The sequence below is a fragment of the Serratia grimesii NBRC 13537 genome (assembly GCF_001590905.1).
Lineage (GTDB): Bacteria > Pseudomonadota > Gammaproteobacteria > Enterobacterales > Enterobacteriaceae > Serratia > Serratia grimesii.
Genome location: NZ_BCTT01000010.1, coordinates 1 through 55,483, shown reverse-complemented (window position 1 = coordinate 55,483; position 55,483 = coordinate 1). Strand labels below are relative to the sequence as shown.

60 protein-coding genes and 1 tRNA gene are annotated in these 55,483 nt (G+C 51.7%); 25 read left to right on the top strand and 36 right to left on the bottom strand.

The genetic code is table 11. The features are described from left to right. Positions 1-104: 104 nt before the first annotated feature. Positions 105-1,118: a L,D-transpeptidase family protein gene (locus SGR01S_RS12075; protein ID WP_037418666.1), complete on the top strand. Its 1,014-nt coding sequence runs from the start codon at positions 105-107 to the stop codon at positions 1,116-1,118. A 144-nt stretch (positions 1,119-1,262) separates the two neighbouring features. Here the strand turns inward: SGR01S_RS12075 and SGR01S_RS12070 are convergent, their stop codons facing one another. The 5 genes from SGR01S_RS12070 to SGR01S_RS12050 form a co-directional block, all read right to left on the bottom strand. Continuing rightward, a complete protein-coding gene (locus SGR01S_RS12070) occupies positions 1,263-1,499 on the bottom strand; it encodes a major outer membrane lipoprotein (protein WP_004943717.1) in 237 nt (78 codons plus the stop codon). A gap of 308 nt (positions 1,500-1,807) precedes the next feature. After that, positions 1,808-3,220 carry a pyruvate kinase PykF gene (gene pykF, locus SGR01S_RS12065; RefSeq protein ID WP_037418669.1) on the bottom strand — a complete coding sequence of 471 codons (1,413 nt, stop codon included), beginning with the start codon at positions 3,218-3,220 and terminating at the stop codon, positions 1,808-1,810. Positions 3,221-3,625: 405 nt separating this feature from the next. Then, positions 3,626-3,931 (bottom strand): cupin domain-containing protein, encoded by a 306-nt coding sequence (locus SGR01S_RS12060; protein ID WP_061807550.1) that lies wholly within the window; start codon positions 3,929-3,931, stop codon positions 3,626-3,628. A 135-nt stretch (positions 3,932-4,066) separates the two neighbouring features. Continuing rightward, positions 4,067-4,143, bottom strand: a tRNA-Val gene (locus SGR01S_RS12055). Positions 4,144-4,335: 192 nt separating this feature from the next. Next, entirely contained in the window at positions 4,336-5,712 is a 1,377-nt protein-coding gene (locus SGR01S_RS12050; protein ID WP_061807549.1) for an MATE family efflux transporter, read from the bottom strand. 241 nt (positions 5,713-5,953) lie between these two features. Here SGR01S_RS12050 and SGR01S_RS12045 point away from each other — a divergent pair, with 241 nt between their 5' ends. Together SGR01S_RS12045 and SGR01S_RS12040 are read left to right on the top strand one after the other, a co-directional pair. Continuing rightward, positions 5,954-6,604 (top strand): riboflavin synthase, encoded by a 651-nt coding sequence (locus SGR01S_RS12045; protein WP_037418675.1) that lies wholly within the window; start codon positions 5,954-5,956, stop codon positions 6,602-6,604. Positions 6,605-6,633: 29 nt separating this feature from the next. Further along, a complete protein-coding gene (locus SGR01S_RS12040) occupies positions 6,634-6,930 on the top strand; it encodes an I78 family peptidase inhibitor (protein WP_061807548.1) in 297 nt (98 codons plus the stop codon). A gap of 68 nt (positions 6,931-6,998) precedes the next feature. Here SGR01S_RS12040 and cfa read toward each other — a convergent pair whose 3' ends face one another. Continuing rightward, on the bottom strand, positions 6,999-8,150 hold the full coding sequence (gene cfa, locus SGR01S_RS12035; protein WP_037418678.1) for a cyclopropane fatty acyl phospholipid synthase: 1,152 nt from the start codon (positions 8,148-8,150) through the stop codon (positions 6,999-7,001). 340 nt (positions 8,151-8,490) lie between these two features. Beyond that, positions 8,491-9,699, bottom strand: coding sequence for a purine nucleoside transporter PunC (gene punC, locus SGR01S_RS12030; protein WP_037418682.1), 1,209 nt, complete (start codon positions 9,697-9,699; stop codon positions 8,491-8,493). Positions 9,700-9,822: 123 nt separating this feature from the next. On the opposite strand from punC, the gene punR reads away from it, so the two are divergent. Further along, positions 9,823-10,767: a DNA-binding transcriptional activator PunR gene (punR, locus tag SGR01S_RS12025; protein ID WP_037418873.1), complete on the top strand. Its 945-nt coding sequence runs from the start codon at positions 9,823-9,825 to the stop codon at positions 10,765-10,767. Here punR and purR read toward each other — a convergent pair. Continuing rightward, positions 10,764-11,789: an HTH-type transcriptional repressor PurR gene (purR, locus tag SGR01S_RS12020; protein ID WP_037418687.1), complete on the bottom strand. Its 1,026-nt coding sequence runs from the start codon at positions 11,787-11,789 to the stop codon at positions 10,764-10,766. The two genes, punR and purR, sit on opposite strands and share 4 nt — an antisense overlap. A 323-nt stretch (positions 11,790-12,112) precedes the next feature. On the opposite strand from purR, the gene cydH reads away from it, so the two are divergent. Next, positions 12,113-12,202 (top strand): cytochrome bd-I oxidase subunit CydH, encoded by a 90-nt coding sequence (cydH, locus tag SGR01S_RS24195; protein ID WP_004943739.1) that lies wholly within the window; start codon positions 12,113-12,115, stop codon positions 12,200-12,202. A gap of 53 nt (positions 12,203-12,255) precedes the next feature. Here cydH and sodB read toward each other — a convergent pair whose 3' ends face one another. Continuing rightward, complete coding sequence (gene sodB, locus SGR01S_RS12015; protein WP_061807547.1) at positions 12,256-12,834, bottom strand: superoxide dismutase [Fe]; 579 nt, start codon at positions 12,832-12,834, stop codon at positions 12,256-12,258. Between the two features lie 196 nt (positions 12,835-13,030). Then, positions 13,031-13,852: a C40 family peptidase gene (locus SGR01S_RS12010; protein ID WP_037418692.1), complete on the bottom strand. Its 822-nt coding sequence runs from the start codon at positions 13,850-13,852 to the stop codon at positions 13,031-13,033. 414 nt (positions 13,853-14,266) lie between these two features. On the opposite strand from SGR01S_RS12010, the gene SGR01S_RS12005 reads away from it, so the two are divergent. Next, a complete protein-coding gene (locus tag SGR01S_RS12005; protein WP_061807546.1) occupies positions 14,267-14,614 on the top strand; it encodes a Grx4 family monothiol glutaredoxin in 348 nt (115 codons plus the stop codon). Between the two features lie 151 nt (positions 14,615-14,765). Here the strand turns inward: SGR01S_RS12005 and rnt are convergent, their stop codons facing one another. Then, entirely contained in the window at positions 14,766-15,455 is a 690-nt protein-coding gene (rnt, locus tag SGR01S_RS12000) for a ribonuclease T (protein ID WP_037418878.1), read from the bottom strand. Between the two features lie 82 nt (positions 15,456-15,537). After that, on the bottom strand, positions 15,538-15,945 hold the full coding sequence (gloA, locus tag SGR01S_RS11995; RefSeq protein ID WP_037418695.1) for a lactoylglutathione lyase: 408 nt from the start codon (positions 15,943-15,945) through the stop codon (positions 15,538-15,540). 338 nt (positions 15,946-16,283) lie between these two features. Here gloA and idi point away from each other — a divergent pair, with 338 nt between their 5' ends. Then, on the top strand, positions 16,284-16,823 hold the full coding sequence (idi, locus tag SGR01S_RS11990) for an isopentenyl-diphosphate Delta-isomerase (RefSeq protein ID WP_037418698.1): 540 nt from the start codon (positions 16,284-16,286) through the stop codon (positions 16,821-16,823). 115 nt (positions 16,824-16,938) lie between these two features. On the opposite strand, the gene SGR01S_RS11985 is transcribed toward idi, so the two are convergent. From SGR01S_RS11985 to SGR01S_RS11970, 4 genes are all read right to left on the bottom strand, one after another. Next, positions 16,939-18,045 (bottom strand): alkene reductase, encoded by a 1,107-nt coding sequence (locus SGR01S_RS11985; RefSeq protein WP_037418701.1) that lies wholly within the window; start codon positions 18,043-18,045, stop codon positions 16,939-16,941. Between the two features lie 89 nt (positions 18,046-18,134). Next, complete coding sequence (locus SGR01S_RS11980) at positions 18,135-18,755, bottom strand: TetR/AcrR family transcriptional regulator (protein ID WP_037418704.1); 621 nt, start codon at positions 18,753-18,755, stop codon at positions 18,135-18,137. A 103-nt stretch (positions 18,756-18,858) separates the two neighbouring features. Further along, positions 18,859-20,496: a phosphoethanolamine transferase EptA gene (gene eptA / locus SGR01S_RS11975; protein WP_037418706.1), complete on the bottom strand. Its 1,638-nt coding sequence runs from the start codon at positions 20,494-20,496 to the stop codon at positions 18,859-18,861. A 146-nt stretch (positions 20,497-20,642) separates the two neighbouring features. Further along, positions 20,643-21,284, bottom strand: coding sequence for an NAD(P)-dependent oxidoreductase (locus SGR01S_RS11970; RefSeq protein WP_037418709.1), 642 nt, complete (start codon positions 21,282-21,284; stop codon positions 20,643-20,645). A gap of 141 nt (positions 21,285-21,425) precedes the next feature. Here SGR01S_RS11970 and SGR01S_RS11965 point away from each other — a divergent pair, with 141 nt between their 5' ends. From SGR01S_RS11965 to SGR01S_RS11955, 3 genes are all read left to right on the top strand, one after another. Further along, positions 21,426-22,355 (top strand): LysR substrate-binding domain-containing protein, encoded by a 930-nt coding sequence (locus SGR01S_RS11965; protein WP_061807545.1) that lies wholly within the window; start codon positions 21,426-21,428, stop codon positions 22,353-22,355. A gap of 21 nt (positions 22,356-22,376) precedes the next feature. Beyond that, a complete protein-coding gene (locus SGR01S_RS11960) occupies positions 22,377-22,616 on the top strand; it encodes a DUF1289 domain-containing protein (protein ID WP_037418715.1) in 240 nt (79 codons plus the stop codon). Positions 22,617-22,715: 99 nt separating this feature from the next. Beyond that, positions 22,716-23,612: an aldo/keto reductase gene (locus SGR01S_RS11955; RefSeq protein ID WP_037418719.1), complete on the top strand. Its 897-nt coding sequence runs from the start codon at positions 22,716-22,718 to the stop codon at positions 23,610-23,612. Between the two features lie 39 nt (positions 23,613-23,651). Here SGR01S_RS11955 and SGR01S_RS11950 read toward each other — a convergent pair whose 3' ends face one another. Next, a complete protein-coding gene (locus SGR01S_RS11950) occupies positions 23,652-25,499 on the bottom strand; it encodes a polyurethane esterase (protein WP_061807544.1) in 1,848 nt (615 codons plus the stop codon). 240 nt (positions 25,500-25,739) lie between these two features. Here SGR01S_RS11950 and sodC point away from each other — a divergent pair, with 240 nt between their 5' ends. Then, the gene (gene sodC, locus SGR01S_RS11945) at positions 25,740-26,264 is read left to right on the top strand and encodes a superoxide dismutase family protein (protein WP_037418725.1); all 525 of its coding nucleotides are present in this window, start codon (positions 25,740-25,742) and stop codon (positions 26,262-26,264) included. Between the two features lie 6 nt (positions 26,265-26,270). On the opposite strand, the gene SGR01S_RS11940 is transcribed toward sodC, so the two are convergent. Genes SGR01S_RS11940 through SGR01S_RS23730 form a run of 3 tightly spaced genes read right to left on the bottom strand, consistent with a single transcriptional unit; the run spans position 26,271 to position 29,411 of the window. Next, complete coding sequence (locus SGR01S_RS11940) at positions 26,271-28,304, bottom strand: FUSC family protein (RefSeq protein WP_061807543.1); 2,034 nt, start codon at positions 28,302-28,304, stop codon at positions 26,271-26,273. A 9-nt stretch (positions 28,305-28,313) separates the two neighbouring features. Beyond that, a complete protein-coding gene (locus SGR01S_RS11935; protein ID WP_037418730.1) occupies positions 28,314-29,171 on the bottom strand; it encodes an efflux RND transporter periplasmic adaptor subunit in 858 nt (285 codons plus the stop codon). A gap of 3 nt (positions 29,172-29,174) precedes the next feature. Beyond that, positions 29,175-29,411: a DUF1656 domain-containing protein gene (locus SGR01S_RS23730; protein WP_073963435.1), complete on the bottom strand. Its 237-nt coding sequence runs from the start codon at positions 29,409-29,411 to the stop codon at positions 29,175-29,177. Positions 29,412-29,591: 180 nt separating this feature from the next. On the opposite strand from SGR01S_RS23730, the gene slyA reads away from it, so the two are divergent. Then, positions 29,592-30,026: a transcriptional regulator SlyA gene (slyA, locus tag SGR01S_RS11930; RefSeq protein ID WP_037418732.1), complete on the top strand. Its 435-nt coding sequence runs from the start codon at positions 29,592-29,594 to the stop codon at positions 30,024-30,026. A gap of 89 nt (positions 30,027-30,115) precedes the next feature. Here slyA and SGR01S_RS11925 read toward each other — a convergent pair whose 3' ends face one another. Continuing rightward, positions 30,116-30,580: an outer membrane lipoprotein gene (locus SGR01S_RS11925; RefSeq protein ID WP_026142354.1), complete on the bottom strand. Its 465-nt coding sequence runs from the start codon at positions 30,578-30,580 to the stop codon at positions 30,116-30,118. Positions 30,581-30,950: 370 nt separating this feature from the next. Here SGR01S_RS11925 and anmK point away from each other — a divergent pair, with 370 nt between their 5' ends. The 5 genes from anmK to pdxY all read left to right on the top strand — a co-directional run bounded on the left by anmK (position 30,951) and on the right by pdxY (position 35,501). Further along, positions 30,951-32,072: an anhydro-N-acetylmuramic acid kinase gene (gene anmK / locus SGR01S_RS11920; protein ID WP_061807542.1), complete on the top strand. Its 1,122-nt coding sequence runs from the start codon at positions 30,951-30,953 to the stop codon at positions 32,070-32,072. Positions 32,073-32,117: 45 nt separating this feature from the next. Continuing rightward, the gene (locus SGR01S_RS11915; RefSeq protein WP_061807541.1) at positions 32,118-32,420 is read left to right on the top strand and encodes an MliC family protein; all 303 of its coding nucleotides are present in this window, start codon (positions 32,118-32,120) and stop codon (positions 32,418-32,420) included. An 87-nt stretch (positions 32,421-32,507) separates the two neighbouring features. Beyond that, positions 32,508-33,161 (top strand): pyridoxamine 5'-phosphate oxidase, encoded by a 654-nt coding sequence (gene pdxH / locus SGR01S_RS11910; RefSeq protein WP_037418739.1) that lies wholly within the window; start codon positions 32,508-32,510, stop codon positions 33,159-33,161. A 139-nt stretch (positions 33,162-33,300) separates the two neighbouring features. Beyond that, positions 33,301-34,575, top strand: a complete 1,275-nt coding sequence (gene tyrS / locus SGR01S_RS11905) for a tyrosine--tRNA ligase (protein ID WP_037418742.1) — start codon at positions 33,301-33,303, stop codon at positions 34,573-34,575. Positions 34,576-34,640: 65 nt separating this feature from the next. After that, positions 34,641-35,501: a pyridoxal kinase PdxY gene (pdxY, locus tag SGR01S_RS11900; protein WP_061807540.1), complete on the top strand. Its 861-nt coding sequence runs from the start codon at positions 34,641-34,643 to the stop codon at positions 35,499-35,501. A gap of 45 nt (positions 35,502-35,546) precedes the next feature. Here pdxY and gstA read toward each other — a convergent pair whose 3' ends face one another. The 4 genes from gstA to SGR01S_RS11880 all read right to left on the bottom strand — a co-directional run bounded on the left by gstA (position 35,547) and on the right by SGR01S_RS11880 (position 38,560). Beyond that, positions 35,547-36,152 carry a glutathione transferase GstA gene (gene gstA, locus SGR01S_RS11895; RefSeq protein ID WP_037418749.1) on the bottom strand — a complete coding sequence of 202 codons (606 nt, stop codon included), beginning with the start codon at positions 36,150-36,152 and terminating at the stop codon, positions 35,547-35,549. Positions 36,153-36,244: 92 nt separating this feature from the next. Beyond that, positions 36,245-37,129: a 4-hydroxy-tetrahydrodipicolinate synthase gene (gene dapA, locus SGR01S_RS11890; protein ID WP_037418752.1), complete on the bottom strand. Its 885-nt coding sequence runs from the start codon at positions 37,127-37,129 to the stop codon at positions 36,245-36,247. Between the two features lie 369 nt (positions 37,130-37,498). Next, positions 37,499-37,765, bottom strand: a complete 267-nt coding sequence (gene yjbD / locus SGR01S_RS11885) for a DUF3811 domain-containing protein (RefSeq protein ID WP_037418754.1) — start codon at positions 37,763-37,765, stop codon at positions 37,499-37,501. Positions 37,766-37,870: 105 nt separating this feature from the next. Further along, positions 37,871-38,560, bottom strand: a complete 690-nt coding sequence (locus SGR01S_RS11880) for an HD domain-containing protein (protein ID WP_115185211.1) — start codon at positions 38,558-38,560, stop codon at positions 37,871-37,873. 207 nt (positions 38,561-38,767) lie between these two features. Here SGR01S_RS11880 and SGR01S_RS11875 point away from each other — a divergent pair, with 207 nt between their 5' ends. Next, a complete protein-coding gene (locus SGR01S_RS11875) occupies positions 38,768-39,163 on the top strand; it encodes a nuclear transport factor 2 family protein (RefSeq protein WP_037418756.1) in 396 nt (131 codons plus the stop codon). On the opposite strand, the gene SGR01S_RS11870 is transcribed toward SGR01S_RS11875, so the two are convergent. Further along, positions 39,160-39,429 carry a hypothetical protein gene (locus tag SGR01S_RS11870; protein ID WP_037418759.1) on the bottom strand — a complete coding sequence of 90 codons (270 nt, stop codon included), beginning with the start codon at positions 39,427-39,429 and terminating at the stop codon, positions 39,160-39,162. The genes SGR01S_RS11875 and SGR01S_RS11870 overlap by 4 nt on opposite strands. A 313-nt stretch (positions 39,430-39,742) precedes the next feature. Here SGR01S_RS11870 and SGR01S_RS11865 point away from each other — a divergent pair, with 313 nt between their 5' ends. Next, positions 39,743-40,123: a nuclear transport factor 2 family protein gene (locus SGR01S_RS11865; protein ID WP_061807538.1), complete on the top strand. Its 381-nt coding sequence runs from the start codon at positions 39,743-39,745 to the stop codon at positions 40,121-40,123. 10 nt (positions 40,124-40,133) lie between these two features. Here the strand turns inward: SGR01S_RS11865 and SGR01S_RS11860 are convergent, their stop codons facing one another. Next, positions 40,134-40,511 (bottom strand): RidA family protein, encoded by a 378-nt coding sequence (locus SGR01S_RS11860; protein WP_037418764.1) that lies wholly within the window; start codon positions 40,509-40,511, stop codon positions 40,134-40,136. 143 nt (positions 40,512-40,654) lie between these two features. Here SGR01S_RS11860 and SGR01S_RS11855 point away from each other — a divergent pair, with 143 nt between their 5' ends. Further along, positions 40,655-41,509: an aminoglycoside phosphotransferase family protein gene (locus tag SGR01S_RS11855; protein WP_061807537.1), complete on the top strand. Its 855-nt coding sequence runs from the start codon at positions 40,655-40,657 to the stop codon at positions 41,507-41,509. On the opposite strand, the gene SGR01S_RS11850 is transcribed toward SGR01S_RS11855, so the two are convergent. From SGR01S_RS11850 to SGR01S_RS11840, 3 genes are read right to left on the bottom strand one after another with little or no spacing between them, the layout of a single operon-like run. Beyond that, positions 41,474-41,977 (bottom strand): cupin domain-containing protein, encoded by a 504-nt coding sequence (locus SGR01S_RS11850; protein WP_061807536.1) that lies wholly within the window; start codon positions 41,975-41,977, stop codon positions 41,474-41,476. The two genes, SGR01S_RS11855 and SGR01S_RS11850, sit on opposite strands and share 36 nt — an antisense overlap. A 23-nt stretch (positions 41,978-42,000) precedes the next feature. Beyond that, a complete protein-coding gene (locus tag SGR01S_RS11845) occupies positions 42,001-42,666 on the bottom strand; it encodes an O-methyltransferase (RefSeq protein WP_061807535.1) in 666 nt (221 codons plus the stop codon). Then, positions 42,653-43,141: an MEKHLA domain-containing protein gene (locus SGR01S_RS11840; protein WP_037418775.1), complete on the bottom strand. Its 489-nt coding sequence runs from the start codon at positions 43,139-43,141 to the stop codon at positions 42,653-42,655. The genes SGR01S_RS11845 and SGR01S_RS11840 overlap by 14 nt, the downstream gene beginning before the upstream one ends. 171 nt (positions 43,142-43,312) lie before the next feature. On the opposite strand from SGR01S_RS11840, the gene SGR01S_RS11835 reads away from it, so the two are divergent. Then, positions 43,313-44,149 (top strand): AraC family transcriptional regulator, encoded by an 837-nt coding sequence (locus SGR01S_RS11835; protein WP_037418880.1) that lies wholly within the window; start codon positions 43,313-43,315, stop codon positions 44,147-44,149. A 49-nt stretch (positions 44,150-44,198) separates the two neighbouring features. Further along, positions 44,199-44,633, top strand: a complete 435-nt coding sequence (locus SGR01S_RS11830; RefSeq protein ID WP_061807534.1) for a DUF2000 domain-containing protein — start codon at positions 44,199-44,201, stop codon at positions 44,631-44,633. Here SGR01S_RS11830 and SGR01S_RS11825 read toward each other — a convergent pair. Continuing rightward, positions 44,617-45,810, bottom strand: a complete 1,194-nt coding sequence (locus tag SGR01S_RS11825) for a benzoate/H(+) symporter BenE family transporter (RefSeq protein ID WP_061807533.1) — start codon at positions 45,808-45,810, stop codon at positions 44,617-44,619. The two genes, SGR01S_RS11830 and SGR01S_RS11825, sit on opposite strands and share 17 nt — an antisense overlap. A 112-nt stretch (positions 45,811-45,922) precedes the next feature. On the opposite strand from SGR01S_RS11825, the gene SGR01S_RS11820 reads away from it, so the two are divergent. Together SGR01S_RS11820 and SGR01S_RS11815 are read left to right on the top strand one after the other, a co-directional pair. Further along, on the top strand, positions 45,923-46,486 hold the full coding sequence (locus SGR01S_RS11820) for a helix-turn-helix domain-containing protein (protein ID WP_037418781.1): 564 nt from the start codon (positions 45,923-45,925) through the stop codon (positions 46,484-46,486). Positions 46,487-46,645: 159 nt separating this feature from the next. After that, positions 46,646-48,736: a prolyl oligopeptidase family serine peptidase gene (locus SGR01S_RS11815; RefSeq protein ID WP_061807532.1), complete on the top strand. Its 2,091-nt coding sequence runs from the start codon at positions 46,646-46,648 to the stop codon at positions 48,734-48,736. A gap of 70 nt (positions 48,737-48,806) precedes the next feature. Here the strand turns inward: SGR01S_RS11815 and dtpA are convergent, their stop codons facing one another. From dtpA to rsxD, 5 genes are all read right to left on the bottom strand, one after another. Beyond that, a complete protein-coding gene (gene dtpA / locus SGR01S_RS11810; RefSeq protein WP_037418787.1) occupies positions 48,807-50,327 on the bottom strand; it encodes a dipeptide/tripeptide permease DtpA in 1,521 nt (506 codons plus the stop codon). A gap of 607 nt (positions 50,328-50,934) precedes the next feature. Next, the gene (nth, locus tag SGR01S_RS11805; RefSeq protein ID WP_061807531.1) at positions 50,935-51,576 is read right to left on the bottom strand and encodes an endonuclease III; all 642 of its coding nucleotides are present in this window, start codon (positions 51,574-51,576) and stop codon (positions 50,935-50,937) included. Continuing rightward, entirely contained in the window at positions 51,576-52,274 is a 699-nt protein-coding gene (locus SGR01S_RS11800) for an electron transport complex subunit E (RefSeq protein ID WP_037418793.1), read from the bottom strand. Before SGR01S_RS11800 ends, nth begins: the two co-directional genes overlap by 1 nt. Then, complete coding sequence (gene rsxG, locus SGR01S_RS11795; RefSeq protein ID WP_061807530.1) at positions 52,271-52,900, bottom strand: electron transport complex subunit RsxG; 630 nt, start codon at positions 52,898-52,900, stop codon at positions 52,271-52,273. The genes SGR01S_RS11800 and rsxG overlap by 4 nt, the downstream gene beginning before the upstream one ends. 9 nt (positions 52,901-52,909) lie before the next feature. Next, positions 52,910-53,995 (bottom strand): electron transport complex subunit RsxD, encoded by a 1,086-nt coding sequence (gene rsxD, locus SGR01S_RS11790; protein WP_037418799.1) that lies wholly within the window; start codon positions 53,993-53,995, stop codon positions 52,910-52,912. A gap of 381 nt (positions 53,996-54,376) precedes the next feature. Between rsxD and SGR01S_RS11785 the strand changes: the two genes are divergently transcribed. Then, the gene (locus SGR01S_RS11785; RefSeq protein WP_061807529.1) at positions 54,377-55,270 is read left to right on the top strand and encodes a helix-turn-helix domain-containing protein; all 894 of its coding nucleotides are present in this window, start codon (positions 54,377-54,379) and stop codon (positions 55,268-55,270) included. Positions 55,271-55,483: the final 213 nt, after the last annotated feature.

Here is a 55,483-nt window from a genome sequence, read left to right as displayed (position 1 = left end):
TGACGTCAGCATTGCTAGTATTAATCAGGTCTTGTCTGATTTACCCGCGGTCAGGCGCCAGATAGCCTTGTGGCCGAACCGTAATAAGCATAATAGGGATGATAATGAAACGTGCGTTGAGTTTAATGGGCATGCTGTTTGCCACCGTACTGACCGGCACCCAAGCCGCCAGCGCGAGCGAATACCCGCTGCCACCACCAGACAGTCGCCTGATTGGCGAAAACACCACTTATACCGTACCGAACGACGGGCGTCCGCTGGAGGCCATTGCGGCTGACTATAAGATTGGTCTGCTGGGTATGTTGGAAGCCAATCCTGGTACAGACCCGTTTTTGCCAAAGCCGGGAACGGTATTGACCATCCCGACCCAAATGCTGTTGCCAGACACCAAGCGTGAGGGGATCGTGGTTAACCTGGCTGAGCTGCGTTTGTACTACTACCCGAAAGGTGAAAATAAGGTCATCGTTTATCCTATCGGTATCGGTCAGACGGGGATGCATACGCCGTTGCAAGTGACCTCCGTCAGCCAAAAAATCCCGAACCCGACCTGGACACCTACAGCCAACATCCGTAAACGCTATCAAGAAAAAGGTGTGACGTTGCCTGGCGTGGTTCCGGCCGGTCCTGAAAACCCAATGGGGTTGTTCGCTATGCGTTTGGCGATGGGGCACGGTGAGTATTTGATCCACGGTACCAATGCTAACTTCGGTATTGGCATGCGCGTGAGTTCCGGTTGTATCCGCTTGCGGCCAACCGATATCGAGGCGCTATTCAATATGGTGCCGCGTGGCACGCGAGTTCAAGTGATCAACGACCCGGTGAAAATTTCCGTTGAGCCGGACGGTAAACGCTATGTCGAGGTACATCAGCCGTTGTCGAGAGTCGAAAGCGATGATCCGCAAACCATGCCGATTACACTGTCTAAAGCCGAAAAAGCGTTTGTTGGCGATGCACAGACCGATCAGGCAGTGTTCGATAGTGCGGTTGTACGCCGCTCTGGCATGCCGGTACTGGTTAACCTTGGTCAGAACCCATCTGATGTTAGTTTAACGCCTGTAGCCTCACAGGAAGCGAATAAGGGCCTATTCAAGGGCGCACCTATCAGCTCGGTGAATTAAAACGCGGTTATAATGGATATTACAGAGGGGTTCAGCATGCTGAGCCCTTTTTTTTCGCCTGGTGGTAAGAGGGGACTCATCGGGGGAGCGACAGGCAAAAAAAACGGCGCACAATGTGCGCCGTTTTCATTAACCGAAGCTAACTTACTTTTTGTAAGCGTGAGCTTGGTTGTCCAGGCGCTGGTTAGCACGTGCTGCGTCGTCTTTAGCTGCTTGAACGTCAGAACGGATTGCGTTCACGTCGTTGCTCAGCTGGTCAACTTTAGCGTTCAGAGTCTGAACGTCAGAAGACAGTTGATCGATTTTAGCATTGCTAGAGCAGCCTGCCAGCAGAGTGGAACCCAGGATTACCGCGCCCAGTACCAGTTTAGTACGATTCATTATAACACCCTCTAGATTGAGTTAATCTCCATGTAGCGTTACAAGTATTACACAAACTTTTTTCGAAAGAGAATAATTTTTTTGTATTGGAGTGCTTTATTTTGATCGTTCGCTCAAACTTGCATCTTCTTTTGAGAAATAGTTAAAAAATGTAGGGAAAACAGCCGGATTCCATGGGACAACTCCGATTTATAATTAGCCAAATAATGAGCAATCGATGGTTGCGTTTTTGAGAAAATAGTTTACTACTGCTAAAAAAAACGCCGCAAAGCGGCGTTTTTGACAAAAGAATTATGTCACGTTTTATATTAGAGCACGTGAACCGAGGCAGTATTGGTGGTGCCACTTGGTACCAGGGCACCAGAAACCATCACCACAACGTCGCCTTTTTGTGCAAGACCGCTGGCCAACGCCGCTTCTTTACCAATGCGGTAGAAATCGTCGGTAGAGGCGATTTCCTTAACCATCTGTGGAATCACGCCTTTGCTCAGAATGAGCTGGTGAGCGGTGACTTCATTGGTGGTCAACGCCAGGATCACTGCGTTAGGGAAGTATTTACGCACGGATTTGGCTGATTTACCGCCGCTGGTGGCAACAACGATCAGTGGCGCATCCAGTTTTTCTGCGGTTTCAACAGCACCACGGCATACTGCTTCAGTGATGCGCAGTTTGCGGTTGTCATTCAGGCTGTCGATACGGCTTGGCATTACGCGATCTGTGCGCTCACAGATGGTCGCCATGATGGTAACGGCTTCCAGTGGGTACTTACCCTTGGCGCTCTCACCTGACAGCATGACAGCGTCGGTACCATCCAAAATGGCGTTAGCAACGTCGCCAGCTTCTGCGCGGGTAGGGCGCGGGTTTTTGATCATTGAATCGAGCATCTGCGTTGCGGTGATAACCACTTTGCGTGCACGATTACATTTTTCGATCATCATCTTCTGCGCGAAGATCACTTCTTCTACCGGAATTTCCACACCCAGATCACCACGAGCAACCATGATGCCGTCAGACGCTTCGAGGATCTCGTCGAAGTTGTTCAGGCCTTCCTGGTTTTCGATTTTAGAGATGATCTGGATTTGCTCACCACCGTGGGCTTTCAGGTGTTCACGGATTTCCAGCACGTCTGAACGTTTACGGATAAAGGACGCAGCAACGAAGTCCACACCTTGTTCGCAGCCGAAAATCAGATCGCGTTTGTCTTTTTCTGCCAGTGCAGGCAACTGAATAGAAACGCCTGGCAGGTTAACGCCTTTGTTCTCGCCCAGGTCACCGCTGTTCAGCACCTTACAAACCACTTCGTTTTCGGTCACGTTGGTGACTTCCATGCCGATCAGACCATCGTCTACCAGCACGGTGTTACCAATTTTCAGGTCAGCACTAAAGCCTGCATAAGTGACTGCAACACGTTCGTTGTTGCCGATAACGCTCTGATCGGTGGTGAAAGTGAAAGTCTGACCGGCAACCAGGGCAGCGTCTTTGCCGCCTTCCAGTTTCATGGTGCGGATTTCCGGGCCTTTGGTATCCAACAGGATACCCGCGTTCTGACCGGTTTTCGCCATCACTGCGCGCATGTTCTTGATGCGGTTGCCGTGCTCTTCATAATCACCATGTGAGAAGTTCAGGCGCATTACGTTCATGCCGGCATTCAGCAGGTTGGTCAGCATTTCTTCCGATTCGGTTTTTGGACCGATGGTACAAACAATTTTGGTCTTTTTCATGACGGATTTTTCTACAAGTTGTGATGGATAAAGAAACGAATAAAACCAGCGGTCAGGCCACTGATAAGGGATTTGAGTCGTGCCTGGTGATGCAAAACACAGTTAAGGATAGGTGACCAGAGTCGAAATGGGGCGGAAAAATTCAGCCCGCGCCGGGATGCGGGGATGCTGCGCAACGTGATGAGGTGAAAATGTGTTGTTATTGCGTTTTCGCAGATCAAGGGCTGAAACCATTCAACTGAAAGACGTTGCGCATTATAAAGGCTAAGCGGCGGGAAACAAAATAAAAAACCGATGCTAAATCGCGGAACCGTCAAATCAGCAGCAAATGTGGCGCAAATGCAAACCAACAGCAGGTGTTTGTTGCGCAAATAACCCTTCTGTAAATGCAAGTATTGCAGAAGGTTAGTTTGACGTGATGATTTCCCACAACGTACCGGCAGCCAAACAGAAGCAACCACTCGCGGTATTCGCGGGGATCGTGACGGTTTCACCGGCGAGCACTATCTGGGTGTCACTGCCTACAGTGAATTCAAACTCGCCCGAGACTACCCGTGTTTGCAAGGTGTGGGCGCGTTTTTGCAGCTGGCCGAAGGCGCCGGCGTCGAATTTTACTTCTGTGGCACGGGCGCCGTTGTTCATTATCCCTTGTCGGCGGGTGAGGCCGTTGTCGAGCTTCTCAAACGAAGTCTCTGCGGTAAATGTCAGCATGGGATCTGTCCTGATAAGGTATTCGCCTTGATGATACAGTTTGCGATGGCAGAAGCTAAAGTATGGGATCGCGCTGGCGAGTTAACAATAGGGTGAGTGTTGAGCTGATAGGGCAAGTTTGAGAAAACAACGCTTTGGTGCGTCCGAGTGGACTCGAACCACCGACCCCCACCATGTCAAGGTGGTGCTCTAACCAACTGAGCTACGGACGCATCTTTTCCTGTCTGTCATGGCTGACAGCGGGGACGAATATTAACGAGCTACCTGCTTGCTGGCAAGGAGAAAAACGTAATTTTATCCGGTATTTCACGCGATTGCTGCGCTTGTGTGCAGTGCGGTGGTTTTTTCTGCAAACTCTGGCCATGAAGCCGTCGGCCGGTTTAGCGACCGGCCGACGGTGATGTTTAGCGAGTCGAGCGTTGCAAGATGAGTGCGGCCGGTTGTCTTTGCAGCCAGCGCATACGCAAGGCCATCATAATGGCGGCAAAGGTGAGGCCAATGATAAACCCAATCCAGAATCCGCTTGGTCCCATTGCCGGTACAACGATATCGGTTAGCGCCAACAGATAACCACTCGGCAGACCCAGCACCCAATAAGCGATAAAGGTGATGAAGAAGATCGAACGGGTATCTTTATAACCGCGCAGAATACCGCTGCCAATCACCTGTATGGAGTCGGAGATCTGATAAATTGCCGCCAACAGCATCAGGTGTGACGCCATGGCCACAACGGCTGGGCTGTCGTTGTACAGCAAGGCAATGTGTTCGCGGAAGGTGGCGGTAAACAGCGCGGTACAGCAGGCCATCAAGATACCGACGCCGATCGACGCATAGGCGGCAATGCGTGCGCCTTCAACCGATCCTTCACCCAATCGATAACCAACGCGAATAGTGGCACTGACGCCCAGTGACAGCGGCAAAACGAACATCAGGGCGCTGAAGTTCAGTGCAATCTGGTGCCCTGCGACGGAAACAATGCCGAGCGGTGACACCAACAGGGCAACAATCGCGAACAGCGTGACTTCAAAGAACAGAGCCAACGCAACCGGCAGACCAATGCCGAACAAGCGTTTTATCGCTGGCCAGTCTGGTCGTTTGTTACTGCCTTCGTGCGGTACTATATCGCGCTGCGACGGTGCTCGTCGGACGTACCACCGCATCGCCAGGAACATAAACCAGTAGACGCTTGCCGTTGCCACACCGCAACCGACGCCACCCAGTTCCGGCATACCGAACTTACCGTAGATGAAGATATAGTTGATCGGGATGTTGACCAACAAACCGAGAAAGCCAATGACCATACCAGGTTTAGTTTTTGACAGCCCCTCACATTGGCCACGTAGGACCTGGAAGAACAGATAGCCTGGCGCCCCCCACATGATGGCGTGCAGATAACCTACGGCTTTGTCTGCCAGCTGTGGATCAATGTTGTGCATCATGTCGATAACAAACTTGCTGTTATACAACACAGTAATCACCAGCACAGAGACGGCTCCAGCCAGCCAGAAACCTTGACGAACTTGATGGGCGATACGATCGCGTCGACCTGCACCATTAAGTTGTGCAATTACTGGTGTCAGTGCGAGCAACAAGCCGTGGCCGAAGAGAATGGCCGGCAACCAGATAGAGGTACCGACGGCGACGGCGGCCATATCTGTGGCGCTGTAAGCACCGGCCATGATGGTATCGACTACGCCCATTGCGGTTTGCGATATTTGCGCGATGATTACCGGGATTGCGAGGGCCAATAAGCTACGCGCTTCAATTAAGTACTTCTGCACGCATACACCTTTTCTATTTATTTATGATGAAGGGAAGGGTCGTCGCGAAAGGACAACAATTAAAAATAGCGGAATTTTGTCAAAAATATTGTACCCGCTCGGCGTCGTTAAGCAAATGCCGCGATGAAATAGTTATTAAATGCGCAGGCGCAGATTTTTTGTCGCCTCGGGTTTGGTTTTCCTCGCCAACTGGGGCAAACTGCCTCAAGCGCTTTAAACATTGTAGAAAGAAGAGGCCCACATGTTCACCGGTATCGTACAAGGCACCGCGCCGCTGGTCGCCATTGATGAAAAATCCAACTTCCGCACTCACGTTATCGATATGCCTACTGAACTGCTGCCAGGGCTAGAACTCGGGGCATCGGTGGCGCATAACGGCTGCTGCCTGACCGTCACTGCGGTGGAAGGCAACCGCGTCAGCTTTGATCTGATCAAAGAAACGCTGCGTTTGACTAACCTCGGTGATCTGGTGTTGGGGGATGTTGTCAACATTGAGCGGGCAGCCAAATTTAATGATGAAATTGGCGGTCACCTGATGTCCGGCCATATTATCTGCACGGCGGAGGTGGCCAAGATTTATACCTCTGAGAATAATCGCCAGGTGTGGCTGCGGATGCCAGACGCCGAATTGATGAAATACGTTCTGCATAAAGGCTTCATTGGCATCGATGGTATTAGTCTGACCATAGGTGAAGTCGTGAATAATCGTTTTTGCGTACATCTGATCCCGGAAACGCTGGAACGTACCACGCTGGGTAAAAAACGCCTGGGTGATAAGGTGAATATTGAGATCGACCCGCAAACACAGGCGGTGGTGGACACCGTTGAGCGTGTTTTAGCGAGCCGTGAAGCGGCGATGGCGGCGGCGAGCGCGCTGTCGCAGAAGATCTGACGGACGACAAACCAGAGAGGAGCAAACGCGTGAAGTTTTATGGGAAAACGTTGATGTTAACGGCGCTGTTGGCGCTGAGTGCTTGTAGCAGTTCGCCTGAACAGGGCGCAGCCAACCCGGCAGTGGACGCAGATAATGATACCTGCGGTGCGGCACAGTATCAGAGCTATGTCGGTAAACCGCTGTCAGCGCTCGAAGGTGTGCAGATTGACTCACAGGTGCGCGCTATTCCGTATAACTCAGCAGTAACGATGGACTTTAATCTGCGCCGTCTGAACTTCTTGGGTGACAGTGATGATAAAATCATCCGCGTTTATTGCGGCTGATCCTTATTAGGTCATCGATGTATGAAAAGAACCCCGGCTGATTTACCGGGGTTTTTTATTGCGCAGTGTTATCGCGGAACGCGGATACCACCTTCAACGCCTTTCGGGCTGAATACCACCTGCCACAGTTGAATATCCCGCGCGCGAAATGCGCCGGCACAGGCGTTCAGATAATAACTGAACATGCGCTCGAAGCGATCGGAATAACGTTGTGCGAGTTCTGGCCACGCTTGTTTGAATCGCTCGTACCATGCCATCAGCGTGCGATCATAATCAGCGCCAATATTATGCCAGTCCTCCATCACAAAATGCCCTTCGCTGGCTTGGGCGATATGGGTAACGGAAGGCAAACAGCCATTCGGGAAGATATATTTGTTGATCCACGGGTCAACATTCATATCTGTCCGATTCGAACCGATGGTGTGTAGCAGGAATAAGCCGCCCGGTTTTAAATTACGCTCAACAACATTGAAGTAGGTGCGGTAATTTTTGGGGCCGACGTGCTCAAACATGCCGACTGAAACGATACGGTCAAACTGTAGGTGCAAATCGCGATAATCTTGCAGCAGAATTTCGACGTCCAGCCCGGCACAGCGCTCTTGCGCCAGCTTTTGCTGCTCGGCAGAAATGGTTACGCCCACCACGGACACGCCGAAGTTTTTTGCTGCATAGGCGGAAAGCCCACCCCAACCGCAGCCGATATCCAGCAAACGCATACCCGGTTGTAGCTGCAGTTTTTCGCAAATCATCCGCAGCTTGGCATCTTGCGCCTCTTCCAGCGTAGTTGCCTCTTTCCAGTAGGCGCAGGAATACTGCATATAAGGATCGAGCATCTGCGTAAACAGGTCGTTCCCCAGATCGTAATGCTCTTTACCGACAATCCAGGCGCGTTTTTTCGATTGCAAATTGGTTAATCGCGCAGCGGCAATTCGGAGAGTATCTTTTAGATGGCGGGGGAGTTTCTTTTCCAGACCGGCGCGGACAACATGTTGAAAGAATATATCCAGCCGTTCACATTCCCACCAACCGTCCATATAGCTTTCGCCAAGGCCGAGAGAACCCTCCTGTAGAACGCGTTTAAAAAAATCGGGGTTTTTAACCTGAATATCGAAAGGGCGTGAGCCGTTTATTTCAATACCGGCCATGCTGAGCATTTCATGAGCGATACGGTACCATTGGTTGTCCTGGATGCTCACATCTTCTATACACGATGAACTCATAGCTTCTCCATCACCTTCTTCTGACTTATGACCCGCCAAAAAATAGCTTAGACAAATTCTGCGGGTGCATACGTTTACCTACGGTAAAAAGTCCCGTGGCGTCTGATATCCGACTATGAACAGAGGAAAATTTTAAGAAGGTTCCAGCGCAAGAAACGCGGGAAAGACAATCCTTAAAAAAGTGTGACGCCATGCGCGTACACAACAGCAATTTGTGATAAAGAAATTATAAAAGTGTTATTTTAAAAGGTCGTTTTGAGTATAGGCTTGCCGAGGCGCTTACTCAACTGTAAATCGCACTCGGCAAAAATATTCTTTAAGTGATTATTAATAATGACAATTATGACGCAGAGTTAGCATGTTCCTGTCGCGTTGTCTGACTGTCATCCACCACTTTACCGCGTTGCAGCATATAGCCCATTCCAGCCAATACTACCGTCGACACCATCACCGTGACTGTTGCCAGCAGGGGTTGGGCAATAAATGCCGAAACCAGCATACTGGCGACAAAACACAGGCCCAACTGCAAGGTGTTTTGCAGGGCTGCGGCTTTACCTGTGCCTTCTGGGAATGGTGTTAGCGCATTCGCCACAACGATTGGGTAGGTGGCTCCGTTGACCAATGCCATCACGCAGAACGGAATCAACAATGTGGTCAGTGTCGGCTCAGTCAGCGTGGCAACCAAGTACAGAGACACCATACTCACACCATAAGCTACCAGCAGCCACGGCAGTAACGTGTTGCCATTAATGCGATTTAATGCGGTACGGCAGCCATAACCCCCTAATAAGAAGGCAAGGGTCTGCGGTACATAACTCAGGCCAATATCATTTGGGCTGTACCCCATATCACCAAGAATAAACGGTGAACCGGTCAGCCAGGCAAAAAATCCGGCCGAACAGGCGGCAAAGATGGTGACGTTCCCGCTAAAGGCCGGTGATTTCAACAGTTGCAGGAAGGTCAGGCTGCTTTTCTTTTCGGTGGTGGGTGCCGCCTTGGCGCTTTCTTTCAATAGCAGGGTAGGCAGCAGCAGTATAACGGTGATGCCCAGCAGCACGGCGAAAATAGCGCGCCAACCCATATGGTTTAACAGCCACGCCCCGACCAGCGGTGCCAGTGCGGGTGAAAGCGCCACCAGTGGCATAATGGTGGCGAAAACACGGTTTGCCTTACCTTCACGGTAACGGTCAATGACGAGCGCTTGCCAGGTGACCGCGGCGGAACAAACCCCAATGGCCTGGATAAAACGCAGCGACCAGAGCTGAACGGCATTCTCTACCCACAACATGCCCAGGCAACCCAGAGCAAACAGGGCCAGACCAATCAATAGTACGGGCTTGCGGCCAAGGTGATCGGAAAGCGGGCCCCAGAGTAATTGTGCAAAGGCAAAGCCGGCCAGGAAGATACTCAAGCTGGCGCTGATCGCCCCGGCAGAAATTTGCAGGTCTTGCTGCATCACACCAAAAGCGGGCAAGTACATGTCGGTAGCCAGGTAACCCAGCATACTCAGGCCGGCAAGATAGAACATAAAACCAAAGGAATTTCGCATGGTATTTCTCGTTAATATTTTATTGTCGCAGGTTTTTAGCGCCGGCAAGTGTATCCGGCTGGATCTCTGCTTGTGAAACGGTAATATTTGCAAAGTGCTGTTAAAAAAATTGAAGGCAAAACCATGTGGTCTGAATATTCTCTGGATGTAGTGGATGCTGTTGCCCGAACCGGTAGCTTTAGCGCAGCGGCGCAGGAATTGCATCGGGTACCCTCAGCGGTAAGTTACACCGTGCGGCAACTTGAGCAATGGCTGGCGGTACCGTTGTTTGAGCGCCGTCATCGTGATGTGGAGCTGACGCCTGCGGGTGTGCTATTTATTCAGGAAGCGCGTGGTGTCATCAAAAAAATGCTCGACACTCGTCGGCAGTGTCAGCAGGTAGCCAACGGCTGGCGTGGTCAGTTGAAGATTGCCGTAGATATTATCGTCAAGCCACAGCGTTGCCGTCAGTTGGTGTTGGATTTTTATCGGCATTTTCCTGACGTTGAATTATTGGTTCAGCCAGAAGTGTTTAATGGTGTGTGGGATGCATTGGTGGATGGCCGTGCTGACATGGCGATAGGTGCGACGCGGGCCGTGCCGGTCGGTGGTGGGTTTGCCTTTCGCGATATGGGCGACATGCGTTGGTTATGCGTCGCCAGCCCCCAGCACCCGCTGGCCGCTTTAGAGGGGTTACTGAACGATGACCAGCTCCGGCCTTTCCCGTCACTGTGTCTGGAAGATACCTCACGTAATCTCCCCAAGCGGGTCACCTGGACACTGGATAACCAGCGGCGGTTGGTAGTGCCGGACTGGGCGTCGGCGGTGGATTGCCTGTGCGCCGGATTGTGTGTGGGGATGATGCCCGCACATCAGGTCTTGCCGTTAGTAGAACGTGGGGAACTGGTAGCGCTACAGTTGCAGCAGCCGTTTCCTGCCAGCCCCTGTTGCCTGACATGGCAGCAAAATACGCCATCACCGGCGATGGCCTGGCTATTGGACTATTTAGGCGACAGCGAAACGTTGAATCAGGAATGGTTAAGTGAAGTGACGCCGGAAACCGCAGTGGCTTCCGGCGTGAATGACTAACGGCGGTAATCGATAAACGGACCGTCAGCAACCGAACGGCGTTCAACCAACTTAGGATGAACCTCGATCACCTGTGACTCTTCACGCTTGCTGATGATACGGTCCAACAACATGGTGAATGCCATCTCACCCAAGCGCTCTTTAGGTTGATGAATCGTGGTCAGCGCCGGGGTGAAATAGCGCGCATTGCGCACGTTATCATAGCCAATGACCGAGATATCTTGCGGCACGCGTAGCCCAAGCTCATCGGCGGCACAGATAGCCCCCATTGCCATGATATCGCCGCCACAGAATACCGCGGTTGGACGCTGCTTCTGCGACAGTATCTGGTGCATGGCCTTGTAGCCGGATTCTGGCTCAAAGTCACCCTGGACGACCCACTCGTCGCGCACGTCGATATTGGCTTCTTCCATGGCTTTTAAGAAGCCCTGATGGCGTCCGCCCCCAGTGTTACGCGCCAGTTGGCCGGGAATGGCACCGATATCGCGGTGTCCGCGCTCGATCAGATAACGTCCAGCCAGATAGCCACCTTCGAAGGCATTATCAATGATGGTATCAGTAAAATCACCGCGTGCTGCGCCCCAGTCCATCACGACCATCGGGATGTTGCGATAATCTTCCAACATGCCGAGCAATTGGTCTGGATATTCTGAACACATCACCAACAAGCCATCGACGCGCTTTTGCGCCAGCATCGCCAGATAGGCGCGCTGTTTGTCCAAATTGTTGTGCGAGTTACACAGAATCAGCGTATAGCCTTTGCTGTAGCAACTGTTTTCTACCGCTTCGATCACTTCAGCAAAGTAGGGCGCTTCACTAGAGGTTGCCAGCAGACCAATCGATTTGGTGTGATTGACCTTCAGACTGCGCGCCACAGCGCTGGGTGAATAATGCAGCTCTTTAATCGCGGCACCCACGGCCGCTTTTGTCTCTTCGGCGACGAAACGAGTCTTATTGATGACGTGCGAAACGGTGGTGGTGGAAACGCCAGCGCGTTTGGCCACATCTTTAATCGTTGCCATGTAAAGAATGACTCCTGAACTCACATGTTGCAGTATGTAAGTGTGATGTTAATCGTTTGCCTGCGTAGATCCTTCTCCAAAGAAGCGAAAACTGAGTTTTTAGTGTGTTGAAGTCGTCAGCGCTTGGTCAGGAGGGGCATTTTGCCGGTACACAGTTGTGAACTGCGAATTTTGTCCCATATTGAGCAAAAGGGGAAGAGGTAATCGGTATTATAAACCGGGAAATGATAACAAGATTTTATTGGCCAACTGTGTGAAAATGGTTTGACGCATTAATTGTGTGCCTTTTATCCTTGGGAAAACCAATCTGAAAAGGAGTTGTAATGGATACCGATCTGAAAATGTCACTGTTCACCACTGTCTGTGCGCTGGCCGTGATTATTGCTTTTAGCTTCACCGCAGCATTGAACTGATCCCCGAAGTAAAAACAGGCGCAGCTTCGTGCGCCTGTTTGTCTCAACCCGCGTTATGCCAGGTTTTTCTCCACAAATGCCCAGTTAACCAATGCCCAGAAATTCTCCAGGTAGGTCGGGCGTGCGTTGCGGTAATCGATATAGTAGGCGTGTTCCCACACGTCGACGGTCAGTAACGGTTTGTCTTCACCGGTCAGCGGCGTACCAGCGTTCGACGTATTAACAATGGCCAGCGTGCCGTCAGCCTTTTTCACCAGCCAGGTCCAGCCGGCGCCAAAGTTTTTGATTGCAGCCTCGCTAAATTGCTCTTTGAAGACGGCGAAAGAACCAAACGCCTGATTGATAGCGGTAGCCAATGCGCCCTGAGGCTCACCACCGCCCTGTGGCGATAAGCAGTGCCAATAGAAGGTGTGGTTCCATACCTGAGCGGCATTGTTGAAAATGCCGCCACTGGACGCCTTGATAATCGCTTCCAGAGATAACCCGTCAAACTCGCTACCTTTCAGTAAATTGTTCAGATTGACCACATAGGCGTTGTAATGCTTGCCATAGTGGTATTCCAGTGTTTCTGCTGAGATGTGGGGTTCGAGAGCGTTTTTCTCATACGGTAATGCAGGTAGTTCAAACGACATTGCTTCCTCCTTATACAGGATCCATCCGGTACTCAATTACCTGGGTAACAGGTTGGCCTGTTTTTATTGTGGGTATTTAGCTTAGCAATTTTCGCGATAAAAATCAGTGATGAGTCTGAGAAAGGTGCAGGTACGGCAGTAAGCGCTGGAGAATTAAACCGAAGAGAGCGGCTGGTAAAGCCAGCCGCAGAACGAATTATCGAATGGTTTTCGGTGTCACAACACGGCGTGCGCCAATGTAATGGTTTTGCCAGTAGTCGTTGTCGAGCTGGCTGATACGAATTTCTTCACCGGTACGCGGGGACTGAATAAATTTGCCGTTGCCCAGATAAACCCCTACATGGTCGGCTACGCCGCGATTGTTAATGCGGAAGAACACCAGGTCACCACTTTCCAATTCATTTTTCTTGATCGGTGCGGCGTCGCGCAGGTGATACATTTCGTTAGCGGTGCGTGGCATTTTGATTTTTACCACGTCTTTATAGGCGTAATAAATCAGACCGCTGCAGTCAAAACCGGTTCTTGGTGAAGTACCGCCCCAGCGGTAAGGTTTGCCCATTTGGTCCATCAGCTTGGCCATCGCGGTTTGCTTGGCGTGCTGGTAGCGTTTCTTGTGTGCTGGGGTGAGCTTCAGCGGTTTTTCATCACGTGCCAATTTAGCGGTTGCCATACCGGCTTCACGATGACGACCATAGCCTTTTTTGTAACCCTTTTTCGGCGGGGTCACTTTGATTTTGGCGATTTGTTGAGTTTTGTGTTTCGATTTGGCGCTGACGATCTTTTTAGCGGCTTTTTCTGTTTTGGCTTTGGGAACCTTGGCTGTTTTTTGCGGGGTGGTGACTTTTACTTTTTTGCTGCTAGCCTTAACCGCTTTCTTTTTCTTACGGTCATCTGGCCGGGCTTCGTTTACGTGGCTCTTGCGCTGCTCAGCGGCAATACGCGCCTGTGGCGCTGCGTGCGCCAAATTGAAGAATAGCTGTGTAAACAACAGCACAAAAAGCGTAAGAATTAAACGCATGTCGACGTTACCAACCTTGGCCCCGGAACAGATATCGAAAGAATGACAGTATTCCCGAATTTCGCCATATAAAACAGCGAAGAACTCATAAATGATAATCCATATTGTGAGAAAACGTTAATGGCATTTTTTTTGCCGAAAAATCAAACCGTTAATGTATAAAAAACCAACAGAGAACGCGTGGGGAATAATTAAACGACGTGTTTTGGTGAAAAAATATATTAGTGAAATGGCCAGATTAAAAATGTTATTCTGTCCATATGTTTTGGCCGGAAAGGCCTTGCCGGTGATACGCGACTGACAATGGGGAATGCCCTTGCAAAAGATGGCGTTTTCTTGTGACGGTTTCAGCCGCTACAATAGCCCGTGTGATGCATGTTGTAGCCATGAGATTTGGCTTGAGGAAGCAATATAATGACGACGACGATTGAAAAAATTCAGCACCAGATCGCTGAGAACCCAATTTTGCTGTACATGAAAGGTTCACCGAAATTGCCAAACTGTGGTTTCTCCGCACAAGCCGTGCAGGCATTGTCTGCCTGTGGCGAGCGTTTTGCCTACGTTGACATTTTGCAGAACCCGGATATTCGTTCCGAGTTACCGAAGTATGCCAACTGGCCGACGTTCCCACAGCTGTGGGTCGACGGTGAGCTGGTCGGTGGCTGTGATATCATCATGGAAATGTATCAGCGCGGCGAACTGCAGCAGCTGATCAAAGAAACGGCAGAGAAGTACAAACAGCAGGAAGACCAGCAGCCATAACAGGCTTGGTTTTATTGTTGGACGAGATCGGGCGGTGCCAGCTAATACTGGGCCGCCCGATTTTTTTCTCTAAACGCGTCGTTTTTCTGCTGCTGTGTACAACGTTCTTGCAACAGCAGAGAACGTTGCCCGCCAGGCCGTGATATGTAATTTAGATATCTTCGTCGGTATTGGTGGCCGCTAGAGGCCAGCCACCAAGGCGCTTCCAGCGGTTAACCAGCTCACAGAACAACTGAGCAGTTTGCTCTGTGTCATATAATGCTGAGTGCGCTTGGGCGCTATCGAATGGAATGTTGGCGGCAATACAGGCTTTAGCCAGCACGGTTTGCCCGAGTACCAGTCCGCTCAATGCTGCAGTGTCAAAGGTGGCGAACGGATGGAAAGGGTTGCGTTTCAGGCTGGCGCGTTCCGCCGCGGCCATCAGAAAGCTGTGATCAAAATTGGCGTTGTGCGCCACAATAATCGCTCGGTTACAGCCCCGGTCCTTAATACCTTTGCGCACGGCTTTGAAAATAGCGTGCAGCGCATCGTGCTCGCTGACGGCACCACGCAACGGGTTGCTGGGATCGATGCCATTAAAGGCCAGCGCTTCTGGTTGCAGATTCGCGCCTTCAAAAGGTTCCACGTGGAAGTGCAGGGTTTCGTCCTGCTGCAACCAGCCGTTCTCGTCCATTTTTAACGTCACAGCGGCAATTTCCAACAGTGCGTCAGTTTTGGCATTAAATCCGGCGGTTTCTATATCTATGACTACGGGGTAAAACCCACGAAAACGGCCACTCAGGGCGTTAAGATCACTTTTTTCGGCCATCAGTTTCTTATCTTCATCGAATGCAGCGCGCATTATGGCAAATTTTGCGCCCGGTTGCAGGCGGTTATCACGCGGATAAAAACAAGGGCGCAAAAAGCGCCCTTGTTGATCGATCTCAGTGGCCGAGACCATGGCCTGCGTGTTTATTCTCGATCAGCTCAATCTTGTAACCATCTGGGTCTTCAACAAAGGCGATGACCGTGGTGCCACCTTTGACAGGGCCGGCTTCGCGGGTGACTTTGCCGCCGGCTTTACGGATGCTGTCACAAGTCGCAGCTACATCGTCAACACCCAGTGCCAGATGACCGAACGCGGTGCCCATTTCGTAGCTGTCGGTGCCCCAGTTATAGGTCAGCTCAATCACCGCTCCTTCGCTTTCATCGGTATAGCCCACAAACGCCAACGAGTATTTGTATTCAGGGTTCTCGCTGGTACGCAGCAAGCGCATGCCTAATACCTTGGTATAGAAGTCGATGGAGCGTTGTAAATCACCGACGCGGATCATGGTATGGAGTAAGCGCATAATTCCTCTGATTGGATGTGCCGTTGCCAACGGCGGATGGATTGAAGCGAAATCCAGTATAGCGTTGCCGCATAAAGGATTTCAATGTACGCCACGGTAGGGCGCACAATGCGTCTATAGTGACATTGTCACTTATCATGAGGGTAAGGAGATAAACGCACACTTTGTCGCCGAAAGGATCCTGAAAATCGCTACTATAAGCATTGTGAAGCGCCGTGCGGCCTGACAGCGAAATAAAGCCTGGGTTGGACTGGGTTAGTGCATTAATTAGGATCTTGTTTATATGGTTGTTTATTTTTCCAGTGCTGATTTACTCCCCTTGCGGGAGGAGCCAACAAATGGATGAAATGCTGATACTGGTTGATGCCGAGGACAACGCCATTGGTTCGCAAACCAAAATGCTGGTGCATCAGCAGGGTTTACTGCACCGGGCATTTTCAATATTTATATTTGATAGCCAAGGGCGTTTGCTGCTGCAGCAGCGGGCTTTCAGTAAATATCACTCGGCTGGTTTATGGACCAACAGTTGCTGCGGTCACCCACGATGGGGAGAGCAAACGGTAGCAGCAGCGCAGCGTCGGCTGCATGAAGAAATGGGCTTCAGCAGTGAATTGCAGCAGGTAGCCAGTTTTACTTATCGTGCTGAGGTTCCGGGCGATTTAATTGAGCACGAATTCGATCATATTTACGTGGGGCTGTTTAACGGCGAGCCGCAGGGGCATCCTGCGGAAGCGAATAGTTGGTTGTGGGTTGACCTTCAGCAATTGACGGATGAGATGCAACGTAATCCAGGTGAATTTACCGTTTGGTTTAGAACAATAATGGAAAATGTCGATGCCAGTGAAATAGCACGCTGGGCAGCGCGGGTGGCCCGTTAAATTCATCTCTGAAGATTGCTCTACCTATGCTCACCAACACGGTCAGTTCAGCAAGGCGCGCATTCATCGATATAAAAATGGGCCACAGTCATGTGGCCCATTTATTTTATGCGTCTTATTTTTCAGATAAGAAAGGGTAGTCGGTATAACCCTCAGCACCACCGCCGTAGAAGGTAGCAGGTTGCGGTTCGTTCAGTGCCGCATTTTGTTTGAGACGCTCAACCAAATCAGGGTTGGCAATATAGCTGCGTCCAAAGGCTACCGCATCGATAAAGCCTTTAGTGATCAGCTCTTCTGCTTTTTCAGCAGTGTAAGCACCCGCGCCGACAATCACCCCTTTAAAGTGGGCACGTACCGAGTCGCGGAATGCATCGGAATAAGGTTTACCACCAGCCCAGTCCGGTTCGGAAATGTGCAGGAAAGCAATGTTACGTTTGTTCAGTTCTTCAACCAGGTACAGCGCTGCGTCTTCCTGATCTTCACCGTTATCCAGGCCGTTAAACGGCCCCAGTGGTGAAATACGGATACCGACATGTTCTGAACCCCACTCAGCAATGCTCGCATCAACCACTTCTAAGGTCAGGCGAGTGCGGTTTTCAATGCTACCACCGTATTGATCTGTACGCTGGTTAGATGCTGGAGCCATAAACTGGTGCAGCAAGTAGCCGTGCGCGGCGTGCAGTTCGATAAAGTCGAAACCGGCTTCACGTGCGTTGGCGGTTGCCTGGCGGAAATCGTTAATGATGCCTGGGATTTCTTCGGTTTCCAGCGCGCGTGGAGTAGAGGTTGGGACACGCACCCAGGCACCTGTTTCGTCACGTACGGTGGTGCGGGTTTCTGCATTGATCGCAGACGGGGCAACTGGGGCTTGCTGGCCCGGTTGCAGGCTGTTATGGGAAATACGGCCCACGTGCCACAGCTGAACGGCGATATGGCCGTTTTTGTCGTGTACGGCCTGGGTGATCTTTTTCCACGCGGCGATTTGTTCTGGAGTATGCAGCCCTGGTGCACCGGCATAGCCTTTCGCCTGGAAAGAGATCTGGGTTGCTTCAGTGACGATCAAACCCGCACTGGCACGTTGGGCATAATACTCTCCCATTAGAGGGGTAGGGATATCGCCTGGTTCAATGCTGCGCAGACGCGTCAATGGGGCCATAAACACGCGGTTCGGCAGAGTTACAGCGCCAACCTTCAATGGGGAGAACAACTTTTCAATCTTCATAGCACATCCTATATTAATAGACCGGTCGACTAGTAACGAGCGTAGAATTGCCCAACAGGGTAATCCTTGGTAAATCCATTGTTGTTTGTTTAGGGTTGCGCTGGGCGCAACAATAACTCAATACTTTCCAGCGCGCTGGTCAGCGGGGCTAACGAGCGGCGGATTTTGGCGCGCAGTGAAGCGCCAAGCCACAGTGAATACAACGTTTCTGCCGTTGCTGCCGGGCTCATGGCAATTGACAGTGAGCCCTCACGAATACCACGTTCAATGGCGTCCTGCAGATGGCCAATCACCCGGGCTGTGCCCGTTTCCAACGCATGGCGCATAGGCTCTGACAAATCGCTCACCTCAGCGGATAGCTTTACCGCAAGACAGGCGTTATGGCATTCGCTGCGACAATGGTAGCTAATCGCCTGGGCGTAATAACTCAGCAACTGGTGGCGAGCATCCGTTTTATCATCGGCGAACAGCTGCTGCATTGCTGCATCATAGTGTTCGAAATAACGCTGTAGCATTGCTTCACCAAAGACTTCCTTCGAGCGGAAGTAATGATAAAACGAGCCTTTCGGCACACCCGCCGTTGTCAGTAGTTCACTCAATCCCATGCCGGTAAAACCGAGGCGCAGGCTGAGCGTCTCGCCAGTAGCGAGCAAATGTTCACGGGTATCTGTGGGGCAATGCGCATGTTTAGTCATAATGGATGCTAGCATAATAGACCGATCAGTCTAGGTCAATAACAATAAAAAAACCGGCGTAAAAACGCCGGTGACGATGAAGGGTATTTTGCCCGAGCGGGGCGCAGAAGTTAAGCCTTTATGCTCCAGTGCGGCAGCGTTGCAGGATATCCAACTGTGGCTGGTATTCACGCGTTTGTACGTTCAGCATGCCAATCATGGTGTGGAACAGGTTATCTTGTGAGACGTCATCTTTCTCAGCCAGGGTGCTCAGGCACTGACGGTCAACCTTGAAGTTGCGCTCATAGTCAGCGGACATCCACATCAGGAAGGGAACATGGGTCTGCTGGCTTGGGGCGAAGACATAAGGCGTACCGTGCAGATACATGCCATTTTCACCCAGTGATTCACCGTGGTCAGAGAGATACACCAGCGCCGTGTTGAACTTGTCGCTGTGTTTTTGCAGAAGTTTGATGGTGTCGTCCAACATGGCATCGGTATACAGCAGGGAATTGTCATAAGTATTCACCAACTGCTCATGCGTACAATCCTGGATCTGATTACTGTCGCAGGTTGGCGAGAATTTCTGGAACTCTGGCGTACTGCGGCGGTAATAAGCTGGCCCGTGGCTGCCCATCTGATGCAACACAATCACGCCATCGTCTTTCAGGCCGTTGATATAGTCGTTCAGTTTGTACAACAACACATTATCCATGCAGACGTCACCGTCACAATCCTGCGGTAGTTTCATCTTGGTCATGTCGACATGTGGCACGCGATCGCAGGCTCCTTTGCAACCCCCATCGTTTTCACGCCACAGTACGTTAACACCGGCATGTGCCAGTACATCAAGCATGCCTTCCTGATGCGTCGCCAGAGTCGCATCGTAATCCCTGCGCGGCATGTTGGAGAACATGCAAGGCACGGAAATCGCGGTTTCAGTCCCACAAGAGCTGGCGTTTTTAAAGTACACCACGTTGTCCTGCTTGAGACGTGGGTTGGTTTCACGGTCATAGCCGCCGAGTGAGAAGTTTTCAGCTCGCGCAGTTTCTCCCACGACCAGAATCACCAGCGTTTTCTTTTGCTGGCTAGCGATCAACGACCCTTTACGTGCATCTTCACCGATTTTCACCAGTGGGAGATTCCGAGTGAAATAACGTTGCTGAGTAAATTTGATGGTGCCGGAAACGAAGTTCGACGGCGTCAGCATTTTCACCACGCTTTTGTTATTACGGATCAACGACGCGTAATCTTTATAAAACAGCGCGGCGATAATCAGGATCACCACCACGGAAAGCATCACATTGGCGGCGCGTAACCCAACCATGTACCACCATGGGCGCGTTTGACGGATATGAGTAAAGCAGACAAGGATCGCAGGCAGAATGCCCAGCAGAGCCAACCATAACCCCATGCGAGGCGTTAACAGCGCAGTGGCTTCCTGCGGGTTGGTCTCGAAGGCGTTCTGCATCATATTGCCATCGATCACCACGCCATAGCTGTACATAAAGTAGTTCGCGGCGGCACTGCCGAGCAGGAAAAAGATTATCAGCGGTTTACGCAGGAACGGCACCGTCAGCACGCTGAAAATAATATTCAGCGCACAGAAAATCACGACCGGCATGGTAGCGGCGAAAATAACGCTGTGGACGTTATCGAAGGTGATATACGACCAGGCTTTATGAAGGAATAACGCGTTTTGGAACAGAGTGAAGAACAAGGCGCAGGTGAGGATAAAACCTAAGCTGTTGCACTGTAAGCGTTGACGTAACCACATTGCCAAATCTAAATCCTGATATTGAGTAATGCGCTGAAATTTACAGGATGAAACTTAAGAAAACCTTAGAGATTCAGAAAGGTGGCGAGGTTGTTTACTTTTGGTTTAGGTAGGGAGATGCCAGACCCTGAGGTCTGGCGATGCGATTAATAAGCGGCGGTAAACTGTGCTTTGATAAACTGCGGTTTTTCGATCTCATCGATAATGGCTACAGACAGATCTTCAACCGAGATGCCGGCGGGTGCCTGGCCGTTCATCAATAATTTAGTGGTGCCAAGACGGAACTGGCCGGTGCGTTTGCCGGGCTCCAGTAATGCTGCTGGGGACAGGTAGGTCCAGTCGAGTGACGATTCATTACGCAGTTTGTTACGTAAGTCACGCACGGCCAGTGCACCTGGGCGGATATTGTCCGGAAACTCTGGGGTATCGACCAACTCAAGACCAGGTGCAACTTCCAGGCTGCCGGCCCCGCCAACCACCAACAGACGTTTGACACCGGATTTTTTCACTGCGTCCAGGATCTGCTGCGCACCTTTGCTGGTTTTGTCGTACAGGTTGTCTTCAGCCCAACCCGGGTTATAGGCGCTGATCACTGCATCTTGACCGGCTAACTGTTTCGCCAGCCATTCGGTGTCGGCCACATCGCCCAAGGCAACGGTCAGGTTGGCATTGTCCGGTAAGTCTTTTTGCTGACGGGCAATGGCGGTGACGTGCAATCCACGGGCAAGTGCTTCCTCTACCACGCGACGGCCTACAAAACCGGTTGCTCCAATAATGGCTACTTTCATCTGTTTGCTCCTGTCAGGAATACGTTCAGTGCGAAGTGTCAGGCCAGGTTGACCTGAGCAGGTGTATACACTGTAGTACTTAACAATAGCGCTGATTAGTGCCATATTCATGCTTTCTTGATTAAGTAAAACTTCATAATCATGGATAAATTGAATCGAATGGCAGTATTTGCCACTGTGGTGGCGGAGGGGTCGTTGGCTGGCGCAGCGCGGCGACTGGGCATGACGCCGTCGGCGGTCAGCCAGCATATGCGTTCACTGGAAAAAGTGCTTGGCGTACCTTTGTTGCACCGTTCTACGCGACGGTTGGCGCTCACCGAGGCGGGGGCCGCCTTTTATCCTGGCTGTGAGGCCATGCTGTTTCAGGCGCAACAGGCCGAACAACGGTTGGCAGAGCTGCGCGATACGCTGGTGGGAGAGCTGCGTATTGCCACCACCATTGGTATCGGCGGGCGTCCGCTGGCAGAAGCCATGGCACCGCTGTTACAAGCGCATCCCAAGCTGACGTTAAAGGTGCTGGCGGATGACCGAATCATCGATATGATCGAACATCGGATCGATATTGCACTGCGGGTTAATCGTCAACTGGCGGATGCCAATATGATTGCCCATCCATTGGCTGAATGGCCTATGGTACTGTGTGCTGCACCGCGTTATCTCAGTCAGCATGGCGTACCGGAGACACCACAGGATTTGGTGCAACACCGTTGGATCTCCGGTGCTTTCAGCGGAGCGTACTTGGATTTACACCACCAAGGGGGTCAGCAGCTTAAATTGCGTCTGGCGGAAGGGCAGATTGTTAGCGACAGTATGAACGTGATGCGCGCCTTTACTCGCAGCGGTCTGGGGATCTCGATTCAACCACTCTATGAAATTGAGGATGAACTGCAACGCGGCGAACTGATACAGCTGATGCCAGAGTGGCGACCTGCACCGTTACGGTTGCATGCGATGACGTTGGAGCGGGCAATGCCGGAGAAAACACGCCAGGCGCTGCGGTATCTACGCGATTATTTTCACCGTCATGCCGAAAAGTCACTTGCCAGCAGCAGCGATGGCGTCTTCAATTAGCTTAAGAACGCAGGAGGACGTGTGCCGCAGCAGCTTGAGTTTTTTGACATTCCCAGCCCGTGCCGTGGTATTTGCCAGGCCGATGAACGCGGTTTTTGCCGTGGTTGCCTGCGCAGCCGCGAGGAACGCTTTGGCTGGATGCAAATGAGCGATGCGCAAAAGCGTGACGTGCTGCGCTTGTGCCACCAGCGCTTCCTGCGCATGAAGCGTGCCAATAAACAGCCTGATGATCCGCAACCCGAACAACCGTCATTGTTCTGACGCATTCCTGATCTGCCGCACGTAAGCGCGGCTTTCCGCTTCCCACTGCGTTATCTGCTTGTGTATGCTGGCTTTAAACAATGTCATGAGGTTTCAATAATGGTAAACCGTATTCAACTTGCGCCGCAGGGGCCTGAATTTTCTCGCATGATTTGCGGATATTGGCGTTTGATGGAGTGGGGCATGTCACCGCAACAGTTGCTGGCTTTCATTGAGCAACATATCGAACTGGGGGTGACGACTGCCGATCACGCTGACATCTATGGTGGCTATGCGTGTGAACAAGCCTTTGGTGAAGCGATGCGCCTTAAGCCTTCGTTGCGTCAATCGATGGAGCTGGTGTCAAAATGCGGTATCGCGACCACTGCTAAACCGGGCAATCCCATTGGACACTACATTACTGAGCGTGAACATATCGTTGGCAGCGCGGAGCAGTCATTGGCGAATCTGCACACCGATTATCTTGACCTGTTACTGATCCACCGCCCAGACCCACTGATGGATGCTGATGAAGTGGCTGAGGCCTTTGTGGCGTTGCACAAAAGCGGCAAAGTCCGCCACTTCGGGGTTTCCAACTTCACACCAGCACAATTTACATTGCTGCAATCACGTTTACCTTTCTCGCTGGTAACCAATCAACTTGAAATTTCGCCGATCCACCAGCCAAGTATTCTTGATGGAACGTTGGATCAGTGCCAGCAGCTGCGAATCAAACCCATGGCGTGGTCTTGTCTGGGGGGCGGCCGTCTCTTCAATGATGCTGAGTTCCAGCCACTGCGTGACGAATTGCAGACTGTTGCGCAGGAAATTGGTGCAGATACGATTGAACAGGTAGTTTACGCTTGGGTTATGCGCTTGCCGTCTGCACCGTTACCGATCATCGGCTCCGGCAAGATTGAACGCGTGCGTTCGGCGTTGAAGGCGCAAGCGTTGACGATCAATCGCCAGCAGTGGTTCCGCATTCGTAAAGCGGCACTGGGCTACGACGTCCCATAATCGTTGGCAAGAAAATGGGCAGCAAGGCTGCCCATATTTTTACGCCAAAACGACCTGTCCGTCCGACAAGCTGTTCAACCCAAGCCCGACGAGCGTGACTGTATTGCCGCCAAAGTTAAACACCAGATTGTCGTTCACTTCGGAAACAAAATCGCGGTAATCACCGCCCGAACTGCTGCCTGGTGTCCCCATAAAGACCAGTTTGTCTTGCGCCTGATAGCCATAAATCTGATCTTGGCCAAAGTTGCCACTGAACAAGAAGGTGTTGTTGCCACCCTGACTGTGCATGATGTCATTGCCAGCGCCCCCGACAAACACGTCATTGCCTTTGCCGCCGAACAGTTGGTCATCCCCATCAAGACCGAATAACCAAGAGCCTGTGTCTTTCGCAGTCAGGATGTCATTGGTTGCGTCCCCTTTTTCCGAGCTGGCATAAGCAGTCAGCCCTTTATCGGAGAGCAACCCGTTGTCGGTGACCTGATGAGCAACGTCTTTGGTGAAAATTAGCAGGGATGACTCCGTGCTTTTCAGCGTATTAATCGATGTTGCCAGAGTGATATCGCCGTTAGTGTCGCGTAAGTAGAGGGTATTACCGTCGTAGGTAACTTCAGTCTTTTTTAAGGCGTGTTGCAGATCCAGCGTGTTATTGCCTTCTCCGCCGGAAATGATGTTAAAGCCGCCACTGTCGCGGAATGTGTCATTGCCGGCGCGGCCTTCAAGATAATCATTGCCTGCACCGCCCTTGATTAAATCATTGCCGTCACTGCCAACAATAAATGTCGGACCGCTGTGTTTTTCCGCGTTGCGGTTGAGATCCTCTACCCAGGTATTGCCACGCGTGACGTCGGAGAGGTTAGAGACGATCACTGTCGAATCTTTACTGGTCAGAGAATAAAACTCGGAGTTCAGCACCCGCATTAACCCATCCTGATAAAAGAATGGCAGATGAGATAGCCAGGTTGGAACATTCAGAATGGAGAAGGGCAGGATATTCCAGGCTGCAGAGGCGTAGTGATCGTTAAAGTTAACGATATTATTGGTGGCAGATTCTTGTGGTGCATCGTGTACACCTAACGTGGATGGTGTGAGCGTTGACCCGTCGAGCGCGCGAAATACAGGGTCGTTTTCGTAACCGATGTTAATCACTTTGCCGCCCGTCTCGTATTGCGTCGGGGAGGCAAAGGCCACATAGCTCGATTGTGAATAGAAACCGCCCCAATTGCTGTCGCTGAGCGCCGCCATGCTGTTCACTGCCAATCCGCCAAGACTATGGCCGCTGATCGTCACATCATCACCGTTAAGACCGTGCGCCTGGGCAAATTTGGCCACATCGGCCAATAGGGTGCCAAAGGCTTTCAGGGTGTAGTTGTCCGCGTAACCCTTTGGTCCGAAACCGGCCAGCACGTCATTGATCAAGTCACCAATAGTATCGGTGATTAACGATTCTCGCGGGCCACTGGTGCCACGAAAAGCAATGCCAATACCGGTGAGATGACCTGCGTCGTCATATTTTCCCAGCACCTCGGCTTGGGCTGTGGTATAGCCCAGCGTCTCTCCATAATAGGTACCTCGGGAATCTGTCTTTCCCTGGTAACCTAATTGATCAGCGCCAATCAAAGACCAACCGGCGTTATTTACCGCTGCCAGTGCTGCCTTTTCCGAATCAGGATTCCACGGAATACCGGGCAACCCGCCCTGTGATTGTGTGCTGCCAATCAACGCTGTCACCAGCGTTAACGGCAAGCCCAATCCAAAACCGGTAGTGTGGTAGCCTTCGTCAAAACCATTATCGATATTGTGATAGGCATAGGTAGAAATCGCCATGGCATCGGTAAATAACACTTTGGATTTCGCCTCATCGAGGCCTTGATAATTAAAGATTCCCATATCAGTTCCTTATGAATTTGCTGCATTGCCGGGTTAATCTTTGAATAGCCTTTGCAGCGAGTGCAGATAAGCAGAGTGTATCCAACGACATCTGGTCAGAGGACCGACATCGGTAGAATTATTATTAGTATGAATTATTAATAATGCGAATTTGATGGTCGAAATTGTGCCTATTTTGAGTGGTGGCGTCACACATTCCCCTATACTGAATACTCACAGCTATTCAAAGGAGATTGATTAATGAAACATTATTGGTATGCGGCCTTCGGCCTAATGGCCTGCGGAGTCGCTCAGGCGGCGACGGTAGATGTTGACATGAATCTGGTGACCGGGCAGGGAATTGGCCAGGAGATTGGTAAAGTGACAATCAGTGAAACGCCTTACGGCCTGATGTTTACACCGCAACTAAAAGCGTTGCCGCCTGGCGTGCATGGTTTCCATGTACATGAAAATGGCAGTTGTGAGCCAGGCATGAAAGAGGGCAAGGCGGTTGCTGCGCTGGCAGCGGGCGGGCACTTTGACCCACAAAAAACCGGCAAGCACCTTGGCCCCTATGCCGACGGTCATTTGGGCGACCTGCCGGCTATTTACGTGACGGACGACGGTATGGCTACATATCCGGTGTTAGCGCCACGGCTGAAAAAAATCAGCGAAATAACCGGCAAGGCATTGATGGTGCATGCGGGTGGCGATAATAATGCCGACCATCCGAAACCTCTGGGCGGCGGCGGGGAACGCTTCGCCTGCGGTGTCATTAAATCATAATGTCGGTTAATGGGCGGCGGGCACCGCGGTTGCCGTGTCTGTTGGGGTAATCGCCTGTTGTAACTGTTGCAATGAGCAGTACAGCCGCCAAATGAGTCCGGCAAGATCGCGTGCCGCCTGATCCGGGTGGTGCGCTAGTGCGTTGCTCATGCGTAGCAACTCCTGCAACGTCGCATCCAGCGAGCTGTGCTGCACACCTTTCTCCGTCATAATGCCTCGCAAGCAGTGAATGCAGACGTCACGCACCGCTGAAAGCGGATCGGATCGAGTCTGCCAGTCACGTAATTGCCAGACAATATGGCTGCAGTTGAGTAACACGACACCCCAGCGTAATAACCAACTACGCGCTTCTTGATCCTGACTTTGATTCAATTGGCTGATGCGGTGATAAATCAGCGATTCAAACTGACTTTCGCTCTGCTGTGGTTTCTTACTCAATTGATCGATAAAGTCGCGCCGCAGGGCACGGATAATTCGCCGGCTTTTGCGTTTGTCCGAACTGGGCCGCAAGATCTGGAATGCCAGACCAGCCAGCAGTACACCAACAATCTTACCGATACTGTCATTAATAAAAGACTGATAATCGTAGCTTGGTGGGTTGGTGACGGAAAGGAAAGAGCCCATAAACACGATCAGTTGGCCCCATAATGCCGCGTAGGATGGATGTTGCAGCTTGAACATCTGCATGGTCACCAATACCGGAAACAGAAACGCGCAGAACAGCCAAAAATCATCAATCTGAATCATCAAACCGAACTTCACTACAAAACAGGCGATCGACAGCAGTAGCACGGCTTTTAACAGCGTCGTGATGCTGTTGATGGGAGAGGGTGTGGAGGAATACAGTACACAGCTGATAGCGATCAGTGTCAGGGCTGAGCTACCCGCGTCCCATTGGGTGTTAATCCAATAGGCGCAGCCGAGGACGATAGATAAGAAGGTGCGCAGGCCGTTATAGGCGGCCTCGTAGCTATCGGTATGACGTGCCAGCGAGGTCACACGCGGGGGTTGGATATCGCTGACAGGTGTTGCACTCTCGAGCCGCAGTAACCAACGGCTACAGTTCAGGTATAACCAACAGAAATGCCGCAGGCGTAGCCAAAAGGCGCGATGGCGGTAATCAGCCTGATCCTGTGGGACGATCTGCTGCAAGATGCGTGCAAGGCGGTATTTGTCGGTGTCGGGATTACGGAGTTCGGTCAGCAATTGTTCTAAAACAGCCGCCAGATTCGCCGGGCGATCCGGCCAGTTCAGCAGCATACGGCGCAGGCTGGAGATGACGCTGGTAATGCGTAATTGCTGATGCAACATGTAATTGAGCAGGTTATTTTGCCGACGCAACCGGTAGTGACTCCAGAAGGCCTGAATACGCAACAGATTCATGGTCAGAATCTGGCCGATCACCCCTTCATGCGATGTGCGCATTTGCAGGGTGATTTCCGGCTGCCACAACAATGCGGCATGTTCCAGCAAGCGTAAATGCATGCGCCTTAACGAGGTCAACAGTGCTTCACCGTCCGAGGTGCTGGGTAAGATCATCATCATCAAACCGCCACACAGAATACCGGTGATCACTTCACAAACGCGCGCTTGCGCGATATCGAAGATTTGCTGGGTATCCGTCACGTTAACCGTGCTGAATGCAATGATAGCGGCGGTGTAGCCCGCGAGAGCAAAGGCGTAAGAGACGTTGTTCTGATAATGGTTGGAAATGTACGTGCACTGCCCGATCCACGCCGCAATAAACAGGGTGAATAGCCAAGGATCGTTCAGGCAATGCCCGGCGATGGCCACTGACGCTGCGGCGCCCACCAGGCTACCGAAAACGCGCCCAATACTTTTACTTATTACGCCGCCGACAGTGGGAAAACTGACCACCGCCGCCGATGTTAACGCCCAGTAAGGTTCATCAAGATTAAGGACGAATGCCACCCAAAGTGACAGGCACATTGCCAGCGAGTTGCGCAGCGCATAGCGCCATTGACCACCGGTGGCTTTTCCCCAAGGGGTACGGTTCCATTCCAAAAAGGGCAGGTTCACTCGTTAGCCTTACTGATGAATGGAGATGGTACAGGTCGTACCGGCCACTAACGGTAAATCAGCGGGTACGTTCAGCAATTTTATCCGTACCGGTACGCGTTGCGCCAAGCGAACCCATGGCACGTTGGGTTTTACGTCCATTAATAAATCACTGCTGCTTTCAACACTCTGATCGTAAATAGCGCGGCCAATACTCTCCACCTCGCCTTGAAGTGGTATGTTGCCATTATATAAAACGATATCCGCTTTATTGCCTTCTTTTATATGTTTTAGCTTGGTTTCCTCAAAATAACCGAGCACATAAAACGAGTGCACATCGACCAGTGCGACCAACGGAGTGCCCACGCTGGCATAGTTTCCAACCCGAGTTTGTAAATTGGTGATATAGCCATCGGTAGGAGCATAAATTTTAGTTTTACTTAAATTCCATTTAGCCTGTTCCAGATTAGCTTGGGCAGCTTTATATGCGGCTTTCATTGCCTGGGCCGCTAAATTTGACTCGTCCATATCTTCAGCAGAAATAACATTTTTCGGCAGACCGCGGCGTCGAGCCGCCTCATGGTCAGCCTTGGCCATGTCGGATTGCGCTTTTGCCAATGCGGCCTCAGCATTGTCGAGTGCAATCTGGTATGGCACGGGGTCGATCGTAAAAATCAGACTTCCCGCAGGTATGAACTGATTGTCATGAACAGTTATTTTCTCTAATCTTCCAGAAACTTCTGGTGTGATATTGACGAGCTCGGCACGCACCTTTCCATCACGGGTCCACGGGGATTGCATATAATAATTCCAGAGCCACCAACCGGCACAGATGGCAATGGCGCAGACGATTACCGTAGAAAAATATTTTAATGTTTTATGCGTCATGGGTTACCAACTCGCTAAAATCCACAGGGAGCCGCTGACGGCGATGACGAAAATAGACAAGTCCATCAGCATGGGGTGCCAAATTTCACCAGAATAAATCCAGTCTCGCAACAACTGGTGTACCAGCAGCCATAAAACGAGTCCGAGCAAAAAAGCCTTAAATATGGGCGGAAAATAAAGTGAAGCGCCCAGGACCAAATCGGGCAGAGGGGAAGAGGCATGGAGCCATGAAGTATTCACATTAACAATCCCGATGAGTGAATATGCTGAGTATTTGCATAGATAATAAACAATAACTGATCAAAATGGTGGCTATTTCCACAATATACATTATATACATTTGTGTTTTTAATGTGAGTTACTCAAAATAGTCTAAGCTCTGGGAGGGTATGTTAGCATGCTAATTATAAGGAGGGGGAAGTGGAGTCAACATTAGGTTCAGATCTAGCACGATTAGTTCGTGTTTGGCGCGCGCTCATCGATCATCGGCTCAAGCCGTTGGCGCTTACGCAAACACACTGGGTTACTCTGCACAGTATCAATCGTTTGCCGCCGGAGCAGTCACAGATTCAACTGGCCAAGGCGATCGGCATTGAGCAACCATCATTGGTTCGTACGTTGGACCAGCTGGAAGAGAAGGGGCTGATTACTCGCCACACCTGCGCCAACGACCGGCGTGCTAAGCGTATCAAACTGACTGAAGCGGCCGACCCCATTATCAGGGAAGTGGACAGCGTCATCAGCTCTACGCGTGGTGAGATTCTGAGTGGTATTAGCATTGATGAAGTGCAGCTGTTGGTTGGTTTGATTGATAAGCTGGAACAAAACATAACTGAACTGCAAAACAAACAATAAGATATTCTTTCTTTTTTACGATTAGATTTCACAGCATCGGAAATGAAACCGGAGGCCTCAAGCCTCCGGTTTTACTTGATACGCTAAGCTTACAGCGGGGATACGGTAATGGTGTCGCCAGTGCGAGCCATACGAACGCGTTGACCCGGGCTGAACTTGGTATCACCTGCCTTCTGAACCACCACGATGTTCTCTTTCTGGTCGGTTTTGATTTCCAGCTCGTAGCCTGAAGTACGACCGGCCGCTTCGCCGATGCTGTTACCTGCTACACCACCTGCCACTGCGCCTGCAGCTGTCGCCAAGCTACGACCTGTACCGCCACCCACGGTATTACCGAGGAAACCACCCAATACGGCACCACCAATTGCGCCAATGGTATTCGACGTTTCACTACCCTGGATCTTGACCGGACGCACTGAAACCAGCGTACCGTAAGTCACGGTTTGCACCTGTTTGGCCTGCGAAGCGGAATACACGTCGCCGGACATGGAATCATTAGCACACCCTGCCAGCGTAACTGCGGCGATAGCAACGACGAGAAGACGCTTGATCATATAAAACTCCTGTTGGTAGTAGTCCATAACCTGGGGAACCTTTCCAGGCCATATTCAGTGAAAAAGATAGATAAAGTATGGCGTAAACGTGCGGATATCACCATGACCTGTTACTGCACGCAGCTTAACTTTGCACTGTTCAACCAATAATAAACGGTGGTTTAGCTTTATAACAGTATAGGAAGAAATTCCGTCGCAAATTGAGCTGTTGTTTAGCTGTGGTTATCACTATTAGAGAATAGGCGAATAAACAGGCGTATTGCTCACAGAGGTGAAAAAAGACATCATAATTCATGGCGTTAATGTTTCAATTCTGGTTTATTTATCAAGTCAAAATTTTGCTTCCCCGTCTGGGGTAAGGGATGTTGCTATGAGGTCAGGCCGCTATATAGGTGTTATGTCTGGCACCAGTCTGGATGGCGTCGACGTGGTGCTTGCTGCGATCGACGGACGAGTGGTCGCGCAACAGGCCAGCTTCAGCCATCCGATACCGATTCAACTAAAACAAGACATCCTTGGCATGTGCCAGGGGCAGCAAACCACGCTTTCTGCGGTGGGGCGTCTAGATGCTCAGCTTGGCACACTGTTTGGTGAGGCGGTGCTTGGCCTGCTGAAACAAACAGGTATGACGGCTCAAGACATTACTGCCATTGGTTGTCATGGGCAGACGGTATGGCATGAACCCGACGGGGATGCACGTTTCTCTATGCAACTGGGCGACAATAATCGTATCGCCGCGCTAACCAATATCACCACCGTTGGTGATTTTCGTCGGCGCGATATGGCTTACGGTGGCCAAGGTGCTCCGTTAGTGCCAGCCTTCCATCAGGCACTGTTGGCGCATCCGGTTGAGCGCCGTATGGTGCTCAACATTGGCGGGATTGCCAATCTTTCGATGCTATTGCCGGGGACACCGGTACGTGGTTTTGATACCGGGCCGGGCAATATGCTCATGGATGCCTGGATATGGCGTCATCGCTCCCAAGCTTACGATAAAGACGGTGGTTGGGCTATGGAAGGGCGTGTCTGCCTGCCATTGTTACAGCAAATGCTGTCCGATCCTTACTTTACGCTGCCGGCGCCGAAAAGCACGGGTCGAGAGTATTTCAATGCGGCCTGGCTGGAACGTCAATTGGTGGGACTGGCGGCGGTCAGCCCCGTTGATGTGCAAACGACGTTGGCGGAGCTGACGGCGATCACCATCTGTGAACAGGTCCAGTTGGCGGGAGGGTGCGAGCGGCTGCTGGTTTGTGGTGGTGGGGCACGTAATCCGTTGCTGATGGCGCGGATGTCAGCATTGTTGCCTGGTACAGAGGTGTGCCTGACGGATGATTTCGGTATCAGCGGGGATGATATGGAAGCGTTGGCCTTTGCGTGGCTGGCGTTTCGTACGCTGTCCGGGCAGTCCGGCAATCTGCCTTCAGTCACCGGTGCAAGCTGTGAAACGCTGCTGGGTGGGATTTATCCGGTTTTGCCTTTAGGGGGGCGTTAGCTCTGTTAGGATAGAAATCGACAGGTTTCCCTAAGGAGCAATCGCATGAAAAAAATCATTATTTCTGCCGGCGTACTGGCACTGGCTGGCTGTAGCTATATTTTACCGCAAAACAGCCAGACGTTACATTACCAATGTGGCACCACGCCGTTGACGGTGTCATTGGACGGTAAGGAGAGCACCGTCAGCATGTTGATGGACGGTGAACAGCTGAAGTTGAAACAGGTGCTGGCCATGTCCGGTGCCAAATACAGCGACGGCAAATACACCTTTTGGTCGAAGGGCCAAAACGCCTATCTTGAGCGTAATGGCAAAGTGATCATGAGCGACTGCACGCTGGCTAATTGATCCAGCGGTTGCGGCGTCAGAGCGATTGAGATCCTGACGCCGCTGGCGCAGAATAGAATCACGATTTTTCAGTTGGTTGATAACCGGATGATTGAAAATAATGAGTTTGATGTTGCGGACCTGCGCCGTGAATACACTCGTGGTGGCTTACGCCGCAACGATCTGACTGCTAATCCATTAACGCTGTTTGAACGCTGGCTGAAACAGGCCTGCGACGCGCGTTTGGCCGACCCAACAGCGATGTGTGTGGCGACCGTGGATGAGAACGGGCAACCCTACCAGCGTATTGTGCTGCTGAAGCATTATGATGACAAAGGACTGGTGTTCTACACCAATCTGGGAAGCCGTAAGGCGCAACAGCTAGCGAACAACCCACATATTAGCCTGCTATTCCCGTGGCACATGCTTGAGCGCCAAGTGATTTTCCTCGGCAAAGCAGAGCGGTTATCCACTCTCGAAGTCATGAAATACTTCGCCAGCCGACCGAAAGACAGCCAAATTGGCGCATGGGTGTCGCAGCAGTCATCACGTATTTCTGCGCGTGGAGTATTGGAAAGTAAATTCCTCGAGCTGAAGCAAAAATTCCAACAGGGCGAAGTACCGCTGCCGAGTTTCTGGGGCGGATTCCGGGTTAATTTCGATTCCGTCGAGTTTTGGCAGGGCGGCGCCAACCGTCTGCATGACCGTTTCTTGTATCAACGGGACGGGAATGACTGGAAAATTGACCGACTGGCACCCTGAAGACCGAAAATCCCCCTTAAGCGCTGGTACTGATGTCGCCAGCGCTTTATTCTATGCGTTATTCTGAATTTAATATTTCGCCAGTGGGCGAAAGGTCGTGTACCGACAAAGGTGCATTCGTTTATACATGGAGTCATTGATGGCAAGCAGCAACTTGATTAAACAACTGCAAGAGCGGGGCCTCGTTGCCCAGGTTACGGATGAGGAAGCGTTAGCAGAGCGACTGGCGCAAGGGCCAATTGCACTGTATTGCGGTTTCGATCCAACCGCTGACAGCTTGCATTTGGGCCATCTGGTTCCTCTGTTGTGCCTGAAGCGCTTCCAGCTTGCCGGTCACAAGCCGGTAGCGTTGGTGGGCGGTGCTACCGGCTTGATCGGTGACCCGAGCTTCAAAGCGGCTGAGCGCAAGCTCAATACCACCGAAACGGTGAACGAGTGGGTGGATAAAATCCGCAAACAGGTTTCTCCGTTCCTCGATTTTGACTGTGGTAGCAACAGCGCAATTGCCGCCAACAACTACGACTGGTTCGGCGGCATGAATGTGCTGACCTTCCTGCGTGATATTGGTAAGCATTTCTCCGTCAACCAAATGATCAACAAGGAAGCGGTAAAGCAGCGCCTGAACCGTGACGACTCGGGTATTTCGTTCACCGAGTTCTCCTATAACTTGCTGCAAGGTTTCGACTTCTCCGAACTGTACAACCGTCATCAGGTTGAACTGCAGATCGGCGGCTCTGATCAGTGGGGTAATATCACCTCCGGTATCGATTTGACCCGCCGTATGCACCAGCAGCAGGTCTTCGGCCTGACAGTACCGTTGATCACCAAAGCTGACGGGACCAAGTTCGGTAAGACCGAAGGCGGCGCGGTCTGGTTAGCGCCAGAAAAAACCAGTCCTTATAAGTTCTACCAGTTCTGGATCAACACGGCCGATGCTGACGTATACCGTTTCCTGAAGTTCTTTACCTTTATGGATCTGGCAGAAATCAACGCGCTGGAAGAAGAAGACAAGAACAGCGGCAAGGCGCCACGTGCGCAGTATGTGCTGGCGGAAGAAGTGACCGGTATGGTGCACGGTGCTGAAGGCCTGGCTGCGGCCAAGCGCATCACACAGAGCCTCTTCTCCGGCGCGCTGCACGACATGACCGAAGCGGACTTTGCCCAGTTGGCGCAAGACGGTATGCCGACGATCAAACTTGATGGCGATGCCGATCTGCAACAGGCGTTGGTGAATGCCGAATTGGTGCCTTCACGCGGCCAGGCGCGCACCATGATCGGTTCCAATGCGGTAACCATCAACGGTGAGAAACAGTCCAACGCGGAATACACCTTCAGCGATGCCGATCGCCTGTTCGGTCGCTACACACTTCTGCGTCGTGGTAAAAAACATTACTGCCTGGTGGATTGGAAGTAATCAAAATTGCAGCAAAGGGGCCCTCAGAGGCCCCTTTATTTTTAAGGCGTCAGAGCAGGTTTTTGATGAAAAACATTCTTTCTATTCAATCTCATGTTGTTTTTGGCCATGCAGGTAATAGTGCTGCAGAGTTTCCGATGCGTCGCATGGGTGTAAACGTTTGGCCACTGAATACCGTACAGTTTTCTAATCATACTCAGTATGGCAAATGGACCGGCTGCGTGATGCCAGCCAACCACCTGACGGAAATTGCACAAGGCATTGCCGATATTGACCAACTGAAGCATTGCGATGCCGTGCTGAGTGGCTATATCGGTTCACCGGAACAGGGCAGCCATATTTTGGAGATCGTGCGTCAGGTCAAGCAGGCTAACCCGAACGCGTGGTACTTTTGCGATCCCGTGATGGGCCACCCGGAAAAGGGGTGCATTGTGGCACCCGGCGTGGCGGAGTTTCACTGTCAGCAGGCATTGCCATGCAGTGACATGATTGCTCCCAATCTGCTGGAGCTGGAATTGTTGAGCCAGCGGACTATTGCAAATGTTGAGCAAGCGGTAAGTGCTGCACGCGAATTAATTGCCAAAGGGCCGAAAGTGGTGTTGGTCAAGCATTTGAGTCGCGCAGGTTATCATGTTGACTGTTTTGAAATGTTGTTGGTCACGGCCGATCAGGCTTGGCACATTAGCCGCCCGCTAGTGGATTTTGGCTCGCGGCAGCCTGTGGGCGTGGGCGATCTGACCAGCGGCTTGCTGTTGGTTAATTTGCTGAAGGGTGAGGCGTTGGATAAAGCGTTGGAACACGTGACGGCAGCAGTCTATGAGGTCATGCTGACCACGCAGGCAATGGGTGAGTACGAGTTGCAGGTAGTGGCGGCGCAAGACCGCATCGTACAACCGACTTGCGAATTTAAAGCGGTAAGCGTTTAACCCTGATACAGCGCCCCGGCAAGTTTTCTCGCCGGGGCGTGGGGATTATTTCAGGCCTTCGGCACTCAGCGTTGCATCCACCGCCGGTCGTGCGGCGACGCGATCAAAATAAGCCGATAAATGGGCGCGTTTTTTGAGATCAAACTGCATAGCAATTGCCCAGCGCAGGATGGTGAACAGATACGCATCAGCGACGCTAAAACGAGCCCCTAACAAGAAATGCTGCGTCGCCAGCACTGAATCCAGATAGTCGAACTGCTTATCCAGCTTCTCCCGTGAAAGGGTTTTGTATTCTTCCGGTGTTTTCGGGTTAAACAGCGGACTGAAGCCTTTATGCAACTCCGTCGCGATATAGTTCAACCACTCAATGGCATGGTAGCGTGACAGCGTGCCTGCCGCCGGGATCAGCCCGCGATCCGGGACGCGATCAGCAAGATATTGCACAATCGCTACGCCTTCAGTCAGCAGGCTGCCATCATCAAGCAGCAACGCCGGCACTTGTCCTTTTGGGTTGATTGTCAGGTAATCTGCACCGCTTTCGGTCTTCTTCAGCGCGAGATCAACCTTTTCCGCCGTAAAATCCAGGCCCGCCTCACGCAGAACGATATGAGGGGACAGCGAACAGGCACCGGCTTTATAGAACAGTTTCATCGGAAGCTCCTTGATAGTGATAAGTGACAGGCATGCTTAACCTCTGATCCTAGCTCTATAACGTCAAAATTACAGCGGGTTAACCGACAAAATTAACTTATCAATGCCGCTTCCGGTTCCAGTAGAGCCAGGGTAGCGGCAATTTGCTGCTGCAATGCTTGCGGTACGGTTTGCATTGGCGAGCGCAACTCATTGCGGATAAACCCTTGTTGAGCTAATGCAGCCTTGACCGGTGCGGGGTTAGGGAAACTGAACATTTGGTGGATCATCGGCAACAGTGAGTAGAAGTTTGCACGTGCGGCAATCAGATCACCGTCGCGAACCTGCTGCACCAGCTGCACAAAGCGCTCCGGGTGAATATGCGCTGAGGCTGAGATGGCACCCGTGCCGCCCAGGCACAGCGTGGTGAGGATCAGATTATCTTCACCTGTCAGCACGTCTATCTCACCATCGTTAATGAGCGCCATGGTTGTGTCCGGATTACCGCCGCAGTCCTTAATGGCTTTTACCTGTGGATGGCGGGCGATCTGACGAAGGGTGGCCAGTTCGATCACAATACCGGTGCGTTGCGGAATGTTGTACAGGATAACCGGCACGTTTGAGGCGTCGGCAAGCTGGGTGAAATAGTCTACCAGACCACATTGCGACGGGCGGATGTAATAGGGTGCGGGGATCAGTACACCAGCAATGTCACGTAGTTGGATCGCCTGCTGCATTTGCAGTGTGTCACTCATGTTATTACCGGACAGCCCCATCACCACTTGATGGGCCGGTGTCACGGCCAGTACCGCGTCGAGCACTGCCAGCTGTTCGTCGTTGCTAAGCGCGGCCGCTTCACCGGTAGTACCGCAGACGACCAACCCGTCGACGCCAGAGGCGATCAAGTGTTGAGCCAGCCGTTGAGTCGCAGGCAGGTCGACGGCGCTGTTATTAAATGGGGTAACCAGTGCAACCCAAATACCGGAGAATGAGGCCATATTAATTTCCTTCAATGCGTGCAATAAGAAGCCAGATGAGAAAATAAGAGAGGAGACGAGTCGCGTACCGCCCTGTCAGCTCATCTGACGGGACACTACGCCCCAGTCAAATGAGCGTCTGTTTCTTCGAAATAACCGCCAACAAACCATCAAGGCGCAATGTCGACATCTGAGGAGCGTCATTGTTGTTGAGGTTGGCCATAGCAGTCTCATGAAAAGTGGATATGCGATGATAATGAATATTCTGCATGATGCTGTCAATTTACAACCGCTTGATAACACGGTTATTCATGATTACGACGGGCTGATGAGTTTGGCTAATAAACCATGGGGGAGCAAAACCCCGCCAAAGCGGGGTTTAGGGGCGCGTTAGCGAGGGCGGCGTGTGCTGTTGATTGAGGCTGTCCAGCTAAAGGTTTCCCCAGTAGGTTGAATGCGGTTGGCTTTGCGCTCGGCACGCGTCGCTTTTTCGATTTTTGCGCGGGCGGCGGTGATGCGCGCGACAATTTCGTCCTTGATCTTGTTATTTTCGGCATTGGTTAATGCCCGGCCGAGGCTTTTGCGTGCCTTGTCCAGCTCGGTTTTTACTTCACGTTGCTCGCTTTCCGTCATGTCTTTCAGCGTCAGTTTTTTCATTATCGTCGTAGCCTGGTCAGTGAAGATAGCTGTCAGTGTACAGCAATTAGTGAGCCGAAGATGCCGCTGCCTTAACGGAAATTCCAGACTGGGGAAATTATCTGGTCACACTTCTTCCAGCAAATCGCTAAGGAAGCGTCGCATACGTTCGGTGCGCTCTTGCGCCATTTTTTTTCCGATGGCGGTTTGAAAATCGTCTTGTAGCTTGAACAGCTTGGTTTCGAAGTGGTCCAGCGTAAAACGTTTATCGTCATACTGACGATGGTGTGCCAACGGGTCGGCTGCATCGTACAGTGCGCTGCGCATGCGTCCACCAATATAAAAGCAACGTGCCACGCCAACCATACCGATGGCGTCCAAACGGTCTGCGTCTTGTAGGATTTTTGCTTCCAGTGTCTCTGGAGTAATAGCGGCGGAAAAGCTGTGTGCCTCAATGGCGTGAGCGGTTTTGGCGATATCTTGCATGTCCCAACCCAGCTGGGTCAGTAGCAAACCGGCTTTTTCGGCCGCCATGCGTGAGGCCAGGTGCCGCTGTGGCGAATTCTTTTCCACTGCCACACAATCATGCAGTAATACGGCAGCACATAGAATGCGGCGGTCACCGCCTTCATGTTGACTGATCTTGCGGGTGTTTTTCCACACTCGGTGCAAATGAGCCACGTCATGTGAGCCATCATCGGAATCGAGAGTCAGTGGCAGCAATGCTTGCGCCAGTTCCTGATAGGGTGAGAACGGCTGTAGTAGTGCTTGCGGCAGGGAAGAATGCACGTTTTGTTCCTTGTTGTCGGAAAGCATCAGATTATAACAGCCGTCAATGAGCCGGTTATGACAATGCAGCAAAAGAATTGTTTACTATACTGCAACGGACTATTGCCATAATTGCGGTTTTTGCACCGGAATAAGCAACTTACAATGGCCTTATTCCGGTCATCCCCGCTTGGTGTAAACCTGTGTCCGTGGGGTATGGCCGGGATATCCCGCTCACGCCACCGGAGAAATGTCATGCCAACGAATCTTGAAATTGTACGCGCTACTTATGAGGGCGGCAGTGCCGAAGAGAATGGTCGCAACCTGCTGGCGGCGTTAGCGCCTGATGCGGAATGGACTGAAGCCGCAGGGTTCCCTTATGCCGGTACCTATATTGGCCCACAGGCGATCTTTAAAAATGTTCATCAGCGCTTAGGAACGGAATGGCAGGGTTATCGTGCGGATGTTGACCATTTCTATGATGCGGGTGAGAACGTGATTGCCCAAGGATTCTATCATGGTACTTATGGTGCCACCGGCAAGTCTTTCACCGCATCCTTTGCGCATATCTATCAGTTACGTGAGGGGAAAATTGTGAAGTTTGTGCAAATAGTAGACAGTGCGAAAGTACTCGAGGCCATGCAGAGCTAAAGGCCACTGTGCTTGCCAAATTTGCGATCGTACTCCCGTCGGTAACCGCGCGCTTTGTTACGATCGCGGATCCATAAATACCCGCATACCAGCGCAACGGCGCCTGAAAAGGTAATATTGCGCATATCCCGGTCATAAAAAAACACCAACACAGCGTCCATCGCCGCGATAAAAGCAATCCACTTATACATATGGGATTGCCGTCGCGTGGCGGCGTTGAGGCGCTTTAACTGTCTGGCTTCGTGCATAACCGGTTTTTGTTGCATAACGTCTCGTCGGTAATAAATTTCTTAGTGGTAAATTAGCAGAATATTCCTGATGGCGGCAAAGCTTAACGCATGCAGAGCCTCTGTTTTTCTTGCCGTCGGTACCCTATTGAAATTTTTTGCGCTGACTGGCGAACGCTTCGGAATGCATGCTAGTTTATTTATGCAGCATTGTGGGGTATTTATTCATTTTGTTGAGGCGTATGAATCTGCGAACTGACGTCACAAAAATGCAGCACGATAGCGTTAATGTGAAAGGTTAGGAGCGTATTTGGCGGAATTGATAATAATTTAGCTTTTACGAAGGGGCATGATGAACAATAAAACAGTACGGCCAGAAGACGTAGTTCAGCAGCAACTTGATGCTTATAACGCGCGTGATATTGATGCTTTTATGGCGTGTTGGGCGGAAGATGCACAGTATTATGAGCATCCGAATACATTGTTGGCTAGCGGCAAGGCGGAGATCCGCGAGCGTCACATCACTCGTTTCAAAGAACCCAGTTTGTACGGTGAGCGTATTAAGCGAATGGCTTTGGGGAGCATGGTCATTGATCAGGAAGTGGTGACACGCAATTTCCCACAGGGGCGCGGCAAAATGAATGTGATCGCCATTTATGAGGTTGAACAGGGCAAAATTACGAAGGCCTGGTTCAAAATTGGCCCATGTGAGCTGGATGAGGGCGCTTTATAGCGCCCCAATCTCATAGCGCCACTACGGCCTCGATCTCAACGCTAACCAGCGGTGAGAAGAGTGCGCTGACCGCAACCAGTGAACAGGCTGGCAGCGCACCATCGAAATAATCAAACAGCACTGGCCGAATGGTCTGTAGATCGCTGATATTAGTTAAAAATACCGTTATTTTAATCAGCGCTTTTAGATTTGTGCCTTCCGCTGCGGTGATGGTCGCCAACTGTTCCAAAATAGCTTGTGTTTGTTGTTGCGTTGCTTGCCCTTGTGCCTCAGTGGCAAATGCCGTCAACCCGGAAATATACAATGTATCCCCATGGCGTACAGCATGGACATAGGGGCCGCCTGGTGTGGGCAAGTGCGGATAATTAATGCGCTTCAATGATGTCATGATAAAAACCCCGAGAGATTAATTAAAAAAATAAACAAACTTGGTTAGGATGGAACGGTGAACATCGGAAGTACGCTGAGATCTATTGATTCCTAATAGTATCACTAACATTCATTTATAACTGTGAAGGATATTTCAGGGTAATGAATCAGGCCTTAATTCCCTATATGCAACGTTGGCAGTTGCAGCCCGACGGCCAGGCTTTTGAAACCCACAGCAGCTTGCTCATGCCGGTACGGTATCAAGGGGCCCCAGCGATGTTGAAAATCGCGCGCGAACAGGAAGAAAAATTCGGCGGGCTATTAATGTGCTGGTGGCAGGGCGAAGGCGCGGCGCAAGTTCTCGCGTGGCACGACGATGGCATTTTGTTAGAACGTGCGCAAGGGACGCGTTCGTTGGCACAGATGGTACGTGATGGTGACGATCAGCAGGCAACGGCAATCCTTTGTCAGGTGGTTGCTCGTCTGCATGTGCCTCGTTCTAAACCATTGCCAGATCTTATCCCCTTACACCAGTGGTTCAATTCTCTGTGGCCAGCGGCTCAGGCCCACGGTGGCATGCTACGCCTCAGTGCTAACGTAGCGGCGGAATTGTTGACCAGCCCGCGTGAGCAGAGCGTATTGCATGGCGATATACACCATGACAACGTGTTGGACTTCGGTGAACGCGGCTGGTTGGTGATTGACCCAAAACGTCTCTATGGCGAACGTGCCTTCGACTACGCCAATATCTTCTGCAACCCGAATTACGGTGTCGCGACCGATCCTGACATTTTTTCCCGCCGGGTTGAACAGGTTTGCCAATTGGGCGGGTTCGAACGGCAGCGATTGTTGCAGTGGATCCTCGCTTGGGCAGGCTTGTCCGCGGCCTGGTTTATGGAAGACGGCGAGGCGGCTGATATTGATTTTCGTGTTGCCGAGCAGGCAGCGCGAGCATTAGGTCTCACGCTACCGGAAGGCGACTTAGGGTTCATCCTGCCAATAATCGAGCGACGCTGAAGGGCGTTGTATGTAACGCACCTGTTCACCATCTCCACGCTGGGCTGCTGCCAAAAACTTTCCTGAGTCCGGATATTCCACCAGTTCGGGCAGTTCACGGGTGCTGATGGAAAGATATTTCAACGGCGCGTCTGACGTGTTGATGATTTGATGCGGGTATTCCGGTCCCGGCGGGATAAAAATAACGTCGCCGCTTTTGATCGGCAGCTGTTCTCCGGCAACCCGCAAGGTACCGGTTCCCTCAAGTACAATGAACATTTCTTCCTGTGCATAGTGGAAATGATAAGGGCAGGAGCGCATGCCTGGCGCTACGACGTCGATGGATGCCCCCAATTTGCTGGCTGCAGTGCCGGTACCCAGGCGAGTACCTATGCTGTCATAGAGTGGCGGACGGTGGTCGTGCGTTTTCTCAACCTGCTCAATATTACGGATCAGACGCTGAGCTAACAGCCTGGCTTGGTCATTCATAGATTATCTCGTGACGGTGTCACCTAATGGTTAACTATGGCGATGGAAAAACCATCCCAACCCTTACTGCCTACGGTCTGTAACGCGGTGGCACTGAGCCGAGGTTCATTGGCCATCATGTCAAAAAAACGTCGTACACCCTGAACCCGCTCGTCACGGCTTGTTGGATCGGTGACTGCGCCATCACGTACGACGTTGTCGCCAATAATCACTGTTCCAGGGCGAGATAACGCCAGCGCCCATCGCAAATAATCCGGATTATTGGGTTTGTCGGCATCAATAAATATCAGATCAAAAGGCGCTTCTTGCTGCAATTGTGGCAGGCTATCGAGAGCCGGGCCGACTCGCAACACAACACATTCACTCAGCCCTGCGCGGGCAATATTTTGTCTGGCTATCTCAGCATGACGTGGATCGGCTTCCAGCGTCACCAATAAGCCGCCCGGTGGTAATGCGCGTGCCAACCAAATGGTGCTGTAACCGCCTAAGGTACCAATTTCCAGAATACGCTTGGCATTCACCATCAGGGCAAACAGATGCAGCAATTTGCCCTGATTTGGCGCTACGTCGTGTTCAGGCAATCCTGCTGCACTGTTGGTAGCCAACGCATGCAACAGAGCGTCATCCTGTTCTACAAGTTTGTCGACGAGATAAGCGTCAACCTGTGCCCAGCGGTTACTGTCTTGCATTGTTCACCTGATGTTGTTGGCTATACCAGCCAGGTCGGCGTTTCGGTTGTGGCCAGAACAGAGCACCTTGGCCGCCGCCAGGTATTTGCCACACCGCGCAGTCATAAATGGTGAAGGCATCACCAAATTTATCTACGCGCAGGCCACAATATCCCTGCGCAATACCTTTCAGAGTGACTTTATCCAGCAATTGCTGACGCTCTGCACGGTCTGTCGGTGAAGCACTCAGCCGTGAAGGCAACGCGATAAATTCATCAAAGGAATAACCAAAGCAGTGCTGAGCACAGTGGTTGGCATAGACAAACAACGGATCGTCGCCATCTGCGTGAGCCAGCAAGCTGTAAGGCGCTTGCTGATGTAGCCAGGATAGTCGCTCGTCAGCGGTTGTCTGTGGACCGGGTAAACCATCGCCTGTCCAGTGGCGGTAGGCGGCGTCTATTTGTTGAATCAGATCAATTTGCACGGAAGATGGCATGGTGGCTCCCTTAACGATCCAGTATGGGCAACAAGCTTTCCCCACTCTCAGTTAAGCAGAAGATTGCCGAAGGGGAAAATGACGTTCGTATATCTGGCGCGCACATTTGTTCCAGACGCTCGTGAGGACATCTGCTATATGAAAGGTTGGCTTAACAAAAATAGGGTGGCGATGAGCAGCTGGATCGAATTAAAGAAAGACCGGCCGACTGGCATAGAGTTGATTCGTGCCCATTTTGGCGGGCATGCGCATGCCTATGATCCCCACTGGCATGATGATTACCTGGTGGGTGTCACCGAACAGGGGGTACAGCAGTTCCATTGCCGGAGCCAACGTCATCGCAGTACGCCGGGGCAGGTGTTTTTGCTGGAGCCTGGAGAGCTGCATGACGGTGATGCACCGGCAGAAGAGGGTTTTACCTACCAGATGCTGTACCTCAATCCACAATGGTTGGATTTGCAGCTACGTCAGTTATTTGCCGAGGTTCCTGACAGCTTCTGCCTCAGTTTCGCTGCCACGTTATCCGACGATCGGCTCCTGGCGCAGGTGACGATGCGGGCTTTCTCGCAGTTACAGCAACCGGTTGAGGGCGAATTACAGCGTCAATTTGCGTTGGATAACCTGCTGTGTGCACTGACCCGTCATGTGCATTGGCGACGATCGTTACCGAGTGAAACCTCCGGTTATCAGGCGCGGCGCATTCGCGATTATCTTCATGCTAACAGCCATCAGGATATTCGTATGGAAACGCTGACAGCGTTAACCGGGCTGGATCGATTCCGACTGACCCGCTTGTTTCGCCAGACTTATGGTTTGCCGCCACATGCGTATTTGGTTCAGCTTCGGTTGGCACAGGCGCGGCGGCTGTTAGCCACAGGAGCAAAACCCGTTGACGTTGCAGCACAGCTGGGTTTTGCCGATCAAAGTCATCTGGGCCGCTGGTTCCAGCGCGCCTATCGCCTCACACCAGCGCATTACCGGAAACAGTGCACAAATCTTCCAGATTAAGCCACTGCGGCTGGGTATCCTGCAGGCTTACTTATCGACAGGAAACCCAATGATGGAAGATCTCTCCTCAAAAACAACTCGCGCCGAGCGCTGTGTAATTGTGCTTAATCAAGACTTGCCGCTGGGTAATATTGCCAATGCGGCAGCGGTACTGGCGCTCACGCTGGGACAGCGTCATCCGATGCTGGTGGGTGAGGTATTGGCTGACAGCCATGGGCAATGTTGGCCGGGGTTGATCCCGATAGGCATCAGTGTGCTGGCTGCCAGTGAGGAACAGTTGAGCGCACTGTTGCAACAATCGCACGCAACGGAGGTCGACCGTATCCTGTTCCCGGTTGATGGCCAGCAAACGACCAATTATGCCCAATTCCTTGCGAGTGTCGCCAACCGGCCAAGTTCCGAATGGCATCTATTGGGCATCGCCTTGGCCGGTGAGAAGAAAACCGTGCGTAAGTTGACAGCTAAACTCAATTTGTTGAGTTAGTTGTCCGTTGCGGTAACGACAAGATGATATGAGCGAGCGCGCCACCAATAATTCCCCAAAATGCAGAACCCACACCGAGTAAGGTCACACCGGACGCGGTGATCAGGAAGGCGATCAGTGCAGCGTCACGCTGCTTTTCATCTTGCAGTGCGCGTTGCAAACTGCCTGCGATAGTGCCCAGCAGTGCAAGTCCGGCAATGGTATGGATGAGCGCTGTAGGCAATGCGCTGAACAGCATGCTGATAACTCCGCCGAACAACCCAGCCAGCAGGTAAAATCCCCCGGCTGCCACCGCAGCCATATAGCGACGCTGTGGGTTCGGGTGTACGTCTGGGCCCATGCAGATGGCGGCGGTGATTGCGGCAATGCATACCGAAAACCCGCCAAACGGTGCTAGCAGCAGGGCAACCAGCGCCGTCCAACTGATCAGCGGCGAAGTGGGAACGCTGTAGCCAGCGGCCTTCAGTGTGGCAATTCCGGGGGCGTTTTGTGACGCCATGGTAACCACAAAGAACGGTACGCCAATCCCCAGCAGTGTCGACCAGCTAAAATGCGGTGTCATAAATTCCGGTATGGCAAAGGTCAGTGGTTGCTGTGAAAGATGAATATTGCCTTGCAGCGCTGCAATAGCCAGTCCGGCCAGCAGCGTCAACACAATCGCATAACGCGCCAAATAGCGGCGGGTGACTAAATATACCAACCCCATCCCCGCGCTGAGCACGAAATTGACCTGTAATGACGCGAAGGCGTCGAGCCCAAAGCGCAGCAGAATCCCTGCCAGCATCGCCGCCGAAATTGCTTGTGGAATATAATCCATGAGCCGGGCGAACAATCCAGTGACGCCGCACAGCAGGATCAACCCGGACGCAAAGATAAACACGCCAATGGCTTCGTTGATCGGCGTGCCGGGCAGGCTGGTTACCAGCAGTGCCGCACCGGGAGTCGACCAGGCGGTTAAAATGGGTGTGCGGTAATACAAAGAAAGTCCCAGGGAAGTTACTCCCATCCCTAGGCCTAACATGCTTAGCCAACCGCCGATCTGCAATGGTGTCGCCCCGGCGGCGGCGGCGGCCTGGAAGATAATGGCAGCAGAGCTGGTGTAGCCTACCAAAACCGCAACAAACCCAGCCATGACAGCGGGCAAAGACAGGTGACGCAGAGAGATGGCAGGGCGCATAGCACACTCCGATAGCAGTTGTGCGTTATAACGCACGGAGGGAATGAGCATAGCATCGTGCGTTATAGCGCACAAGTAGCTATAATCAGCCAGAATTTCAGGGGAGACAAACATGCAGGAACTGTCCAGTCATCTGGCTCAGACACTCCGATCTTTGCGTATGCATCGCGGCTGGAGCCTGGCCCAGGCAGCTGAAAATACCGGTGTCAGCAAGGCCATGCTGGGACAGATAGAACGCGGCGAATCCAGCCCGACGGTGGCGACACTGTGGAAGATAGCAACAGGCTTTAATGTGGCATTTTCTGCTTTTTTGGAAATATCACCGTTGCAACAGCAGGCGACACTGCACCGTTATGGTGATGCGCCAGTGTTCAATCAGAACAACGCCGATATGCGAGTCGTACCACTGTTTCCGTTCGATCGGCAACTGGGCTTTGATATGTTTGTTATCGATCTGGCCCCAGGAGCACTCAGCGAGTCTTCAGCGCATGAACCGGGGGTGATTGAGCATGTGATTGTCATCAGTGGTGAACTGGAGCTGGCGGTTGACGGGCAGTGGTATTCGCTGGCAAGCGGCGAGGCGATGCGCTTTCAGGCCGATCGCCCACATGCCTACCGCAATGCCAGTCAGCAAAGCGTACGTATACATGATCTGATCCACTATCCTAAATTTTGACTCAACGGTAGGGGCACAAGCTTTGACTCTGTGTTGTCAAACACCTACTTTATTGAAAATGAGTCTTATTTATCCAAGAGAGGGAGCTTGATTTTGACGGTCACTAATCGACGCCAGTTTATTAAACTCAGTGCACAAACCGCAGGAGCCGTATTCGCGATGACTTCATTACCCAACAGTATCCGCCTGGCGATGGCAGCAGAAGGGGGCACTCATGCCACCGACGAGTTCCTGTGGCTGGAAGAGTTGCAGGGCAAGGCCGCACAGACGTGGATAAAACAGGAAAACCAGCGTACCACTGCTCGCTTTGCTCAAAGCGCAGATTTCCGGCAGGTGGAAACGCAGGTGTTGGACATCCTGAATAAAGACAGCCAAATTCCGTGGGTCGCCAAACGTGGCAATTACTATTACAACTTTTGGCAGGATCAAACCAACCCGCGAGGCTTATGGAGACGGACCACGCTTCAGGAGTACCGTAAAGCCAAACCCGCCTGGGAAACGGTGTTGGATATCGATGCGCTGGGCAAGGCAGAGGGCAAAGACTGGGTATTCCACGGTTCACAATCACTGGCACCCGAATACCGTTATTGCCTGGTAGAGCTGTCACCGGACGGAGGCGACGCCACTGAGATTCGCGAGTTTGACCTTGTCAGCAAACAGTTTGTGAAAGACGGCTTTGCCTTGCCAGTGGCGAAAAGCCAGGCTTCGTGGATTGATAAGGACACGTTGTTTGTCGCCACCGATTTTGGTGCGGGATCGATGACCCAGTCCGGTTATGCGCGCATTGCCAAGCGCTGGAAGCGCGGTACACCTTTGAGTACCGCCCAGACGCTGTATGAAGCGCAGCCACAGGACATGGCAGTGTTTGCCTATCACGACCACACGCCGGGGTTTGAACGGAACTACGTGGGTCGCAACCTGGATTTCTACCGCCGTGAAACCTATCTGCTGACCGCGCAAGACCAACAGGTCAAAATTGATATTCCCGCTGACGCTGAGTTCAGCACGCACCGTGAGTGGTTGTTGATTAAACCGAGCAGCGACTGGGACGTTGGCGGTGTGCGTTATCCTTCCGGCGCTCTGCTGGCGACCCATTTTGATGATTATTTAGCGGGCAAGCGTGAGCTGACAGTATTATTCACCCCGACGGCACAGGCTGCGCTGAGTGGTTACAGCACCACGCGCGACCATTTGATCCTCAGTATCATGGACAATGTGGTCAACCGATTGGAAGTACTGACGCCACAGGGAACAACCTGGCAACGCAAACCGCTGGGCAAACCTGGTGCGATCAGCACCATTTCGGCCGGTGGTATTGATGATGAAACCAACGATTATTTCCTGACCATCAGCGGATTCCTGCAACCGACTTCGCTGTATCTGGGCAATCTCGATGGCGGTGACGCGGAACTGTTGAAGCAGGGGCCACAGGACTTTGATGCCAGCGGTTATCAGGTCAGCCAGCATTTCGCTGCTTCTAAAGACGGTACACAGGTACCGTATTTCCAGATCGCGGCCAAGGGCATTAAATTGGATGGCAGCAACCCGACGCTGTTGTACGGCTATGGCGGATTCGAAGTGTCGTTGTTACCGGGCTATATGGGTGCGAAGGCACCGACCTGGCTTGAACGTGGTGGCGTATATGTAGTGGCGAATATCCGTGGTGGCGGCGAATATGGTCCCGCCTGGCATCAGGCTGCGCTAAAACAAAACCGCCACCGGGCTTATGAAGATTTTGCCGCTGTGGCACAGGATTTGATTGCCCGAAAAGTGACATCGTCACAACATCTGGGTGCGCGTGGTGGGAGCAATGGGGGGTTATTGGTAGGTAATATGCTGACACTTTACCCGCAGTTGTTTGGGTGTATTGTCTGTGAAGTGCCACTGCTGGATATGCAACGGTATACCCAGTTGTCTGCTGGTGCGTCGTGGATCGCTGAATATGGCGACCCGAGCAAACCGGAAGAGTGGGCCTACATCAAAACCTTCTCGCCGTATCACAATATCAAAGCCGGTGTGTCCTACCCGCCGGTGCTGTTTTACACCGCCACCAGTGACGACCGGGTTAACCCATCACATGCACGTAAAATGGCGGCTCGCATGCAGAATATGGGCTACCAGCAGGTCTACTTCTATGAAAACACAGAGGGTGGGCACAGTGCTGCGGCGGATAAAAAACAGTCCGCGTTTCATGGGGCATTGGTCAGTGAGTTCATGTGGGTCAATCTGAGCGCTAAAGCCACTGTTTGAGCCGCATAAAAAAGCCGGGGCAAATTAATGCCCCGGCTTTCTTTTACCTGTCTGAAACCGTCGTCAGCGATTAGTTGGCTACAGCAGCAGCCTGCGCTTTCTTATCGGTATCTTCTGCGGTATCCAGCGTCATGCGGTACAGCTTCGGCGCGGTCAGCATCATCAGGATGGCGATCACGGCGGTAGCAATACCGATTTGCATAAATACGTGGCTATAGATGGCCAATGAAGCGTGAGCATCGTTGATGTCGCTAGGAACGGCAGTCAACCCGGCAACCTTACCGGCGATCAGTGCAGCTGCCGCGGTGGTCAGGAACCAAGATCCCATGATAAAGCCCATCAGACGTTGTGGTACCAGTTGCGCCACCATGGCCAGACCCAAACCGGAAATCATCAGCTCACCGATACTCTGCAACGCATAGCTCAGGATCAGCCAGTTAACGGAAACGATGCCTTGGTCATTGGCAAAGCTGGCACCCCACGGCAGCACCAGGAACGCACCCGAACACAGAATCATGCCGAAAGCGAACTTGTGTGGCATTGGCAGACGGTCGCCCATCTTGTTATACAGGGCCGCCAGAATCGGGCTGGCCAGCATGATCCAGAACGGATTCAGCGCCTGATATTGCTCAGGTTCAAATGCCAGGCCGAGAATGTTGTGCTCAACGTTGTGGATGGCAAAGAAGTTCAGAGAGGTTGGCATCTGGGCGTACAGAACGAAGAACACCACGGCTTCCAGCATCAGCAGGAAGGCAACAATCATCTTACGACGTGCAGCACCGTGCATCGCAAAGGCTTCTTTGGCGAACACAATGACGATACCAACGGAGATAATTGCCAGTGCCCAACGTGCAATCACCTGGTTATGCAACAGCCAGCTTGAAATGGCGACCAGTGCAACGACACCTACCAGCACCATCAGCAATTTCTGCATGTGCAATGGTTTAAAGTCAGGCTTGGAACCGTGTTGTTTCACCCACTTGTGGCAAACCATAAAGTTCACCAGGGTGATCAGCATGCCGACCACGCTCAGTGAGAACGCGACGCTCCAACCATATTTCACTGCCAGCCATGGCGTAGCCAACATTGACAGGAAAGAACCGATGTTAACGGACATGTAGTACATGGTGAATGCACCGTCCAAACGCGGGTCGTCTTTCTCATAGCAGGTTGACAGCAGGGAGGATGGGTTGGCTTTGAACAGGCCGCTACCCACGGCGATGGTTGCCATACCCAGGTACACCCAGAAAATCTCATGACCGGAATACGCCACCATGGCATAGCCGACGGCTAATACCAGCGCACCCAGCACGATCACGCGCTTGGAGCCCAGCACTTTGTCCCCAAGCCAGCCGCCGATGGCAACGAAGCCATAGACCAGCGCACTGAAGGAAGAGAACAGGGTAATCGAGTCGGCTTCACTCAGGCCAAGCATTTTGACCAGGTAAACTGCCATGATGCCTTGCAGGCCGTAATAACCAAAACGTTCCCAGAGTTCGATCGAGAAGATCAGGTAAAACGCCTTAGGTTGTTTGAAAGCGTTCAAACTGACGCTTTCAGGGTGTTCGCTGTTGTTGTTTGCTGTTGACACTGGTACCTCTGATTTTTCACTGCCCCGTCCCAGAGAGACGAGAAATTGCAAAAGGTGATGCAGGACTGCATCCTTCTGCGTTGTTATAGGATGGGATGACGGCGGTTAATGTTCACTATCTTTGTCAACGAGGCAAGGTGTTTGTCATATCCTGTTACATATAACGTTCGCGAAGTGAAACAACCATGTTACAAATGTTATGCAGCATTAACGTTCGACTTTATTTGTTTTGCCGAGTTTTTGTTTTGATTAAAAGCTATACGTAATTTAAACAGTGATATATTCTGCTGTAATGCATTTTGATAGTTCATATCAGTAGGTGGGGTGATTAATCCATTGGATTGTTGTGCATATGGCGGGTTTTGTAAAATTATAGAAATTTAGGAAAATGGTGCTGGTGGTTGTGACGACAATGTGATCGTCAAAACGTGAAGTTTGCCGCAATTTTTGACTAAATTTTCGCTTGAAAATAAGCGGGAAGTGGGTTTTCTACTGAAATCCTCGATAACACCAAGGTTACTGCTGTTTGATATCACATTTCTGATAAAAAATAGGCTGATGGTATCGGCGTGATGAAGCATGGGCGCGATGTTGGCGCCCAACAGGATCAGGCGTCAGGATAAACCTTCTCTTTAAACTCACAGAGATCTTCAATGATGCAGGAGCCGCAGCGCGGTTTACGTGCAATACAGGTGTAGCGGCCGTGCAGAATCAGCCAGTGATGGCAGTCAACCTTAAATTCTGCGGGTACAACCTTTAATAGCTTCTCTTCAACCAAATCGACATTCTTGCCGGGTGCGAAATTAGTGCGATTGCAGACGCGGAAGATATGGGTATCTACAGCAATGGTTGGCCAGCCAAAGGCCGTATTAAGCACCACGTTAGCGGTTTTTCGGCCAACACCGGGCAGGGCTTCCAACGCTGCGCGATCTTCAGGTACCTCACCGCCGTGCAGCTCCAGCAGCATGCGACAGGTTTTGATCACGTTCTCGGCCTTACTGTTAAACAGGCCGATGGTCTTGATATAGTTTTTAACGCCGTCGACACCCAATGCCAGCATCGCCGCCGGCGTATTGGCGACCGGATAAAGCTTGGCGGTCGCTTTATTTACGCTGACATCGGTGGCCTGTGCGGAAAGCAGCACTGAGATCAACAGTTCAAACGGCGTGGTGTACACCAATTCGGTGGTTGGCTGTGGGTTGTTGTCGCGCAGCCGGGTAAGAATTTCCAGCCGTTTTTGCTTGTTCATTATGCTTTCTCTGCCTGTCCTTGACCCAACACTGCTTCGGTAGTTAGCGCTTTTGCCGTGCGTGCTTTCATCCGTTCATCAATCAGGTATTTTACGGCCAACAACAATCCCAAGCCGATGAAGGCTCCAGGTGGCAACATGGCCAGCAGGAAAGGACTGTCGAAATGAACGACTTCAATACGCAGTACCTTGGCCCAGCTCCCCAACAACATATCGGCACCGTCAAACAGGGTACCATTGCCCAGGAGTTCGCGCATTGCGCCCAAAGTTACCATCACACCGGTGGCGCCCAGACCAATCGCCAAACCATCCAGCGCTGAAAGACCAACCGGTTTTTTAGAGGCTACGGCTTCGGCACGACCTACCACAATGCAGTTGGTGACGATCAGCGGAATAAAGATCCCCAATGACTGGTAAAGGCCAAAGGCATAGGCGTTGATCAGCATTTGCACGATGCTTACCGCCGCCGCGATGATCATCACATATATCGGGATACGCACTTCATTGGGTACCCAGCGACGCACGGCAGATATCGAGGAGTTGGTCAGTACCAGGACCAGCGTAGTCGCCAATCCCAGCCCGAGGGCATTGGTCACCGTGGAGGTGACAGCCAGCAGTGGGCACATCCCCAGCAATTGCACCAGCGCGGAGTTATTCTTCCACAACCCTTGGACAATCAGATCTTTGGCTTCACTCATTCGCTGGCTCCACAAGCAGGTAAGCTATCAAGTTTAGGCGGCAGCGTTTCCATATACAATGCCGTACGCCGAACCGCATTGACCACTGCACGTGGGGTGATGGTGGCGCCTGTGAATTGATCGAACATCCCGCCGTCTTTCTTCACTGCCCAGCGTTTATCATCCGGGCCTTCAATCTTCTTGCCGCTGAAGAACGAGATCCAGTTCGAGATACGTAATTCAATTTTATCGCCCAGTCCTGGGGTTTCGTGATGTTCCACCACTCGCGAACCGAACACGGTGCCCGTGAAATCAGCACCGACCAAGAGTTTAATTGCGCCGGAGTACCCATCTGGTGCGGTGGTTTCCAATGCGGCTGCGACGGGTTGGTCGTTCTTCCGCGCCAGATACAAGCGATGCGGGGCGCTATTACCCAATGCCGGATCGCTGACCAGAAAACACTCGGCTTGCATATTGTTATCGTAAATTTCCGGCGGTACAACTTGATCGAGCAGCGCCTTTTGCTGCAAGGCTGCCTGGTGAGCGATGGTCTTCTGCGTCAGACTATGTACCACGGCAGTCAGGCCTGTGGTTACTGCGGCAAACACCGCCAGTGTGGTGCCATGCTTCCTCATTGAACTCAGCATTATGGCTCCTTAGCGATGGCCATACACGCGAGGCTGCGTGTAGTGGTCGATGAGCGGTACGGTAATGTTGGCCAGCAGTACTGCGAAGGCAACACCGTCCGGATAGCCACCGTAAACGCGGATGAGCCACACCAGAACGCCAACCAATGCGCCATAAATAAGGCGACCTTTAGGTGTTGTCGAGGCGCTGACCGGATCGGTAGCGATGAAGAACGCGCCCAACATACTGGCACCCGAGAACAGATGAATCAGTGGTGAGGCTTGCTGCGCTGGATCAAGCCACCAGGCCAGACCGGAGCACACTGCGATGGCTGCCAGCATGCTGAAAGGGATCTGCCAATGAATCAGTCTGCGGCCAAGCATAAACAGGCCGCCGGCCAGGAAACCGAGGTTGACCCATTGCCAACCGATACCGGCGAGCGCAGCACCGAAGAGCGGTTGTTGTAATACCTGCTCGACACTATGGCCGCTGCGCAGGCCGGTTTTGAAACCGTCCAATGGCGTCGCCTGGCTGATACCATCAATGCCCATTTGCAATTCATGGATAGTGGCGCCTTGTGCAGTATGGCCACTGAAAATAGCCAGCAGAGTATCCTGGAATGACAGTGCGGTGGCACGTAACTCATCTGGCGGCAACCAACTGGTCATCTGCACCGGGAAAGCAATCAGCAATACGACATAACCCACCATTGCTGGGTTAAACGGGTTTTGCCCAAGGCCGCCATACAGCTGTTTGGCAATGACAATGGCGAAGAAAGTACCGATGACAATCATCCACCAGGGTGCCAACGGTGGCAAACTGATACCCAGTAGCAAGGCGGTTAGCAGGGCAGAGTTATCCGCCAGCCGAGTGCGTACCGGCAGTTTACGCAAGGCGAGGATGGCACCTTCCGCCAGCAGCGCGACGATCATCGCCAGAGCGGTTTGAACCAAGGTGCCATAGCCAAAAAACCATACCTGTGCGGCAACACCGGGAATGCAGGCCAACATCACCCACAGCATAATACGGCTGGTGCTTTGCTGGTTGTGGGTGAAAGGAGAGCTGGCGATGTGCAAGCCTTTGGCGGCTGTGGGTTGTACCGGCCTGAACTTCATAGAATAACTACACCTATCTTTACCGTATATTGGCAAGTTCAACGCACCTCTCAGCGGAGGCGCAGGAAAAATTATAGCGCTGCATTCTACCTGAATCACTGCAAGGGTAATACGTCTTAATTGTAGGGCTATTAAGCTTTTAGCACGGTGTGTATGCCTTGGCGTAATGGGCAAATGGCGCGATTGGATTTTTCTTGGTGATAAAACCGGGATAGCTTGGTGTGGCAATCGTGAAACAGTCGTCATCACTGACCGGCGACAGGCGATAACCTTTAGATTAGTATGGGATTTCAGACCCCATTTTTCGCACAAAATAACAACTTTTGCATAATCTATGTGGGTTATTATCCCGGGTATTATTAAGTTAGTGAATGTATATTAATGACTAATGAAGATGTATTTTTTATTGAAGAATTAATTGAGTGGGTTGAGATACATCTGGAGAAACGGCCAAACCTGGACGAAGTCGCGCGTATTTCCGGCTATTCCAAGTGGCATCTGCAACGCAAGTTCAAACGTATCACCGGTATTCAGCTTGCCACCTATATTCGCTCACGCATTTTGACGCGCGCCGCGGTCGCGTTACGTATTACCCATCGTTCTATTATCGATATTTCAGACGAACTGGGTTTCGATTCCCAGCAGACTTTCACCCGGATGTTCAAACAGCGCTTCGACACCACACCTAACCGTTACCGTTCGATGGAGCGGTGGGATGTGAAGAACCTGATGCCACGCTTTAGTTTTGATGCCAACTTTGCGGCTGATTACTACCCAGAGGTTAAGCGCCTGACTTTGCCGGACATGCAACTGGTCGGTTTCTCGCGTCAGTTGGATTTTGTCGGCGAAACGGGGATCGAACATTCGTCTTGTATGGCGATGAAAGATGAAATCTTTACCGATTTCTTCCGTGGGCTGAATGTCGATTGCCACCGGGTTTACAGTATCCACTCGGTCCGTAATCGGGGTGGCAGCGAATGTTCCACGACGCACATCATGGCGGTGGATCCTGAGAATAAAAAGGACATTTTGTCAGGTTACCATATTGATAATATCCCTATTGCCGGGCGTGAATATATCTCTATCAATCATTTAGGCACAGCGAAAGAGTGTTCGCAGTTCTTTGCTTATCTGAGTACTCACGTGATGCCGGGATTACGCCATGAGGTAAAGGGGAGCGTTGAGATGGAAATTATTCAAACTAAAGAATGGAATCAGGATTCAAAAATGCGCCAGATTGACGTTGATTACACCTATCTGATCTCTATCGATTAGGCTACACCCTTGTAAGACGGGCCACCAGTTTTGCTCAGCTAGCCTCACGACTCGCACCGTGCTACGTACTCAAATGGCCGCCAGCGGCATTCACGAATAATTAAGGAACAGAGGCACCTTGGGTTCTGCAAGGCGCCCCTGTTCGTTACTCTTTATCCATCTCTGCTGTAGACAGACTTTGCGCCGCTTTTTTAGCTTTGACGCGGGCGATGG

Bases quoted from the DNA above. Each gene is read 5' to 3' on its own strand.
- SGR01S_RS12075 (WP_037418666.1), top strand. From the start codon at position 105: ATGAAACGTGCGTTGAGTTTAATGGGCATGCTGTTTGCCACCGTACTG.
- SGR01S_RS11830 (WP_061807534.1), top strand. From the start codon at position 44,199: ATGATGGAAGATCTCTCCTCAAAAACAACTCGCGCCGAGCGCTGTGTA.
- SGR01S_RS11985 (WP_037418701.1), bottom strand. From the start codon at position 18,045: ATGAAGATTGAAAAGTTGTTCTCCCCATTGAAGGTTGGCGCTGTAACT.
- SGR01S_RS11925 (WP_026142354.1), bottom strand. From the start codon at position 30,580: ATGATCAAGCGTCTTCTCGTCGTTGCTATCGCCGCAGTTACGCTGGCA.
- SGR01S_RS11875 (WP_037418756.1), top strand. From the start codon at position 38,768: ATGCCAACGAATCTTGAAATTGTACGCGCTACTTATGAGGGCGGCAGT.
- gstA (WP_037418749.1), bottom strand. From the start codon at position 36,152: ATGAAACTGTTCTATAAAGCCGGTGCCTGTTCGCTGTCCCCTCATATC.
- sodB (WP_061807547.1), bottom strand. From the start codon at position 12,834: ATGTCGTTTGAACTACCTGCATTACCGTATGAGAAAAACGCTCTCGAA.
- gloA (WP_037418695.1), bottom strand. From the start codon at position 15,945: ATGCGCTTACTCCATACCATGATCCGCGTCGGTGATTTACAACGCTCC.
- SGR01S_RS12070 (WP_004943717.1), bottom strand. From the start codon at position 1,499: ATGAATCGTACTAAACTGGTACTGGGCGCGGTAATCCTGGGTTCCACT.
- sodC (WP_037418725.1), top strand. From the start codon at position 25,740: ATGAAACATTATTGGTATGCGGCCTTCGGCCTAATGGCCTGCGGAGTC.
- cfa (WP_037418678.1), bottom strand. From the start codon at position 8,150: ATGAGTTCATCGTGTATAGAAGATGTGAGCATCCAGGACAACCAATGG.
- SGR01S_RS11785 (WP_061807529.1), top strand. From the start codon at position 54,377: ATGACTAATGAAGATGTATTTTTTATTGAAGAATTAATTGAGTGGGTT.
- SGR01S_RS11955 (WP_037418719.1), top strand. From the start codon at position 22,716: ATGGTAAACCGTATTCAACTTGCGCCGCAGGGGCCTGAATTTTCTCGC.
- SGR01S_RS11865 (WP_061807538.1), top strand. From the start codon at position 39,743: ATGAACAATAAAACAGTACGGCCAGAAGACGTAGTTCAGCAGCAACTT.
- SGR01S_RS11840 (WP_037418775.1), bottom strand. From the start codon at position 43,141: ATGCCATCTTCCGTGCAAATTGATCTGATTCAACAAATAGACGCCGCC.
- SGR01S_RS11860 (WP_037418764.1), bottom strand. From the start codon at position 40,511: ATGACATCATTGAAGCGCATTAATTATCCGCACTTGCCCACACCAGGC.
- pdxH (WP_037418739.1), top strand. From the start codon at position 32,508: ATGATTGAAAATAATGAGTTTGATGTTGCGGACCTGCGCCGTGAATAC.
- rsxD (WP_037418799.1), bottom strand. From the start codon at position 53,995: ATGAAGTTCAGGCCGGTACAACCCACAGCCGCCAAAGGCTTGCACATC.
- idi (WP_037418698.1), top strand. From the start codon at position 16,284: ATGGATGAAATGCTGATACTGGTTGATGCCGAGGACAACGCCATTGGT.
- eptA (WP_037418706.1), bottom strand. From the start codon at position 20,496: ATGTGGTTACGTCAACGCTTACAGTGCAACAGCTTAGGTTTTATCCTC.
- SGR01S_RS11800 (WP_037418793.1), bottom strand. From the start codon at position 52,274: ATGAGTGAAGCCAAAGATCTGATTGTCCAAGGGTTGTGGAAGAATAAC.
- SGR01S_RS11970 (WP_037418709.1), bottom strand. From the start codon at position 21,284: ATGAAAGTAGCCATTATTGGAGCAACCGGTTTTGTAGGCCGTCGCGTG.
- SGR01S_RS11845 (WP_061807535.1), bottom strand. From the start codon at position 42,666: ATGCAAGACAGTAACCGCTGGGCACAGGTTGACGCTTATCTCGTCGAC.
- anmK (WP_061807542.1), top strand. From the start codon at position 30,951: ATGAGGTCAGGCCGCTATATAGGTGTTATGTCTGGCACCAGTCTGGAT.
- SGR01S_RS11820 (WP_037418781.1), top strand. From the start codon at position 45,923: ATGCAGGAACTGTCCAGTCATCTGGCTCAGACACTCCGATCTTTGCGT.
- cydH (WP_004943739.1), top strand. From the start codon at position 12,113: ATGGATACCGATCTGAAAATGTCACTGTTCACCACTGTCTGTGCGCTG.
- rnt (WP_037418878.1), bottom strand. From the start codon at position 15,455: ATGCGCGCTGCATTCGATGAAGATAAGAAACTGATGGCCGAAAAAAGT.
- yjbD (WP_037418754.1), bottom strand. From the start codon at position 37,765: ATGAAAAAACTGACGCTGAAAGACATGACGGAAAGCGAGCAACGTGAA.
- SGR01S_RS11825 (WP_061807533.1), bottom strand. From the start codon at position 45,810: ATGCGCCCTGCCATCTCTCTGCGTCACCTGTCTTTGCCCGCTGTCATG.
- SGR01S_RS11965 (WP_061807545.1), top strand. From the start codon at position 21,426: ATGGATAAATTGAATCGAATGGCAGTATTTGCCACTGTGGTGGCGGAG.
- pdxY (WP_061807540.1), top strand. From the start codon at position 34,641: ATGAAAAACATTCTTTCTATTCAATCTCATGTTGTTTTTGGCCATGCA.
- pykF (WP_037418669.1), bottom strand. From the start codon at position 3,220: ATGAAAAAGACCAAAATTGTTTGTACCATCGGTCCAAAAACCGAATCG.
- punC (WP_037418682.1), bottom strand. From the start codon at position 9,699: ATGCGAAATTCCTTTGGTTTTATGTTCTATCTTGCCGGCCTGAGTATG.
- SGR01S_RS11835 (WP_037418880.1), top strand. From the start codon at position 43,313: ATGAGCAGCTGGATCGAATTAAAGAAAGACCGGCCGACTGGCATAGAG.
- SGR01S_RS11855 (WP_061807537.1), top strand. From the start codon at position 40,655: ATGAATCAGGCCTTAATTCCCTATATGCAACGTTGGCAGTTGCAGCCC.
- SGR01S_RS11915 (WP_061807541.1), top strand. From the start codon at position 32,118: ATGAAAAAAATCATTATTTCTGCCGGCGTACTGGCACTGGCTGGCTGT.
- SGR01S_RS12060 (WP_061807550.1), bottom strand. From the start codon at position 3,931: ATGCTGACATTTACCGCAGAGACTTCGTTTGAGAAGCTCGACAACGGC.
- SGR01S_RS12010 (WP_037418692.1), bottom strand. From the start codon at position 13,852: ATGCGTTTAATTCTTACGCTTTTTGTGCTGTTGTTTACACAGCTATTC.
- SGR01S_RS11950 (WP_061807544.1), bottom strand. From the start codon at position 25,499: ATGGGAATCTTTAATTATCAAGGCCTCGATGAGGCGAAATCCAAAGTG.
- SGR01S_RS11815 (WP_061807532.1), top strand. From the start codon at position 46,646: ATGACTTCATTACCCAACAGTATCCGCCTGGCGATGGCAGCAGAAGGG.
- tyrS (WP_037418742.1), top strand. From the start codon at position 33,301: ATGGCAAGCAGCAACTTGATTAAACAACTGCAAGAGCGGGGCCTCGTT.
- SGR01S_RS11980 (WP_037418704.1), bottom strand. From the start codon at position 18,755: ATGCTAGCATCCATTATGACTAAACATGCGCATTGCCCCACAGATACC.
- purR (WP_037418687.1), bottom strand. From the start codon at position 11,789: ATGGCAACGATTAAAGATGTGGCCAAACGCGCTGGCGTTTCCACCACC.
- dapA (WP_037418752.1), bottom strand. From the start codon at position 37,129: ATGGCCTCATTCTCCGGTATTTGGGTTGCACTGGTTACCCCATTTAAT.
- SGR01S_RS11870 (WP_037418759.1), bottom strand. From the start codon at position 39,429: ATGCAACAAAAACCGGTTATGCACGAAGCCAGACAGTTAAAGCGCCTC.
- nth (WP_061807531.1), bottom strand. From the start codon at position 51,576: ATGAACAAGCAAAAACGGCTGGAAATTCTTACCCGGCTGCGCGACAAC.
- punR (WP_037418873.1), top strand. From the start codon at position 9,823: ATGTGGTCTGAATATTCTCTGGATGTAGTGGATGCTGTTGCCCGAACC.
- SGR01S_RS11935 (WP_037418730.1), bottom strand. From the start codon at position 29,171: ATGACGCATAAAACATTAAAATATTTTTCTACGGTAATCGTCTGCGCC.
- SGR01S_RS12005 (WP_061807546.1), top strand. From the start codon at position 14,267: ATGACGACGACGATTGAAAAAATTCAGCACCAGATCGCTGAGAACCCA.
- SGR01S_RS11880 (WP_115185211.1), bottom strand. From the start codon at position 38,560: ATGCTTTCCGACAACAAGGAACAAAACGTGCATTCTTCCCTGCCGCAA.
- SGR01S_RS12045 (WP_037418675.1), top strand. From the start codon at position 5,954: ATGTTCACCGGTATCGTACAAGGCACCGCGCCGCTGGTCGCCATTGAT.
- SGR01S_RS11850 (WP_061807536.1), bottom strand. From the start codon at position 41,977: ATGAATGACCAAGCCAGGCTGTTAGCTCAGCGTCTGATCCGTAATATT.
- rsxG (WP_061807530.1), bottom strand. From the start codon at position 52,900: ATGCTGAGTTCAATGAGGAAGCATGGCACCACACTGGCGGTGTTTGCC.